Genomic DNA, 56,416 nt, shown 5'->3' with positions numbered 1-56,416 from the left:
AGGCCTATCGCGCGGCCGTCGAGGACCTCACGCCCGCTCGCGTCTGATCGATATCAGCCCACAGCTTATATTCGCCGATTATTAGCGCTAGGCTAATATCCATGAGCGAGCAGAGCGTGGCCGTGATCGTCGACATCGTCGGATCCCGCGCGCTGGTCGACCGCCCGGTCGTCCAGGCGGGCATCCAGGGCGCGTTCGCCGAGGTCGACGACCTCATCGCCGTCGGCTCGCCTTTCCGCGCGACGGTGGGCGACGAGTTCCAGGCCGTGTATCCGTCCGTCGGGGTCGCCCTCGAGGCGACTCTCGCGGCTCGGCTCGCCCTTCCCGAAGGGGTCGACTGCCGATTCGGCCTCGGTCTCGGCGAGGTGAAGGAGGTGGGTGCGGGCGCCGCCGGACCGATCCAGGACGGCTCGGGCTGGTGGCGGGCGCGCGAGGCGATCGACGAGGCCCACGACCGTGAGGACTCGCGCACGCCGAGCCTCCGCGGCTGGTTCAGGGCCGGGCCGGGCGACGAGGCGCTGGAGGGCACCGTGAACGCCTACCTCCTCGCTCGCGACCACATCGTCGGAGCGATGAGCGAGCGCGCGCGCCGCCTCACCTTCGGCACCATGAGCGGGCGCGTGCAGAGCGAGCTCGCCGAGATCGAGGGGATCTCGCAGGGCGCCGTGTCGCAGGCCCTCCGGCGGTCCGGGGGCATGAACCTGCTGGCCGCGGTGGCGCAGCTGAAGGGGCTGTCATGATCATCGGTGCGCTCATCCTCGTCGTCATCGGCGCGGCCGACATCATCCGGGCCGGGCTCCGGCGGGCGCCGATGCCCGTCACCGTCGCGGCGATCGGGCTCGTCTGGGTCGCGGTGCTCGTGCTCGCCGCCACCGGGCTGGGGGTGCCTCCGGCGTGGCTCGCCGTGCCCCTGCTGCTCGGCGTGGGCTGGCTGCTCACCACCCGCACCGAGCCGGCCGTCGAGGCGGGCCGCCGGTCAAGGGTGTCCCGGGTGTCCCGTGCGCGGGCGCTCCCCGCTGTGGCCGTCGTCGTGGCGCTCGTCGCCACGGCCTTCGTGGATCCCGTGCCGTCCGGCCTCTCGGGCTTCCTCGCCGACGCTCTCGCCGCGTCGCCGGCGGGAGCCGTGGCCGCGCTGCCACCGACGACCGTGGTGCTCGGGATCGGGTCGGCGCTGTTCCTGGTCGAGAGCGCGAACATCGTCGTGCGCTCGGCGCTCCGGCCGGCCATGGAGGAGGCCAGGCTCGGCCGGGTGGTCGCGGACGCGGCCGATCCGGAGCCCCTCGCCCCCGCTCGCCGGTCGGCAGCGCGCTGGTGGTCGCGGCGGCCCGTCGCCGAGAGCGAGGCTGCTCCTCTCGTGGTGGAGGATCTGCGGGGCGGGCGCATCATCGGGCCGCTCGAGCGGCTGCTGATCGTCGGGCTCACGCTCGCCGGGGCCCTGCCGATCGTGGCGGGCATCCTCGCCGCCAAGGGGATCGTGCGGTTCCCCGAGATCTCGCAGGACGGGCCGGGCGGGTCCAAGGCCGAGTACTTCCTGGTGGGCAGTCTTGTGAGCTGGTCGCTCGCCATCCTGGCCGCGGGAGCCCTCTGGATATCAGCTCAGGGCTGATATCCGGGCGGATATAAGGCGGGGGCTTATATGCAGTCTCAGCCGAGCAGGCTGACGCCGCGGGCGATCACCAGAGCGAGCAGCACGAACCCGGCGAAGGCCTCAAGGCCCATCAGCAGCTTGGCGCGATGCGTGAGGGGCATCGTGTCGGTGGGGCTGAACGCCATCGAGTTCGAGAGCGAGAAGTAGAAGTAGTCGACGAAGCCCGGCAGCCAGTTGCTCGACTTCGACGAGTGCGCGGCGACCTCGGGGGAGGCGTCGTGGTCCTCGTCCTGGGGAAAGCGGAAGTCGGCGGGAGGCAGGTGCTCGCGCGAGCGCTGCGTGCGCACGACCGGGCCGCCCCGATCGAACTCCCAGTAGAGCAGGGCGAAGCCGATCACGTTGGTCACCCAGATCTGGAGTGCGGCGAGGAGGAGGGTCGGGCCGTCCTGCGAGTTCTGCACGAGCAGCGAGATGAGGAGCACGAGCAGCAGCTGGTTCGTCGCGCCGATCACGAGGGCCAGCACGAGCCCGAGCCGGCGCGACCAGGCGGTCTGCTTCACCATCCGGTGCGGGTTGACCACGATCACGGCCACGAGCAGTGCCAGGCACACGACCACGACGCCGTAGCGGATGACCCCGAACAGGTGATTCGGCAGCACCGCGTAGCTCACGAGGATGACGATGACCCCGATCGCCGCCGGCCAGCGGTGCTCGGCCTGGGCTCTCTCCGCACGGATGGAGGCGGAGGGCTGCGGAGGCACACCCGCAGTCTAGGCCTGTATGCTTTTGGGGCGCCTCGGCGCGAGGGGGCCTTTAGCTCAGCTGGTAGAGCGCCACGTTTACACCGTGGATGTCATCGGTTCGATCCCGGTAGGGCCCACGTAGTAGAACCCTCGGTCAAGGTTAAGGAACCCCGGTCAAGCCGACGGTTTTCTGTTTTTCGGGCCTACTTTTGCCGAAGGGCGTCCGCCTGTATTGCGACACCGGTGGGATCTGGCGACTGGTGCCAGGGACGTGGGCGATCCGTCCGGCCACCCGCGGCTTGCTGTGGAAGAGAACATCATCGAGTTGAGGGAAAGCCTCAGCCGCGATGACGGGACTTTCTTCATTTTGTCCCCCCGGACTCGACCACGCCCCTAGAGCGACAGGCGCGGAACCTTGCGAACAACACCGTGCGGGTCCGGACGAGACTGTCTCCTGTGGACCGCCTGATTTGGATTTGTCACCTCTAGCCTCCCGGAGTCACGGTGACAGTGACAGCCGGTGCCGGTGGTTCGTTGTCAACCGCATTTGTAACCAAGACCGTGATGAATGCACTGACTGCGGCAATCGCAGCGGCCGAGATGATAGGAACCAGGTGCTTGTTGAGAGCAGAGCCGACTCGACGAAGTCTGGACGGGCTTGCTTGTCTCCGATCGATACGAGGTTCCGGAGCAGCATTCGAAGGTGTCGCCACGGGCACCCTCGATTCCTCCGCAGCATCGATGAAGATAGAGAGGACTCTCTCCGCGTCGGTGTCTGAAGGGGCAGAAACCTTGACTGTCGTAGTCCCTGATCCGTAGTCAGAAAAGGAGAGCCCCTGATCCATTTTGTAGCTACCTACTAGCGGATGAGTGATATAGACGCTCATACTGACGCTCTTGTACGGCTGTCTCATCGCCAACAGGAATTTTTCAATGTCATCGAACGTGCGCGTTCGGCCTGCTGAGCTTTCGATCGATGCGTAGATGACATTCATCTCCATCTCTCCACCGGGCCTCTGGCTCTCAGCGGGAGCTGGATAGCCGTGTGGGTCGTGACTTGAGTTGTACCCGTCCCACCACTGCATCACTCGACGTTCCATCAACTGCTTTAGAGAGTCTATGCCCCTCTGGAGAGTCTGAGCTTTGAAGCGGGTGGCGTGGAACTCCTGGCTGACTTCCGGCATATGCGAATCGTAACCGTCCCCACAGACATGCCCGAGGTGGACCGCACCCATCGAGTAACCGGCACGTGATCCTCCGTGGGCCGTCACGCGGCGTTAGGTTGATAGCGGGCCGAAGGTTGTTATCCTGAGACGGCAGCGTCCCCCCTTGCTTGCAACCGAGGGAGAGCAAATTGTCCATCGTCAAAATCGAAGCCGGGGACATCGGGCCGGAGCACATCGGCACCATCGCGTTCGGCGACATCTTCAACGAGGACGATGGGTCCACCATGTTCCAAGCGGCTGGACGGTCTGCGGCGATCCACTGGGTGGACGACGGCGTTGCTCTGGTGCTGGAGGGCGTACCTGAGAGCGTTTAGGTCATGGCCCCGTACGGCCCCACCGTGCAGTTTCACCTCCCCGTACCGCGCGCCTGAGGCGTGCCCGTCGGTTGGAGTCGGGGACGAGTTCGAGCACCTGCGAATTCGAGAAACTCGTGGAATGGCGGATCCCGGGGCTTAGGCACATCCACACCGTGGATGTCATCGGTTCGATCCCGGTAGGGCCCACTCCTCTGCAGGAGCCGTTGTAAGATGACCCATGCTCATCTCGGGGCCCGCGCTCACTCGTCTCCAGGCCTTCCTCGGGATCGGCGGGGTCGCGAGCTTCCATCGTCTCGAGCGCCTCGTCGCATCGGTTCCGGCCTCGGACGGGTCGTCTGATGCGATGGTGATCGACGGGCTGCGGGAGGCGGTCGGGCGCCGCTGGAGCGACGACGAGCTGAGGCTGTTCTGTCGCATCGTCGGCGACGCGAGCGCGCGCACCCTCGGACAGCGGCCGTTCTCCACACAGCTGATCGCAGCCCTCGCCCTGCTCGGCGGGCACGGGGTGCAGCTGGCCACCGGGGAGGGCAAGACGCTCGCCGGGGCGATCGCCGCGGTCGGGTTCGTGCTGCAGGGCCGGCGCGTGCACGTGATCTCGGTCAACGACTACCTCGCGCGGAGGGACGCGGAGTGGATGCGCCCACTGCTCGAGGCGTTCGGCGCCACGGTCGGGTGGATCTCGGCCGACCAGGATCCGGAGTCGCGCCGCCTCGCCTACGCCGCCGACGTCGTCTACGTCTCCGCGTCGGAGCTCGGCTTCGACACGCTCCGCGACCGCTTCCGCGTCGACCGCGAGCAGGGGCCGCTGGTGCGGCCGGACGTGGCGATCGTCGACGAGGTCGACGCCGTGCTCATCGACGAGGCGAGCACCCCCCTCGTCCTGGCCGCTGCTGCTGCCACTGCCGCTGCCGGCGGCGAGCGCCTCATCGATTCACCCCGCATCGCGGCAGCGGTGGCGGAGCTCGAGGAGCACGAGCACTTCGAGATCGACACCGATCGCCTCAACGTGTCGCTCACGGAGGCCGGCACCACCGCCGTGGAACGCCGGCTCGGGGTCTCGAACCTCTTCGACTCGGTCACGCACGACCACCTCACCGCCGTGAACATCGCGCTGCACGCCCGAGCGCTCGTCCAGCGCGATGTCGACTACCTCGTGCGCGAGGGGCGACTCGAGCTCATCAGCGCCGCGCGCGGCCGGGTGGCGGTCGCACAGCGCTGGCCGGACGGGCTGCACGAGGCCATCGAGGTGAAGGAGGGCCTCCGGCCGAGTGCCGTGAGCGAGGTCCTGGACTCGATCACCGTGCGATCGCTCCTCGCCTCGCACCGCACGGTGTGCGGCATGAGCGGCACGGCGCTGGCCGTGGCGCCGCTGCTGGCGGAGGGCTACGGGTTCACGACCGGCGAGATCGGCTCCCGAGTGCCCTCCCGGCGCATCGACCACCCCGACCGCCTCTTCCGCACCCGCGACGAGAAGCACGCGGCACTGCTCGAGCGCGTCTGCTCGGAGCACGCGACCGGCCGTCCCGTGCTCGTCGGCACGGCGAGTGTCGCGGCGTCGGAGCGGCTGGCCGCCGACCTCGGGCGAGCCGGCGTGGCCACGGCCGTGCTCAACGCCAGGAACGACGAGGAGGAGGCCGCGATCATCGCCCGGGCGGGCGAGGCCGGGCGGGTCACGATCTCGACCCAGATGGCGGGTCGCGGCACCGACATCCGCCTCGGCGGTGCCGATGAGAGCGACCGCGAACGGGTCGCGGCCCTCGGCGGCCTCTGCGTGATCGGCGCCGAGCGCTACGACAACGGCCGGCTCGACGACCAGCTCCGTGGGCGCGCCGGCCGGCAGGGTGACCCCGGTTCGACGATCTTCTTCGCGAGCCTCGACGACGAGGTGGTGCAGTCGAACCTGGAGCTCGTGTCCGACGAGCACTCCGCCGCCATCCGGTCCGGGGGTCTCGACCGGGCCGCCGGCATCCTCGACCACGCCCAGCGGATGAGCGAGGTCTCCCGCGAGCAGCAGCGGGCCGCCACGCTCCGCTTCGCCGAGACACCGGCACGGCAGCGCGCGGCGGTGCTGCGCCTGCGCGACCAGGTGCTCGAGCAGGGCCTTCGCCGGGCACCGGATGCCGGCACCCTGCTCACCCAGGCAGCCGCGGCCGATCTCGCGACGGTGGAGCGTGAGTTCGGTGCGCCGGCGGTCGACGCGTTCGCCACCCGGGCGGCCCTGTTCCACCTCGACGAGTCCTGGTGCCGGCACGCGGCGATCCTCGCGGAGGCGCGGGAGGGGATCCATCTGCGATCCCTCGGCCGCGACAGCCCGCACGACGAGTACGTGAAGATCGCCCAGCGGGAGTTCGGGAGCTTCCTGCCCGACGTGGCATCCGGAATCGGCTCGACCCTCGCGAAGGCGGTGGCCGACGGGGACATCGACGGTGCAGGGCTGAGATTCCTCCGCCCCGGCTCCACCTGGACCTACATGGTCACGGAGGATCCGTTCGGTTCCCCCGAGAAGCGTCTCTGGCGCCGCGCCACCACGTCGCTCCGCCGCTTCCTCGGGTGAGAACCCACGACCGCTACTGGGAGGCGCCGGATTCGCCCGAGTACGGGGCGGCGATGGCGGGGTCGACGTCGTTGAGGTAGGCCTTGACGATCTGCTCCCAGTCGGAGCCGAAGAGGTTGCCTTCCGTGCCCTCCGTGGTGCGGATGGCGTAGACCGGCTTGTCCACCTCACCCGCCGTCGACGTCAGCACCAGGTGGCCCAGGGTGACGCCGTCTCGGATGATCGCCCATTCCGGGGCGCCGCCGGTGAGGGTGTAGACGTGGTCGCGGTGATCGAGAGTGGTCTCGTCGAGTTCGAGTGCCATGGGGCGGTCCTTCCGTCGGAGGCCGTGCCGTCGGCGGTGCGGCCTTGCGTTCTTCACCGTAGGCCGGTCCACCCCATCCCGGGAGGGGTGACGGCCGACTCAGGCGACCCGGGCCGCGAACACGACGCGGTTGTCCTTGTAGTGACCGACGGACTCGTCGAAGAGTCCCGTGCAGGTGATGAGCCGCACCTCGTCGTCGAGGAGCGCGCCGAACACCTCGCCGGTGGGGAACTCGTCCTTCGGGAAGTCCTCGGCGCGGTAGACCTCGTAGTCGAAGACGGCCCCCGCGACATCCGTGACCGAGAACCGGTCGCCGGCCTGCAGGAGCCCCAGGTCGAAGAAGACCGCCGGACCGACAGCGGAGTCGACGTGCCCGGCGAGCACCGTGGGCCCGATCCCGCCGGCACGACCGCCGCCCGTGAACCAGCCGACCCGCGAGAAGTCCTGAGGCACCTCCATGGTGCCGTCGGTGCCGATGCCCAGGTCGATGAGCTCCTCGTCGAGGCCGAGCGCCGGCACCGTGAGCCGTGCGGGCACCTCGCCGCGGGCCGGAGGCACGGGCGCCCCCGACGGCGCCGGTGACGGCGTGGGCGAGGGAGACGTCGGGGCCGGCGGCGACACTCCCTCAGCGACAGCCGGCGACGAGGAGCCGACCGGCGCGCCTGCACCACCTGAGCCCGCGCATCCGCCGAGCAGGGCGGCGGCGACCACGACAGCCGCCACCACCCCGCCCCGCTGCGCACGGCGGAGGATCCCGCTCATCCGAACCTCAGGTCAGCCCGGTTCAACCGGCGATGCCGTCGCGCCGACGCTTGAGCGCGACGCCGGCCGCGAGACCGAGGCCCACGACGCCGATGGCCGCCGCAGCGACCGCACCGGCCGTGGCGCCGGCGGCATCCGGAGTCGCGGGCACGGCGAGCGCCGAGGCCGCGCCTCCGCCACCGGTCTGCACACCGCCGACCGGCACCTGGCTGAGCTGTCCGCGCACGGCGCCCGCCGGGTTCGCCGCCGTGTGGGTGTCGGCCGCGAAGGCCGCGGAGTCGGCCTCGAGCTGCGCGAGGGTGAAGCCATCGCCGGTGTCGACGCCGTTGTTCACGATCCCGGTGGTGAACGGCCCCTGCAGGCAGCCCGAGCTCGTGCGCGGGCCGTCTCCGACCGGCGCCGGGTTCGGGAAGGCGATCCGCGGCGGGCCTGCCTTGCCGGCGGCGGCCTGGTGGATGTGGGTGGCCGTCTTCGCCGGGCTCATGTAGTCGCCCGAGATCCCGGTCACGGTGATGTCGTAGCAGATGATGTCGAGATCGGAGTTGACCCGGAAGTCGAAGGTGCCCGAGGCCCCGGCCGGGCCGGGCGTCGCGACGCCATCGGCGTTCAGCACCTGGTCGGGTGTGGCCATCACGGTGAAGGCGCTCGTGAAGCTCGACGGCTCGGCGACCTCGGTCTCGGCGTGCGCGGGTGCCGCGGCTCCGAACACGAGCACCCCGCCGGCGAGGGCGGCACCGCCCAGTCCGATGATTCCCGTGCGGCGTCGAGCGGTTCTCTGAATGGACATGACGACCTCTCTTCCGAGCGGGCCCAGTCGCCCGTTCTGAGGGAGGTACGGCGGATCGAGCGGATGCGTTCACCGTGATCGCGAGAAATTCCGGATGAAGGCGGGTGGCGATGAACGGACGGCACCATCCGGCCGTACCCCCTTCGACCGTGTGGCAGGCTGAGGAGGATCCGTGACCGTGCAGGGGAGTGTGATGGACGCCTCATCGGAGACGCCCTCCGCGTTCGACCTCGCGGCCGAGTACGACGCCCACGGCGGCGCTCTCTTCGGCTACGCGTGCGGACCTGGCTCTTCGCCATCCAGCGGAACGTCATCGTCGACGCCCAGCGCGCCCAGAAGCGGCTCCCGCGGCTCGTGTCGGGGGAGGAGGCGGACGACGTGCCCGCCGAGATCGGCGATGCCCTCGACCGGCTCGCGATCGTGGAGGCTCTAGCCAAGCTCAGCGAGGAGCACCGCAGCGCCTTCGTGGCCATCCACGTCGACGGCCGGAGCTACGCCGACGCCTCCGCACGGAGCGGGGTGCCGATCGGCACCCTGCGATCGCGCGTGTTCTACGCACTGCGCGCCCACATCGATGGAGAGGAGAGCCGACCATGACCTCGACTCCCGAGCGGCGCGACGAGCTCGTCGCCGCCGCTGCAGCAGACGCCCTGACCGCCGAGGAGAGGGCCGAACTCGACGCCCTCCGTGCGGGCGATCCGGCCGTCGACCGCGAGATCGCCGAGCTGCGCGCCCTGCTGGGCCGCGTCCGGCACGCGGTTCCGGTGTGAGACGACTCCGCTCCCGACGTGGGCCTCCGCGGCCGGGTGGTGGCGATCGGTGCCGACGCCGCCGAAGGGACGACCGGCGCGAACGCCGCTGCGACCGCGCGGGTCTCGGCCCTCCGGCCGCGCCGACGCTGGCTCCTGCCTGTCGTCGCCGCGGCCTGTCTGGCGGTCGGCATGGGCATCGGCGCGCTCGCCCTGCCGCTGCTGGGCGGCCCGGCTGCCCCTGCCGCCGAGGAGCAGCCGGGCGCGCCCGGCCTGCTCGGTGCCCTCGAGGCCGTCGACTTCGCCGGCGAGCCTGCGGGCGTGCGGGTCGACGGCGCCGTCGTGGCCCACACCTGGGGCACCGAGACCATCGTCGAGATCGACGGCCTGGCCGAGGGCGCCCGCTACGAGGTCGTCGTCGTCGACGAGGCGGGCATCCCGCACTCCTCGGGCTCGTTCACGGGAAGCGCCGTGCCCATCGACTGCCGCATGAACACCGCCACGCTCCGGCCGGATGCCACGCGCGTCGAGATCCTCGACGCCGCCGGCGGGACGGTCGCCACGGCGGCGCTTCCGGCGGTAGTCACCTGACCCCGAGGCAGTCCACAGCCCCGCACCCCCGTTGCGGCCTAGGCTCGGGAGGATGAGCCAGCAGCGCACGATCGTCATCACCGGAGCCAGCTCGGGCATCGGCACCGTGACCGCCCGCCACTTCGCCGAGGCGGGGGAGCGCGTGATCGTGGTGGGCCGGAACCCGGAGCGCACGCGGAAGGTGGCTGTCGAGCTCGGCGCCGAGCCGCTCGTGGCCGACTTCGCGTCGTTCGCGGAGGTGCGCGGCCTCGCCGCAGCGCTCCAGGAGCGCACCGACAGCATCGACGTGCTTCTCAACAACGCCGGAGGCCTCATCTCGGAGCGCACCCTCACGGTCGACGGCCACGACGCCACGATCCAGACCAACCTCTACTCGCACTACCTCCTGACCCGTCTGCTGCTCCCCGAGCTCGAGCGCGCGGCGGCCTCGGGCGAGCCCGGTCGCGGGCGCGTCATCACCACGGCGAGCGTCGCCAACCGCTGGGGCCGGATCGACCTCGGCGACCTCGACTACGCGCATCACCCCTGGCGCGGCGGCTGGCGCGCCTACGGCACCGCCAAGCTCGCCGTCATCCTCTTCACCCAGGAGCTCGCCCGCCGCGGTGCGCAGGCCGGCCTCGTGGCGTTCTCCGTGCATCCGGGTGCCGTCAACACCGGATTCGGCGCGACCTCGCCCCTGATCAAGCTCGGCAACGCGCTCACCGGAAGCCGCTGGGGGATCACCGCCGAGGTGGGGGCCACGCCCCTCATCGCCCTCGCCGAGGCGTCGCCCGTGCCGACCGACTCCGGCGCCTACTTCGACCGCCTGAAGCCGCACGGCCGCACGGCGAAGCAGGCGACGGATGCCACGCTGCAGCGGGCACTGTGGGAGCGCGCGGCCGAGGTGGTCGGCCTCCCCGCCGACTAGTCTGGTCGGGTGACCACGCTCTCCGATCTCCACGCCGCCGTCGAGCGCCTCTGGCCGAGCGAGTTCGCGGAGTCGTGGGACGCTCCCGGCCCCGTCACGGGAGCGGGTGACGACTCCGTGCGAAAGGTCCTGCTGGCGGTCGACGCCGTGGCCGCCACGGTCGACCAGGCCGTCGACGAGAGCTATGACGCGCTGCTCGTGCACCACCCGCTTCTTCTCCGCGGCGTCACCACCGTCGCCGAGTCGGGCTTCAAGGGCTCCCTGCTCGCGAAGCTCATCCGGGCCCGCTGCGGCCTGATCGCCGCGCACACCAACGCCGACATCGTCGACGACGGCACCTCGTCGGCTCTCGCGAACCGCCTCGGACTGGTGGAGCAGACCGCCATCGAGCCCGGCACCCGCCCGGGGACGGGGCTCGGCCGGGTCGGCCGCCTGACCACCCCCAGCACGCTCGGCCGGGTGGCGCTCGCCCTCGGTGAGATCCTGCCCGCCACCGCCGGTGGCGTGCGGGTGTCGGGGGAGTACGACCAGCCGGTCTCCACGGTCGCCCTCTGCGGCGGCGCCGGCGACTCGCTGCTCGGCCACCCCTCGGTGCGTGCGGCCGACCTCTACATCACCTCCGACCTCCGCCACCACCCCGCCTCCGAGTCGCGCGAGCAGAGCCTGCACGCCGGCGGCCCTGCCCTCATCGACGTCTCGCACTGGGCGAGCGAGTGGCTCTGGCTCGACGGCGCCGCCCGCGCCCTCGCCGAGGTGCTGCCGGGCGTCGAGTTCACCGTGAGCGACCTCCGCACCGACCCCTGGGACTTCGTGGTCACGCAGTGACCGCTTCAGCCCGTCACCCCGCAGCCCAGCTCTCCACCCCTCACACGAAGGACCCCCGATGAAGGCTCCCGCTTCCGAGCAGCGCAAGCTGCTCGACCTCCAGGCCGCCGACAACCGCGTCGCGCAGCTCCAGCACGCTCTGCGCTCCTTGCCGCAGGAGGCGCGGCTGGCGGAGCTCCAGCGCGACTCGGCGGCGGCCCGCAAGGAGTGGGCGGGCGTCAACGGGGAGCTCGAGGATGCGAAGGCCGAGATCGCCCGCGTCGAGGGCGACATCGAGACGGTCGCGGCGCGTGAGAAGCGCGACCAGGAGCGTCTGCAGGTGTCGAGCTCGTCGAAGGACATCCAGGGCCTCGAGCACGAGATCGCCTCGCTCAAGGTGCGGCGCTCGAACCTCGAGGACATCGAGCTCGCCGTGATGGAGCGGATGGAGGAGATCGAGGAGCGCCTCGCGGCCATCGTGGCCAGGCGCGACGACATCGCCACCGAGGAGCGCCTGCTCGCGGCCGCCCGCGACGAGCAGAAGGAGCGACTGGCCACCCAGCTCACCGTCGCCGGCTCGGAGCGCTCGGCGGTGGCCGGCGGCATCCAGAGCGACCTGCTGGCCCTCTACGAGCGCCAGCGCGAGCGCTACGGCGTGGGAGCGGCGCTCCTCACCCGCGGGGTCTCGCTCGGCAGCAACATGGCGCTCACCGAGTCGGATCTCGCCGCCATCCGCTCGGCGCCGGAGGACGAGGTCGTGTTCGACCCCGAGAGCAACTGCATCCTCGTGCGCACGGAGGAGTCCGGCCTCTGAGGCCGGCGTCTGAGGCCGGCCGGCCGGCGCGGCCGGCGCCGAGGTCTGCGTGAGGTGAATGGGCCGGCGGTACGCCGGGTTCTGTCCGGGGCGCGAAGCCCCGTGACGGCCATCTATCTAGGAGCTGCGTCACCGCAGCCCTCGAGCGGTCTACCCGGATGCTGAGCGAGCAGCGTTAGCACATCCTGTTGACCTTGCTCCGGGCGAGGTTTACCGAGCCGACCGCGTCACCGCGGCCTCTGGTGGTCTCTTACACCACCGTTTCACCCTTACCGCGGGCCGGAGCCCGTGGCGGTCTGTTCTCTGTGGCACTGTCTCGCGGGTTGCCCCGGGTGGGTGTTACCCACCGCCCTGCTCTGTGGAGCCCGGACGTTCCTCGGCATCGTGCCTGAGCACGACGACGCGACCGTCTGCCGGCCCATTCACTCCGTCGAGTCTATTGCAGGATGTCCTTCAGCACGGTCGACCGGATCGTCGACAGGCACGCAGCCCCCAGGATCCCCGCGTTGTTGCGGAGCGTCGCGGGCACGATCTCGGTCTGCAGCTCGAGCTGCGGCAGGAACTCGTCGTAGTGCTTCGAGACGCCGCCGCCGACGATGAAGAGGTCGGGCGAGAGCAGCTTCTCCACCGTGGAGTAGTACTTCTGCAGCCGGGCGGTCCACTTCTTCCAGCTGAGGTCCTCGCGCTCCTTGGCCGAGTAGGCGGCCTTCGTCTCGTAGTCCACGCCCTCGATCTCGAGGTGTCCGAGCTCGGCGTTCGGGATGAGCACGCCGTCGTAGATGAGGGCGGTGCCGATGCCGGTGCCGAGCGTCGTCACGATCACGAGCCCACCGCGGCCCTTGGCCGCGCCGTAGCGCACCTCGCCGAAGCCCGCGGCATCCGCGTCGTTCACGAAGGTGATGTCGCGCCCGAGCGTCTTCTCGAAGAGCTTCTCGGCCTCGAAGCCGATCCACTTCTTCGACACGTTGGCGGCCGACATCGTCACGCCGCTCCGCACGACCGCGGGGAAGCACACGCCGACCGACGCCGAGGCGGGGATCTCGCCGAGCGAGTCGACGAGGTCGAGCACGGTCTTCGCGATCGCGTCGGGCTCGCCGCCGTCGGGCGTCGGGAGCTTCTTGCGGTCGGTGAGCAGCTCGCCGGTCGTCACGTCGACGATGGCGCCCTTGATCCCGGTTCCGCCGATGTCGATGCCGACCGCGACGGTGTCGGGCGTGTTGGCCGTCATCGGCGGTCGTCTGCCGCGTCGTCCTCGGCCCACTTCGCACTGTTCGCGCGCAGCTTCTCGAGGGCGTGCTCCGCCTCCTCGTGCGTGCTGAAGGGACCGACGCGATCGACGACGGACGACTGGTAGCCCTTCTCGACCTCTCCGGTCTTCATGTTGTACCAGTACTGGGTCGACGGGTCGTCGCTCATCATTCCTCCGTGGATGGTGGGGTGGGGGGTGCAGGTCGGTCAGTCGTAGCTGTGCTCGGGGCCGGGGTAGCTGCGCTCCGCGACGTCCTCGCGGAAGCGGGTCACCGCATCCGTCAGCACGCCCCGAAGGTCGGCGTACTGCTTGACGAACTTGGGGATGCGACCCGTGGAGAAGCCGGCGAAGTCGGTCCAGACGAGCAGCTGGCCGTCGACGTGGGGGCCTGCCCCGACACCGATGGTCGGGATGCGGAGGGCCTCGGTGACGCGGCCGGCCGCTTCGGCGGGCACCATCTCGAGCACGACGGCGAAGGCGCCCGCCTCCTCCACGGCCAGCGCGTCGGCGAGCAGAGCGGCTTCGCCCTCGCCCCGGCCCTGGATGATGTGGCCGCCGAGGCCGTGCTCGCTCTGCGGGGTGAAGCCGATGTGGGCCATGACCGGGATGCCGGCGTCGACGATCCGGCGGATCTTGTCGGCGCTGCGCACGCCGCCCTCGAGCTTGACGGCGTGGGCGCGGGACTCCTTCATGAAGCGCACGGCCGTGTGCAGGGCCTCCTCGGCGCTGTTCTCGTAGGAGCCGAAGGGCATGTCGGCCACCACGAAGGCGCGCTTCACCGCGCCGGCGACCCCGCGGGCGAGCGGGATCAGCTCGTCGACGGTGACGGGAACGGTGGTGTCGTAGCCGAGCACGTTGTTGCCCGCCGAGTCGCCCACGAGCAGGAAGTCGATCCCGGCCTCGTCGAAGATCTGAGCCGACAGCATGTCGTAGCTGGTGAGGCCCGTGATGCTGATGCCGCCGTCCTTGGCGGTCTGGAAATGACGGGTCCTGACCCGCTTCGCCACGGGTTTCTCGGACGACGACGTCTGCTCAGGCATGTCGACAGTCTAGTTCCGCGGCCGGGGCCGGGTGATGCGTTAGGTTGGGGGCGCGTAACCCGAATGCGTGAATTCCAGACCCCGGGCCGAGAGGAAGACGTGGGCCGTCGATCCATTGCGCAGTTCGTGCTGGGCGCCACCGTAGGAGCCGTCCTGCTCGCCGGGAGCACGGTGCTGCTGCCCGCGCCGGCCGCCCAGGCGGCCACCGTCGCCGAACGGGACTGCGCCGCCGAGCTCCCCTCCACCGCCGTCTGCGGCCTGCTCACCGTGCCCGAGAACCGGGCCGATCCGGCCTCCCGCACGATCGACCTGGAGTACACGGTGTTCCCCGCGTCGTCCGGAACCCCGACGGCCGCCCCCCTCGTCACCATGCCCGGAGGACCGGGCCGCACCGGCACCGCCGTGGCCGAGGCCCTCGCGGCCGACGAGCGCATCGGCGCCGGGCGGGACATCGTGTCGCTCGCCCAGCGCGGCGGCCTCGAGTCGAGCGATCCCCTGGACTGCCCGGCCGCCTCCGCCGCCTACGTCAACACCTTCACCACCGACGACACGCCCTCGGGGGAGATGACCGAGGTCGTCGCCGCCATGAAGGAGTGCGTGGCGGCCTTCGGCGAGACCGGCCAGATCAACTCCTACGACCGGGTGGCGCACGCGAACGACGTGATCGACCTCCGGCAGGCCCTCGGCTACACGGTCTGGTCGCTCTACGGCGACGCCTGGTCGACGAAGGTCATGCAGCTCGTGGCCGCGCGCGACGCCGCAGCCGTCGACGCCGTGGTGCTCGATGGCTTCAGCCCCCTCGACCGCGACCTCAAGGGCGACGCCTACCTGGCCCTCTCGGACTCGCTGACGAAACTCTCCGAGCGCTCCGACGGCGAGTACCCCGACCTGAACGCCACTCTGACCGAAGCGGCCGCGCTCTTCAGCGACGATCCGGTCGGCGGCCTGATGACCAACCCCTACTCGGGCAAGCAGCGCTACTACTCGCTCACGGGCTCGGACGTCGTGACCCTCGTGCAGCAGGCCCTCTACGACCCCGGAACAGCCGCGGCGGTGCCGGAGCTCCTCGCGCGCCTCGCCGACGGCGAGCGGGATGCGATCAACCCCTTCGTGGCACGCGTGCTGCAGCAGATGGGCGAGACCGACCTGGGGCAGTACTGGATCGAGGCGTGCCGCGACGAGCAGCCCTACTGGTCGGCCGACCCGGTGCTGCCGGCCGAGGAGGGCGTCGAGGGCGCCGAGCCCACCCCCCTGCCGGTGCTCACCTACTTCACGGCCACCGACGAGGTGTGCGGCGCGCTCGGCCTCCCGGCCACCGCCCCCGAGGACAGGGTGACGGGAGCGGCGGGTCAGCCCACGCTCATCTTCGCGAGCGACACCGATCCTCTCATCTCGGTCGGCGCCGCGCAGTCCGGTCTCGCCGCCTTCCCCAACAACCAGGTCGTGACCGTGCAGTCCGGCGGCCGGGCGGGTGCCACGGCCGACGAGTGCGCTCTGGACCAGCTCGCCACCTGGCTCGCAGCGCCCGGTACGCCGGTCGAGACGACCTGCACGACCTCCGCCGAGGCCGTGCAGGTGATCGCAGCCGACGACGTGCATCCGACGTCGCGCTTCGACTCGGTCGTGCGCGCGATCGAGGACCGCAACGCCTTCGAGCTCACCGTTCCGCTCATCTTCGCCGCCCTCTCGGGCCTCTGGCTCCTGGGCTGGCTCATCGCCCTCCTGGTGCAGGGCCTCCGCCGGGAGCCGATGGGCATGCTCATCGCGAGCGGCATCGCGCCGGTCACCGGAGTGGCCTTCCTCGCCGCGGTCTGGATCACGGTCACCTCGGCCCTGGGCGGCCAGCCCGGCCTCGCGCTGCTGGGCGTGCCGCCCGTCACACCGTGGCTCGGCATCCTCCTCGGCGTGGGCTTCTTCGGCCTCATCCCCGTGTGGCGTCTCGGCAGCCGTGCCGCCGCGGCCCTGGCCGCTCTGGCCACCCTGGTCTGGCTCGGCATGATCATCTGGTTCGTCTGGATCGTCGTCCTCCCGAGTTAGCCGGTCGGCGGGTCGTTTTCCCGCCGACGCTCAGCGAAGTCCCGGCGGAGCCACTAGCCTGATAGGGGCATGAACCAGTGCCGGAGAGAGGGTTTGTTCCGCCGATGGATAAGCAAAGGGACTTCGTTCTTCGCACGATCGAAGAGCGAGGCATCAAGTTCGTGCGACTGTGGTTCACAGACGTCGTGGGCACCCTGAAATCCGTCGCCATCGCGCCCGCCGAGGTGGAGGGCGCGTTCGCCGAGGGTCTCGGTTTCGACGGCTCCGCGATCGAGGGTCTCACCCGCTCGTTCGAGGCCGACGTGCTCGCGCATCCGGATCCGACGACCTTCCAGATCCTGCCCTGGCGGGGCGAGATCGACCCCACCGCGCGCATGTTCTGCGACATCACGACGCCGGACGGCCAGCCCGCCGTGGCCGATCCCCGCAACGTGCTGAAGCGCACCCTCGCGAAGGCGGCCGACCGCGGCTTCACCTTCTACACGCACCCCGAGATCGAGTTCTACCTGCTCAAGTCGTCGCAGTACGGCCCGGGCGGCCCCGAGCCCGTCGACTCGGCCGGCTACTTCGACAACGTGCCGGGTGGCACGGCCCACGACTTCCGCCGCCGCTCGGTGCGCATGCTCGAAGACCTGGGGATCTCGGTGGAGTTCAGCCACCACGAGGCCGGCCCCGGCCAGAACGAGATCGACCTGCGCTACGCAGACGCCCTCACGACCGCCGACAACATCATGACCTTCCGCACGGTCATCAAGGAGGTCGCGATCGAGCAGGGCGTGTACGCCACGTTCATGCCGAAGCCGCTCTCCGGGCACCCCGGATCGGGCATGCACACGCACCTCTCGCTCTTCGAGGGCGACGCGAACGCCTTCTACGAGGCCGGTGCCGAGTACCAGCTGTCGAAGATCGGCCGCAACTTCATCGCCGGGCTGCTCAAGCACGCGCCCGAGATCACGGCCGTCACCAACCAGTTCGTGAACTCCTACAAGCGCCTCTGGGGCGGCGACGAGGCTCCCAGCTTCGTCTGCTGGGGCCACAACAACCGCTCCGCCCTCGTGCGCGTGCCGCTCTACAAGCCCAACAAGGGGCAGTCCTCGCGCATCGAGTACCGCGCGATCGACTCGGCCGCCAACCCCTACCTCTCCTACTCCCTGCTGCTCGCAGCCGGGCTCAAGGGCATCGAGGAGGACTACGAGCTGCCGCCCGAGGCGGAGGACAACGTCTGGAGCCTCACGGACTCCGAGCGGAAGGCCCTCGGCTACAACGCGCTTCCGGCGTCGCTCGACCGGGCGATCGGCCTCATGGAGGACTCCGAGCTCGTCGCCGAGACGCTCGGCGAGCAGGTCTTCAACTACGTGTTGCTGAACAAGCGGCAGGAGTGGAAGGCCTACCGCGCGCAGGTCACGCCCTACGAGCTCGAGTCCAACCTGGAGATCCTCTGAGCCTCTGACCGCTCCGATGCCCCGCTCCACCACCACGCTCACCGATCTCGCCCGGGCCGGCTTCGCCGACCTGGGCGGGTCGGGTGAGCAGCTGCGCGCTCTCGCCGAGCGGGTGCACCTGGGGCTCGACGAACTGCTGCCGGCGTTCTCGCGGGCGGCCGATCCGGATCTCGCTCTCGCGAGCATCATCCGGATCGAGCAGCGCTCTCCCGAGGTCGCGGTCGCGACGCTCGCCGATCCGGTGCTCCGCGATCGGGTGATCCGGGTGTTCGGTGCGTCCTCCGGGCTCGCCGACTTCTTCCTGCGGCATCCGCTCGAGCTCACGGCGCTGGCCTCGCCGGTGCTGACGCTTCCGGATGCCGAGTCGGCGAAGGCGTCGCTGCTCGAGTCGGTCGGCGCGGTCGACGGCCTCTCGACCCTCGTGGGGGAGGACGCGTGGATCGCCCTGCGCATCCGCTACCGCGTGCTGCTCGCCCAGGTGACAGCCTTCGACCTCGAGCAGCCGAACCCGGTGGCGGGCCTCCACCTGGTGGCCCGGGCCCTCGCCGACCTCGCCGCAGGCGCCCTCGAGGGCGCTCTCGCCGTGGCGCGCCGACAGCTGGTCACGAAGGGCAACGGCCTCTGGCAGTTCCCGGAGGAGCAGGTGCGCGCTACGAGGCTCGCCATCATCGGCATGGGCAAGGCCGGTGCGGGCGAGCTCAACTACGTGAGCGACGTCGACGTGATCTTCGTGGGCGAGCCCGACGACTCCGGGATCGTGCCTTCCAGCACGGCGATCGAGATCGCCACCCGGCTCGCGATGGTCACCATGCGAGGGATCGGCGAGGCGGGCATCGAGCCGGGCCTCTGGGAGGTCGACCCGAACCTCCGGCCCGAGGGCAAGGCCGGTGCGCTCGTGCGATCGCTCGAGTCGCACGCCGCCTACTACGACCGGTGGGCGAAGAACTGGGAGTTCCAGGCGCTGCTGAAGGCGCGTCCGCTCGCCGGCGACCTCGCGCTCGGCGACGAGTACACCCGCATCGTGGCCCCCCAGGTGTGGTCGAGCGCCTCGCGGGAGAACTTCGTGGAGTCGGTGCAGCGCATGCGCGAGCGCGTGACCGAGCACATCAAATCGGCCGACGTGGAGTATCAGCTGAAGCTCGGGCCCGGCGGCCTCCGCGACATCGAGTTCACCGTGCAGCTGCTGCAGCTCGTGCACGGGCAGGGCGACGAGAGCGTGCGTCAGCGCGGCACGCTCGAGGCCCTCGAGGCCCTCGCCGACGCCGGCTACATCGGGCGCGTGGAGTCGGTCGAGTTCGGGCAGGACTACCGCATCCTGCGCCTGCTCGAGCACCGCCTGCAGCTGCGCCAGCTCAGCCGCACCCACCTCATGCCGCGCGAGGAGACCGAGCAGCGCGTGCTCGCCAGGGGCAGCGGCCTCGCCGCCAGCGCGAGCGAGCTCATCACGCGCTGGGACGCCATCAAGGTGCGCGTGCGCACGCTGCACGAGCGGCTCTTCTACCGCCCGCTGCTCGCCGCCGTCGCGGCGCTCTCGCCCGACGAGCTGGCCCTCTCGAGCGCTCAGGCCGAGGCCAGGCTCGCGGCGATCGGCTTCACGAACCCCTCGGGCGCGCTCGGGCACATCGCGGCGATGACCTCGGGCGTCTCCCGGCGCGCGTCGATCCAGCGCACGCTGCTGCCCGTCATGCTGCAGTGGTTCGCGAACGGCGCCGACCCCGACTACGGGCTGCTGGCCTTCCGCCGCCTCTCCGACACCCTCGGCGAGACCTACTGGTACCTCCGCATGCTGCGCGACTCCTCCGGTGCGGCGGCGCGGCTCACGCAGGTGCTCTCGGGCTCGCGCTTCGTGGGGGAGCTGCTCGAGCGCATCCCCGAGGCGGCCGCGTGGCTCGAGAACGACGACGAGCTGCGTCCTCGCTCCCGAGCCCTGCTCGAGGAGGAGACCCGCGCCATCGTGGCGCGGCACGACACTCCGGATGCCGCGGCGCAGGCCCTCCGCACCGTGCGGCGTCGCGAGGTGCTCCGGCTCGCGATCTCGTCCATCCTCGGCCTCTGCACGGTGGAGGAGCTCGGCACGGGCCTCACCGACGTCACGACCTCGCACCTCCGTGGCACGCTCGCGAGCATCCGGCAGTGGGCGGCGCCCTCCTCGGGAGACGGCATCGAGTTCGCGATCATCGGCATGGGCCGCTACGGCGGCGGGGAGCTCGGCTTCGGGAGCGACGCCGACGTGCTCTACGTCTACCGTGCCGTGCGGGTCGACCCCCAGACCGCGCAGTCCGTGGCCCAGTTCATCGTGAACGAGCTCAAGCGCCTCACCGAGGACCACCGGCTGCCGCTCGACCTCGACATCGATCTGCGGCCCGAGGGCAAGAACGGCCCGTCGGTGCGCTCGCTCGACTCCTACGCGAGCTACTACGCACGCTGGTCGCTCACCTGGGAGGCGCAGGCCCTGCTCCGGGCGAACGGGGTCGCGGGCGACCAGGCGCTGATCGAGGACTTCCACGCCCTCGCCGACACCGTGCGCTACCCGGCCTCGATCTCAGAGACCGAGGTGCGCGAGGTCAAGCGCATCAAGGCGCGGGTGGAGAAGGAGCGGCTGCCGCAGGGCGCCGACCCGGCCCGGCACCTCAAGCTCGGCCGCGGCTCGCTCAGCGACGTCGAGTGGCTCGTGCAGCTGCTGCAGCTGCAGCACGCCGCCGCGCAGCCCGCCATCCGCACCACCTCGACGCTCGAGGCCCTCGCCGCCGAGCACACGGGCGGGCTCATCGGCCACGACGACGCGCGCAAGCTCGAGCAGGCCTGGCTGTTCGCCTCGCGGGCGCGCTCGGCCATGACGCTCTGGACCAACAAGACCTCCGACGTGCTGCCGACCGACCGCCGCCAGCTCGAGGGGGTGGCGCGCCTGCTGGAGTACCCGCCGGGCTCCGCCTCCCGCCTCGAGGACGACTATCTCGGCGTCACCCGGCGCTCACGAGCGGTCTTCGAGCGCCTCTTCTACGGACAGTAGGGACTAACCCGCCACCGCTGCCGCCATCGTGCCGAACAGCCTCCGGTGGTAGATCAGCGGATCGGCCGGACCCTCGGAGACCCGGCTCTCGGAGATCAGCCCGAAGGCCACCAGGTGGGTGGAGCGCTCCACGAGCTGGTCGAGGGTGCAGTCGAAGGCCGCGAGGGCGTCGTCGAGCAGCGGGCTGCCGTTGACGCCGTCTGTCCAGCTGCCGGCCTCGAACTTGCGCGATCCGGTGAGCTCGCGATCCATTCCGGCGAAGACCTCGGCCACCCGCACCTGCTCGTGCGAGAGGATGTTGACCCCGAACGATCCGGAGCGGTCGAGCACGGCGCCGAGCCAGGTGGAGCGGTTGATGCTGGCGAGCAGCGACGGCGGTTCGGCGGTGAGGCTGCACACCGCCGTCGCGGTGATGCCCACCGGGCTGCCGTCGGCATCCCGCGCGGTCAGCACCGTGACGTGGCCGGCGAGGGCCTGCATGCCGCGCTTGAAGGCCTCGACGTCGATCCCGCCCTCGGCGGGGCTCATGCTCCCACCCCGGCCCGCTCGGCCACCTCGCGCACGTAGGTCGCCGAGCCCTCGGGGTCGAGGAACCAGGTGCCGTAGTCGCGCGGGTCGTCGAACCCGTTCGCGAAGCGATGCGCGATCTCCGGGAACTGGCCTGCGGCGCCCAGCACCTCGAGCACGAACGGGGGCGGCGGGGCGAGCAGCGCGTTCGTCCAGCGCGTGACGTGCTGGGCGTTGTCCCAGTAGCGGTCGAAGGCGCCCTGCTTGAAGGCGTCGTCGAAGGATCCCTCGGCGGCGGCCTCCTCGCGGATGCTCGAGAGGTAGCTCTCGGCGCACTTGCTGGCGTTGTTCGAGCCCTGGCCGGTGATGGGGTCGTTCAGCACCACGACATCGGCGAGACCGAGCACGGTGGCGCCGCTCGGCAGCGTCGCGATCGGCTTCCGCACCGTGGGCGGGAAGCGGCCGGCGAGCACCCCGTTGTCGTCGGTGAGGGTCACGTCGCGGGCGCGCTCGGCCTCCCACGGCACGAAGGTCTCGAGCACGTGCAGCGACGTGGCGAGATGCTCCTCGGGGGTCATGCCGGGCTTCCAGAGGTCCATCGGCCCGCCGGGCACGGCCTCGAACACCATGATCTCGCACGGCCCCGTGGTGGTGAGGGCCGGGAAGACGAAGTACTCGCCGACACCGGGGATGAGGTTGAACGCCACCGCGGAGTGCTCGGCCCTCGGGGCGAGCCCGTTGACGTAGGTGAGGGCGAGCGCGCGCTGCGGAGCGTCGTAGGGCGACTTCTCGGCGTCGCGCTCGAACAGGCGGGCGATCTCGCCCTTGCCGGCGGCCACGAGCACGAGGTCGCTCGTGGCGGCGTAGCGCTCGAGGTCGTCGACACCGGCGTCGCCGATCACGAACTCGCCGCCCCGGGCGATGAACTCGTCGATCCAGCGCGGCATCTTCACCCGCTGGTCGACCGAGCGGGCGACGGCGTCGAGGCGACCGGCCCAGTCGAGGGCCTTGGTGCCGTCGCCGGCCGGGTGGGGCACGGCGAAGGCGATGCCCTCGACGGGCGGGGTGATCTCGTCCCAGAAGTTCAGGCCGAGCTCGCGCTCGTACGACTGGGCGGTGTCGAACATGCACTGGCTCGACGTGACCTTGCCCTCGGCGATCTCGACGGGGGTGCGGTTGGAGACGATGGTGACGGCGTGGCCGTCTCCGAGCAGGGCGATGCCGAGCTGGAGGCCGGCCTGACCGGCTCCGACGATGGTGAAGGTCTTCGTGCTCATGGAGTGCCTTTCGTGTGCGACTGGAAGGGGAGTTGCGGGGGCGGCTCGCCTAGGTGGCGAGCCGGGGGATGGCGGGAACCGACTGCTCGGGCCCCATGGCGGAGTAGCCTCCGTCGACGGCCCAGTCGGCTCCCGTGACGAAGCCGGCCTTGGTCGAGGCCAGGAAGGCCACGACGGCCGCCACCTCCTCGGGGTCGCCGACGCGGCGGAGCAGATGGAAGTCGGCGGCCACGGCATCCGTCTTGGCCCGGTCGCCGCCCGAGAGCCGATCCATCACGGCCGACCAGGTCCAGCCGGGTGAGACGCTGTTGACGCGGATGCCGTCGGGCGCGTAGTCCATCGCCATCGAGCGGGTGAGCTGCACGACGGCGGCCTTGCTCACCGGGTAGAGCCAGCGGCCGGTCTGGGCGACCTTCGACGAGATGCTGCCGAAGTTCACGATGCTGCCGCGGGAGGCGGCCAGGTGCGGGCGGGCGATGCCGCCCAGCACGGCCGCACTCGCGACGTTGACGTTGAGAGTGTCGAGCCAGGTGGCGCGATCGCTCGCGGCCCCCTCGTCGCCGTAGCTGCAGGCGAGGTTGACCACGGTGTCGAGCGAGCCCGTGGCCGCGAGGGAGTCGGCCACGAGGGCTTCGAGCTGCGCGTCGTCGCGGATGTCGGTGGCGACGAACCGGGTGCGCGGGTGCGCCGCCGCCACGGCCTCGCCGCCCTCCCGATCGATGTCGGCGGCCACGACGTGCGCCCCGGCCGACGCGAACTCGGCCACGACCGCCGCTCCGATGATGGTGGCGGCGCCGGTGACGATGACGGTCTTGCCTTCGAACACTGCTGGTCCTCTCGACGACGGGGCCGCGGGATGCGCGGTGGACCCATGGTCGTCAGAAAGGCGGGCGGTGACTATCCGGTGCGTGCTCTCGCTATCCGGATTGCGATTAACGCTTGGTGACGGATGCCCGGGGTCAGCGGGCGAGCGTCTGCGAGGGGGACTCCTGGAACGTCTCCCGGTACTGCACCGAGAAGCGGCCGAGGTGGAAGAAGCCCCACTTCGTGGCGATCTCGGAGACCGTGCTGTGCGTGGCATCCGCCTCGAGCAGCTCGGCCCGTGCACGCTCGAGCCGGGTGCGGCGGAGGAGCTCCATGGGGCTCGCTCCGCGTTCGCGCTGGAACGACTCCTGCAGCTGGCGCACGGTGGTGCCGGAGGCGGAGGCGAGCTCGGCCACCCGCCAGGCGCGCTCGGGCTCGGCCTCGATGAGGGCGGTGGCGCGGCGCACGGCACGACTCGGCCCGCCGGGCCGCCAGGAGGCGGTGCGCTCCTCCACGAGTGCGCTGTTGGGCTGCGCCGCGAGCAGCCCGCCGATCAGCAGGTGCTCGAAGTGGGCGTGCGCGAGCGGCGAGGTGAGCACGGTGTCGCCGGCCTCGATCTCGTCGCGCATGAGGTGCACGATCCGCAGCCAGCTGCGCACCGCCGGGATGTCGAGGTCGACCGCGGGGGAGAAGACGACCGGGCGCTGCTCGTCGCCGGCGCCCGCCATCCGCTCGACCGCATGCCGGTCGAGGTAGACGATGAGCTGCTCGCAGCCGTCGGACCACAGCATGTCGACGGCCTCGCTGGGGGAGACGAGCGAGGCTCGGCGGCGATCCGACATGACCGTCTGGTCGCCGACCTTCACCGCGGCGCGGCCGGCGAGCGGGATCTGCACGAGGTAGAAGTCGTCGAGACGACCGGGCGAGATGCGCACCTCGTCGCCGTAGCGGAGGTAGTTCAGCCCCACCTCGCCGACACGGGCACCGTTCAGCACCGTGTCGAGGCGGCCGCGCGGGTCGGTCATGGTGAGCCGGTGATCGCAGAAGACGCGCGCAACCTCGTCCCGGGCCTCGGCGAGATCCGGGGTCTGGAAGACGTTGTGGTGCTTCAGCGGTGGGTTCATCTCTCACGCCATGTGTACACGAAGAAGGCCGCACCCTCCAAGGAGAATGCGGCCTTCGACATGATCAGCGGATCAGACGCCGTAGTAGAGCTCGAACTCGAACGGGTGCGGGCGCTGGGCGATGGGCTTGATCTCGTTCTCGCGCTTGTACGAGATCCAGGTCTCGATCAGGTCGGGAGTGAAGACGTTGCCCTTGGTGAGGAACTCGTGGTCGGCCTCGAGAGCGTCGAGGGCGGCATCGAGCGACGCGGGGACCTGGGGGATGTTCTTGGCCTCCTCGGGGGGAAGCTCGTACAGGTCCTTGTCGACGGGCTCGTGCGGCTCGATGCGGTTCTGGATGCCGTCCAGGCCCGCCATCAGCTGCGCGGCGAACGCGAGGTACGGGTTTCCCGAGGCGTCGGGCGCGCGGAACTCGATGCGCTTGGCCTTGGGGTTCGTGCCCGTGATCGGGATGCGGATCGACGCCGAGCGGTTGCCGGCCGAGTAGACCAGGTTCACGGGGGCCTCGAAGCCGGGAACGAGGCGGTGGTAGGAGTTCACCGTCGGGTTCGTGAAGGCGAGCACGGCGGGGGCGTGCTTGAGCAGGCCTCCGATGTACCAGCGAGCCAGGTCGCTGAGTCCGCCGTAGCCGGCCTCGTCGTAGAACAGCGGGGTGCCGTCGTTCCAGAGCGACTGGTGGGTGTGCATGCCCGATCCGTTGTCGCCGAAGAGCGGCTTCGGCATGAACGTGGCGGTCTTGCCCCACAGGTTCGCCGTGTTCTTGACGATGTACTTGAACTTCAGGATGTCGTCGGCCGCGTGCACCATGGTGTCGAAGCGGTAGTTGATCTCACCCTGGCCGGCGGTGCCGACCTCGTGGTGGGCGCGCTCGAGGATGAGTCCGGCGTCGATGAGCTTCAGCGAGATGTCGTCGCGGAGGTCGGCGTGCTGGTCGACGGGGGAGACGGGGAAGTAGCCGCCCTTGTAGGGGGTCTTGTTGCCGAGGTTTCCGCCCTCTTCCACGCGGCCCGTGTTCCAGGCGGCCTCGTCGGAGTCGACCGAGTAGAAGCTCGAGTTCTGCTTCACCTCGTAGCGCACGTCGTCGAAGATGTAGAACTCGGCCTCGGGAGCGAAGAACGCGGTGTCGGCGATGCCGGTCGATGCCAGGTACTTCTCGGCCTTCTTGGCGACCTGACGCGGGTCGCGGCTGTAGATCTCACCGTTCCGGGGGTTGTAGATGTCGAAGACGAGGATGAGGGTGCGCTCGGCCCGGAAGGGGTCGACGTAAGCCGTGGAGACATCAGGGATGAGCTGCATGTCCGACTCGTGGATCGACGCGAAGCCGCGGATCGACGAGCCATCGAAGAGCTGGCCGACGGCGAAGAACTCCTCATCGACGGTGGAGGCGGGAATGTTGAAGTGCTGCTGCACACCGGGGAGGTCGGTGAAGCGGATATCAAGGAACTTGACGTCGGTGTCCTTGATGAACTTGAGCACCTCGGAAGAATCACTGAACATGTGAGAGATCTCCAAATGGCTTGGAACAGGAAAAAACTACAAAGATGTAGCCACAGGTAAGGCTAGCGGTAAGCCGTTACCCCTCGGTGTCACCCTTGTTTCCGGGATGTTACGGCTAGCGCTTCACCAGGACCGTGCCGGAGAAGACGTCGTGCAGGCCCCGCTGATCCGAATCCCAGACCACAGCCGGGATGACGAGCATCAGGAGCACCGTGCGGACGATCGGGCGCCACCAGCCGGCGTACGACCCGTTCAGCCGCACCACACGCATGCCGAGCAGCAGGTGGCCGAGGCCGCCGCCGAGCGTGGCCATGAGCACGACCTGCTCGATCAGGAAGATGACGCTCGAGGCCCAGGGGTTCTCGAAGAAGAACGCGAAGTAGATGACGTAGCAGAAGGCGAAGTCGATCAGCAGCGCCAGGATGCGACGACCGGGGCGCGCCACGGAGCCGCGCCCCTCGCGGTTGAAGCCAAGCCTCTCGCCTGGCCAGTCGCTCGGGGCGGCTCCGCCGGAGGTGGTGGTCACGCGGTTCTCAGCGGCCGCGCTGAGGGCGCATCCGCATCGGGTCGATGCCCTTCGGGATGGGCAGAGGAGACGACGACAGCGACGTGAGGCGGTTCGACACGGCGAGCACCTCGGGCTTGGTGAGCGCGGGCTTCAGGCGGGCCATCTTCGCGGCCACGCGGTGGAGCGGCACGGCGTCGGGGTCGGGGCCCACGGTGAGGAAGGTCACGGGCACGTTGGGGAGGATGCGGAGCACCTTTCGGCGCTCCTCCTCGAGCATCTTCGTGGTGCGGGTGCGCGGACCCTCGCCGATGAGGACGACCCCGCCGCGGCCGACGGCCCGGTAGACCGCATCCTGCGACTTGCCGTTGACGGCGATCGGCATCTCGCTGCCGGTCCAGCTGCGCTTCAGCGAGCTGCGGAGCACGGCGCCGACGGCACCGGGCTGGCCCTCGATCTGCTTGTACGCGGCGCGCTCGGCGCGGCGGCCGAGGATGATGAGGGCGGCGAGGAGGCCCGCGAGCACGCCCGCGAGGATCCACATGACGAGCCCGAAGACGTTGTCGCGCGACAGGATGAGCGCGAGGGCCACGCCGGCGAGCACCGGGAGCGCGAAACCGAGCGCCATGATCCACACCGCGTTGGAGTCGTAGCGGCGGGTCATCTTGAAGACCTGCCACATCTGCTTGATGCGGCCCGGTTCTTTGGGCTTCTTCGGTGCGGAGTCGGTCTTGCGTGCCATGACTCCAAGGATACTTCGTCGGCCCCTCTGCCCGCGCCACTGTTCGCGGCAGGCGTGCGGCGCTTCCTGCACAGCGCCGCCATCGTCCTCGGTCGTCCACCGGAACGTGCTCTGCGACCTCTCTCCGCCGCGTGCGGGGCACCCTGGGTGGATGCGACGTGCCGACACGATCTCCGAGCCCCGGGTGCCCGTGGTGGGCGGGTACACCCTCACCGAGGTGCTGTCGGTGGGGGAGCGCGCGAACGTGTTCGCCGCCGTGGCTGCCCGGGAACCGCCGTCGGTCGCCGCGCGCTCCGTCGTGGTGAAGGTGCGGCTGGGCGGTGCCGGCACCTCGGTGCGGCACGCTCGGTTCGCCACGGCGAGCCACCTCGCCGAGCTCGAGGCGCTCTCCGCGCGGCCGATCGCGGCGATGCCCCGCCTGATCGAGGTGGTGAGCGGCGAGGAGGGGCGCCCCGCACTCGTCCTGTCGCGGTGTGAGGGCCGGCCGCTGGGAGATGTGCTCGGGGCGTCCGGCCACTCCGATGACTCGGTGGTGCGGGCGGTCGGTGCCGCGGTGCGGCAGCTGCACGAGGCAGGCTGGGCGCACGGTGGTCTCGACCCCGGGTCGGTGCTCGTGGGGCCGGATGCGGGCGTCACCCTCGTGGGGTTCGGTCGCGCCGTCGCGCGCGGGGCACCGGGGTTCGACGAAGCCGTGGGCCGCGACAGCGCGTGGGTGTCGCGGCTGGCGCGGACGCCGGGGCGGACCGTCGGCGCGGACGACCCCAGGGCCGGGCTCGGGGAGGAGTGGGCGTGGGCGGATGAGCGCGCGTCCGTGCCGGCGGCCGGTGAGGCGCCGCGGGTCGCCGAGACGGTCGATCCGGCGCTGGTGGCGGTGGGCGAGTTCCTCCGCGCCGTGCGAGCCGCGCCGGGTGGCTGGGCTCGGCGCTTGCCGCGCCGGGTGTTCGCGAAGGCCGGGCTCGCTGCCGTGCTGGTGGCGGTGGTGGTCACCGCGGTCGTGGTGCTGATGCCGGGTGGTGAACCGGCTGAGGGTGGGGGACAAGGAACGGTGGAATCTGACGGCGCCGGGGTGGCCGCTGGCGGCGGAACGGACGGCGACGAGGTGGATGGCGACGAGGCAGACGGCGACGAGGGAAGTGGCGGCGGTGCGGATGGCGAGACGGATTCGGCGGTGCGGGGTGACGATCCGGTCGCGGCGACGGCGGCGCTGCTGCGGGTGCGGGCCACGTGCTTCGCGGCCGGCGACGCGGCGTGCCTCGACGGGGTGGATCAGTGGGGGTCGCCGGCGCTGGCGGCTGATCTGGAGGAGATGCAGGGTGATTCGAGCGAACGGAGGATGCTGCCGGCCGACCCCGGGGCAGGGGTCCTCCGTCTGGTGCAGCGGGTGGGCGACTTCGCGCTCGTCGAGGTGACTGGGCCGGGAACGGCAGCGGCCCCGCTCCTCGTGGTGAGGGGCGGGGCCGGCTGGAGACTGCGATCGTACGGGCCGGTGGGCCCGTGAGACGGCGGCGAGGGCTAGATGCCCAGGTCGCCCTCGAAGTCGCCGTCCTCGAGGCGGTTCTTCACGGCGGTGAGGAAGCGCGCGGCGTCCGCTCCGTCGACGATGCGGTGGTCGTAGCTGAGCGCGAGGTACACGATCGAGCGCACGGCGATCGCGTCGGCGCCGTCGACGGTCACGACCGTCGGCTCCTTCGTGACGATGCCGGTGCCGAGGATGGCCACCTGCGGCAGGAACACCAGCGGGGTGTCGAACAGCGCGCCGCGCGAACCCGTGTTGGTGAGCGTGAAGGTGCCGCCGGAGAGCTCGTCGGGCTTCAGCTTGTTGTCGCGGGTACGGGCGGCGAGATCGGCGATCTGGGCGGCGAAGCCTGCGATGTCGAGGTCTCCGGCGTTCTTCACCACGGGGGTGAGGAGGCCGCGCTCGGTGTCGACCGCGATGCTGATGCCCTCGTGGTCCGGGTAGACGATCGACTCGCCGTCGACGGTGGCGTTGATGACCGGGTAGGCCTTCAGCGCCTCGGTCGCAGCCAGCGCGAAGAACGGCAGGAAGGAGAGCTTGGTGCCGGTCTTCTCGAGGAAGCGGTCCTTGACCGCGGTGCGGAAGGCCGCCACCTTCGTGACGTCGACCTTCACCACCGTGGTCAGCTGGGCCGAGGCCTGCATCGAGGCCACGGCGCGCTCAGCGACGACCTTGCGGAGACGCGACATCGGCTGCGTGGTGCCGCGGAGCTCGGAGACCTCGAGCGGAGCGCGCTTGGCCGGAGCGGCCGCAGCGGTGGAGGCAGCCGGAGCTGCCGCCTTCTCGACGGCGGCGAGCACGTCCTCCTTGCGGATGCGGCCTCCGACGCCCGAACCCGTGACGCTCGAGAGGTCGATGCCCTTGTCGTGGGCGAGCTTCCGCACGAGCGGGGTGACGTAGCCGGCGTTGGAACCGGTGGCTGCGGGAGCCGACGGTGCCGCGGCGGCCGGAGCAGCGGGTGCAGGAGCAGCGGCAGGAGCCGGTGCAGCAGCGGGGGCCGGAGCAGCAGCAGGTGCAGCGGCCGGAGCCGGAGCAGCAGGCGCGGCGGCAGGTGCCGGTGCGGCGGCGGCCGGAGCCTCCTGGACAGGCTCGGGGGCCTCGGCCGGGGTCTCCTCGGCAGGTGCCGGAGCGTCGACCGACGAGGTGATGACCTCTTCCGGGGCCTCCTCCGACGGAGCCGCGGGAGCGGGCTCGGCGGGGGCCTCGGCGGCGGGAGCCTCGGCCTCGGCGGCCGGAGCCTCCTCGGCAGGGGCCTCGGGAGCCGCAGAACCGCCGCCCGATCCGTCGCCGATCGTGACCAGAGCGGTCCCGACCTCGACCGTCTCGTCCTCCTGCACGAGGATCTCCTCGATCACACCCGCCACCGGCGAGGGGATCTCGGTGTCGACCTTGTCGGTCGAGACCTCGAGAAGGGGCTCGTCAACCTCGACACGATCGCCGACGTTCTTGAGCCATCGGGTGACCGTTCCTTCAGTGACACTCTCTCCGAGTGCGGGAAGGTTGACGGATTCGCTCATGACCTTTGTCTCCTTTTGGAACCGTTCGTTTTCAAGCCTAGTGGGCCGGACCTTGTGCTGCTCGGGCCGCGCGGCGCCTCTTCGTGTGAGCCGCCGCGCGGAGGGGTCCGATCAGATGGCGTGCAGCGGCTTCCCGGCCAGGGCCAGGTGCGCTTCGCCGAGTGCTTCGTTCTGCGTGGGGTGTGCGTGCACGAGCGAGGCCACGTCCTCGGGGTAGGCCTCCCAGTTCACGATCAGCTGGCCCTCGCCGATCAGCTCGCCCACGCGGGCGCCGATCATGTGGATGCCGATGACGGGGCCGTCGTTGACACGCACGACCTTCACCGATCCGGTCGTGCCGATGATGTGGCTCTTGCCGTTGCCGGCGAGGCTGTAGTCGTAGGCGGTGATCTTGTCGGCGCCGTACTTCTCGGCGGCCTTCGCCTCGGTGAGGCCCACGGAGGCGACCTCGGGGTCGGAGTAGGTGACCTTGGGGATGTTGACGTCTTCGACCACCTGCGGGTTGAGGCCCGCGATCTCCTCGGCCACGAAGATGCCCTGCTGGAAGCCGCGGTGGGCCAGCTGCAGGCCGGGAACGATGTCGCCCACGGCGTAGACGCCGGGAACGCTCGTCTCGAGGCGGTCGTTCGTGATCACGAAGCCGCGGTCGACCGTGACACCGGCCTCCTCGAAGCCGAGGCCCTGGGTCGCCGGGCCGCGCCCCACGGCCACGAGCAGAAGGTCGCCGTCGAAGGTCTTGCCGTCTTCGAGGGAGACCACCACACCGTTGTCGTCCTGCGTGACGCCCGAGAAACGGGTGCCGAGGTTGAAGGCGATGCCGCGCTTGCGGAACGCGCGCTCGAACTGCTTCGAGATCGCCTCGTCCTCGTTCGGCACGAGGTGGGGAAGCGCCTCGATGATCGTGACGTCGACGCCGAACGACTTCCAGACGCTCGCGAACTCGACGCCGATGACGCCGCCGCCGAGGATGACGACCTTCTTGGGGATGAAGTCGAGCGCGAGGGCGTGCTCGGAGGTGATGACCCGGCCACCGATCTCGAGGCCGGGGAGGGTGCGCGAGTAGGAGCCCGTGGCCAGCACGATCTTCTTGCCCGTGATCGTGTCTCCGCCGACCTGCACGGTCGTGGGGGAGGTGAGACGCCCCTCGCCCGGGATCGTGGTGATCTTGCGCGCCTTCACGAGGCCCTCGAGGCCCTTGAACTTCGAGGCGACGATGCCCTCGCGGTAGGCGGTGACGGCAGCGATGTCGATGCCCTCGAAGGTCGTGTTCACGCCGTACTTGGCGGATTCGCGGGAGACGTCGGCCACCTCGGCCGAGTGCAGCAGCGCCTTGGTCGGGATGCAGCCGCGGTGGAGGCACGTGCCGCCTACCTTGTCCTTCTCGATCATCGCCACCGAGAAGCCCAGCTGGCTTGCGCGCAGTGCGGCCGCGTAGCCGCCGCTGCCACCGCCGAGAACAACAAGGTCAAAGTTCTGGTCCGACACCTATGCAACTCCCTCGTGCGTCAGGATCCGTGCAGCGTCAGTGCGACGTGCACCGGAATTGGAGCGATATCTTTTCGCCCCTGCGAGCTTACTACGCACGAGAGAAGGACTCGGCAAGTCGGAGCAGGGTCCGCACGGTCACGCCCGTCGGCCCCTTCACCGTGTACCCATAGCCGCCGTCCTTGTTCTGGGCGGGGCCGGCGATGTCGAGGTGAGCCCAGGGGATGGTGCCGCCGTCTTCCCGCTTGCCCACGAACTCCTGCAGGAAGACGCCCGCCACGAGCATCCCCGCCGCCGTGTTGCCTGGCTTCACGTTCGCGATGTCGGCGATGTCCGAGGCGAGCAGCGGCCGGAGCTCCGCCGGCAGCGGCATCGGCCAGAACGACTCGCCGGCCTGCTTCGCCGCTCCGAGCACGTCGTCGACGAGGGCCTCGTCGCCCATGGCGGCGACGTAGCGGTTGCCGAGCGCCACGACCGCCGCCCCGGTCAGGGTCGCCACGTCGACGATGGCGTCGGGCTGCTCGGCACTCGCGGCGACGAGGCCGTCGGCGAGCACGAGCCGGCCCTCGGCATCCGTGTTGAGCACCTCGACGGTGCGGCCGCCCTTGATGGTGAGCACGTCACCGGGGCGGATGGCGGTGCCCGAGGGCATGTTCTCGGCGAGGCACAGCCACGCCGTGATGCGCACCGGCAGCGACAGCCGGGCCGCGGCCAGCACGGCGGCGAGCACGGTGGCGGATCCGGCCATGTCGTACTTCATGCCGATCATCGACACCGGCGGCTTGAGCGAGAGGCCGCCCGTGTCGAACGTGATGCCCTTGCCCACGAGGGCGATGTGCTTGGCGGCGCCGGCGGGGGAGTAGGCCACCTTGACGAGCCGCGGCGGCCGGGTGGAGCCCTGACCGACCCCGGCGATGCCGCCGAAGCCCTCGGCCACGAGCTCCTGCTCGTCCCACACCGTCACGTCGAGCGGAAGGCCCGCCGCGAGCTCCTGCACGCGATCGGCGTAGACGGAGGGGTAGAGGTCGAGCGCGGGGATGTTCACGAGGTCGCGCACGAGCGCCACCGCGTCGACGGATGCGAGGGCGCGCTCGAGCGCCGAGGCCGCCGTCTCGCTGTCGAGGGCCGACACGATGGAGATGGAGCGGGCGCGCGGCGACGAGGTCGCCGACCCCGCCTCCTCGCCCACGGGCTCCGCCGCCTCGGCGGGCGAGCCGTCGGCCGGATCGGCGCCGGTGCCCCGGTAGTCGGTGTAGTCGTAGGAGCCGAGGCCCGCTCCCTCGGCGACGGCCACGAGCTGGTCGGCCGACTCCTGGCCGAACGAGATCACGACGGCGTCCTTCGCCGTCGTGCGACGGCCGGCGACCCCCGCGGCGTAGCGGAGCGTGTCGTCGTCGGGCGAGGCGGTGCCGAGGCCCACCACGGCGATGCTCGCCGCCGTCAGCCCCGCCGGCGCGGGCAGTCGCACGAACTCGTCCTTCTTGCCGCCGAAGCCGATGGCCTCGAGGGAGGCGGCGACAGCCGTCGCGACCTCGTCGGAGGCTCCGAGCACGACGAGACCGGATCCGCCGCTCCGCGTATGGGCCGCAAGCACGAGCACCTCGCCGTCGGTCGTGGTCTGGTCGGAGGAGCGGATCGAGAGCGTGGCCGAAGTCATCCCGCCATCGTATTCCCGCTGCCTGTTCGCTCTCGGCATGCCGCCTCCGGGAGGTCGCCCCGGCTGCCCGGTTTAGAGTTGAGACATGGATCGACCCAGTGGGCTGTACGACATCGTCGCCGAGAGCGGCATCGTTCCCGAGGGCCTCGACCTGGTCGCCGGCCTCACCGGGTTCACGGATGCCGGAGCGGCCGTCTCGCAGTTCGGCGACTACCTCCTCGACACCCTCGACAACCGGGTCATCGCCGAGTTCGACGCCGACGTGCTCCTCGACTACCGCGCCAGGCGACCGATCATCACGTTCGATCACGACCACCTGAGCGACTACCAACCGCAGACCCTCCGGCTCTACCTGATGAGCGACGAGCTGGGGCACCGCTTCCTCTTCCTCAACGGCTTCGAGCCCGACTTCCAGTGGGAGCGCTTCGCGGCCGCCGTGATCGAGCTCGTGCAGACGTTCAAGGTGAAGACCACCACCTGGGTGCATGCCATCCCCATGCCGGTGCCGCACACCCGGCCCATCAACGTCACCGTGAGCGGCAACCGGATCGAGCTCATCGATGCCCTGTCGGTCTGGCGGCCGAGCACCCAGGCGCCCGCCAACGCGCTGCACCTCGTGGAATACCGGCTGCAGGAGCTCGGCCACCCCGTCGCGGGCTTCGTGCTGCTCGTGCCCCACTACCTCGCCGACACCGAGTACCCCGCCACCGCCCTCGTGGCCGTCGAGTCGATCAGCGCGGCCACCGGGCTCATCTTCCCCACCGACCAGCTCCGCGAGGAGGGCCGGCTGTTCTCGTCGAAGATCGACGAGCAGGTCGACTCGAACGCCGAGCTCGCCCGCCTGGTGACGACCCTCGAGGAGCGCCACGACACCTACATGGAGGGCACGAGCATCCGCTCACCCCTCACCGACGTCGATGGCGAACTGCCCTCGGCCGACGAGATCGCCGACGAGCTGCAGCGCTTCCTCGCCGGCAACCGCTCAGGAGACGACCTCCCGCCCGGCACCGTGGGGTAGGTGGGCCGATGGGGCCGCAGGCGTAGACTCCGAGCGATGAATTCGAGACGCGCCTGGCTGGTCTTCGCCGTGGGCGTCTTCGCCTACATGGCGGGCGTCCTGCAGCGGTCGTCGCTGGGCGTGGCGGGTGTCTCCGCCGCCGAACGGTTCGACACCACGGCGGCGCTGCTCTCGGCGCTGGCCGTGCTGCAGCTCGCGGTCTACGCGGCCCTCCAGATCCCGATCGGCCTCCTGATCGACCGCGTCGGCCCGAAGCTGCTCATCTGCGCGGGCTCCGGCGTGATGGTCGCGGGCCAGCTCGTCGTGGCCTTCGCGCCGGCCATCGAGCTCGCGATCGCGGGGCGGATGCTCGTGGGCGCGGGCGACGCCGCCATCTTCATCTCCCTCATCCGGCTCATCAACTCGTGGTTCAACGGACGCACCGTGCCCCTGCTGTCGCAATGGACGGGCAACGTCGGAGCCATCGGTCAGATCCTCTCAGCCGTGCCCTTCGCCTGGCTGCTGCACGAACAGGGCTGGACGACGGCCTTCACGGCAGCGGCGTCGGTCTCGTTCGTGGGCTTCGTGCTCACCATCGCCTTCCTCGCCGATCGACCGGCGGGAGCGACGGAGACGCGCGCCGCCTCGATCAAGGACGCCCTGCACGGCCTCCGCCAGACGATCCGTCGGCCGGGAACCCAGCTCGGCTTCTGGTCGCACTACGTCACGCAGTCCTCCGGCACGGTCTTCGCCCTCTTCTGGGGCTTCCCCTTCATGGTCTCGGCCCTCGGCATCCCCGAGACGACCGCGTCGATCCTCCTCGTCACCATCGTGGTGACCGGGCTCATCGCGGGCCCCATCCTCGGCATCCTCACCGCCCGCTTCCCGCTCCGCCGCTCCAACCTCGTGCTCGGGGTGACGGCGCTGCTCGGGCTCGTCTGGGCCGCCGTGCTGCTCTGGCCGGGGGTTCCGCCCGCCTGGCTCGTCGTCGTGCTCGTCATCACGATGGGGGCGGGCGGGCCGGGTTCGCTCATCGGCTTCGACTTCGCGCGCTCGTTCAACCCGATCCGCTCGCTCGGCTCGGCCAACGGCATCGTGAACGTCGGCGGGTTCCTGGCGAGCTTCGTGACGATGTTCCTCATCGGCGTCATCCTCGACGCCCAGCTCTCGGCCGGTTGGAGCGACGCGCTCTACGACCTCGACGCCTTCCGGCTCGCCTTCGCGGTGCAGTACGTGGTGGTGGGGTTCGGCGTCGTGATGCTCCTCTCGGCGAGACGGCGGACACGCCGCAAGCTCGAGGAGGACGAGGGAATATCCGTGGGCCCCATCTGGGTTGCACTGTATCGAGCATGGAGGCGCCGGGGGGCGTGAACGGCGAGAGGGCTGTTCTTTCCGTGCAATAATTGATAATGAAGACCCGTTCCTGTGTACGGATGCAGTCGTAGTCGAGGCTGCAGCGATCCGGCACTTGACATGGGTCTTAGTACTGTCCAAAAACATCTTCATGCGGCCGGCGTTCACGCCGGGAGATCTCATCTCAGCACCGGTCGCGTGGCATGAAAGGTGAACTAATGGCCACCCCCAAGACCGCAGACACCCTCGAGCAGGCAACGGCGCCTGACGAGGTCGAGTCGGCTGCCACGAAGCCCGCCGCCAAGCGCGCTCCCGCGAAGAAGGCCGCCGCGAAGGCACCCGCCAAGGCCAAGGCCGCCCCCAAGCGCGCCACGAAGGCCAAGGCCTCCTCCGACGACGAGGACGAGGAGATCGAGCCGGGCGACGAGGCCGAGGTCGACGAGACCACCGACGAGGTCGAGGTCGTGGCCGACGACGCCGCCACCGAGTCGACCGAGGAGGGCGAGGACGGCACGACGAAGGCCCCCGCCGCCGCGGAGGCGCTGCCCACCGGCGCGCTCGTGCTCTCGCTCGTCGACGACGAGGACGACGTCCCCGTCTACTCGACCACGATCACCGGCGCCACCGCCGACCCCGTGAAGGACTACCTCAAGCAGATCGGAAAGGTCGCTCTGCTGAACGCGGCCGAAGAGGTCGAGCTCGCCATGCGGATCGAGGCGGGACTGTTCGCCGAGGACAAGCTGGCGAACACCGACAACCTCAGCCCCTCCGCCAAGCGCGAGCTGCAGTGGGTCGCGAAAGACGGCCAGCGCGCCAAGAGCCACCTGCTCGGCGCGAACCTGCGCCTCGTGGTGAGCCTCGCGAAGCGCTACACCGGTCGCGGCATGCAGTTCCTCGACCTCATCCAGGAGGGCAACCTCGGCCTCATCCGTGCGGTCGAGAAGTTCGACTACACCAAGGGCTTCAAGTTCTCGACCTACGCCACCTGGTGGATCCGCCAGGCGATCACGCGCGCGATGGCCGACCAGGCGCGCACCATCCGCATCCCGGTGCACATGGTCGAGGTCATCAACAAGCTCGCCCGCGTGCAGCGCCAGATGCTGCAGGATCTCGGCCGCGAGCCCACGCCCGAAGAGCTCAGCCGCGAGCTCGACATGACGCCCGAGAAGGTCGTGGAGGTGCAGAAGTACGGCCGCGAGCCGATCTCCCTGCACACCCCGCTCGGTGAAGACGGCGACAGCGAGTTCGGCGACCTGATCGAGGACACCGAGGCGGTCGTGCCGGCCGACGCGGTGGGCTTCACCATGCTGCAGAAGCAGCTGGAGTCGCTGCTCGACTCGCTCTCCGAGCGCGAGGCCGGCGTCATCCGCATGCGCTTCGGCCTCGGCGACGGCATGCCCAAGACCCTCGACCAGATCGGCGACACCTTCGGGGTCACGCGTGAGCGCATCCGTCAGATCGAGTCGAAGACGATGGCGAAGCTGCGCCACCCGTCGCGATCGCAGTCGCTGCGCGACTACCTCGAGTAGGCCGATGGCCCTCCGAACCACGGCCGCCGTCCTCGTCGGGCGGGCCGTCCGGGTCGCCGCACGCCTTCGCGGCGGCGGCTCGGCCATCCCCGGCAACATCGCCCTCCGCATCGATCCCGGCTTCCTCGAGCGCACCATCGCGCGCATCCCGCACGGCGTCGTGGCCGTCTCCGGATCCAACGGTAAGTCGACCACCACCAACATGCTCGCGGCCATCATCCGGGCGCACGGGCTGAGCGTCTTCACGAACCCCTCCGGCGGCAACCTCCCGCAGGGGATCGCGTCGGCGCTGCTCTCCGAGGTCTCGACCGGCGGACGGCTGAACAAGGACATCGCGATCCTCGAGATCGACGAGGGCTACGGCACGAGGCTCGCCGAGCTCCTGAAGCCGCGCACGGTGCTGCTGCTGAACATCCAGATCGACCAGCTCAACCGCTATCACGAGCCGGATCGCGTGGCGACCATGCTCGGGCGCGTCGCGGCCACCTCGACCGACGGGCTCATCCTCAACCGCGAGGACAACTTCCTCGTCGACATGGATGCGCGCATCCCCGGCCGCACCGGTCGCCGGGTCAGCTTCTTCGGAGGCGTGCCGAGTCTCGTCGACGACGCGAGCCACGGTGTGGCCTCGGCCGACCGCTTCGACGAGGGCTCGGCGGTTCCCGGATCCCGGGCGGCGGCCGTCGAGGTCGTGGCGCTCGACGGGGCGCGAGCCACTCTCGCGATCGATCCCTGGACGGATGGGGAGACCGGCGACGGCGTCGCCTCCGCCCGCACCCAGATCGAGGTGCGTCTCCCGGCCCGCGGCATGCACTACGCCCTCGACGCCGCCGGAGCGGCCGCGACCGCGCGCAGCGTGCTCGGCGAACGGTTCCGGCCGGAGCTCGTCACGCGCGCCCTCGACACCCTCGAGACCGTCTACGGCCGGGGCGAGATGCTCGAGGTCGCCGGCGAGCAGATCGAGATCATCATGATGAAGAACCCGGCGAGCCTGCAGCTCAACCTCGACTCGCTCGAGGGTGCTCCCGAGCAGGTCTTCCTCGCGGTCGACGAGGGCACCCCCGACCCCTCCTGGATCTACGACATCGACTTCTCGGCACTCGACCACGTCGACGGCATCACCGGATCGAAGGCGTGGCAGTTCGCCGTGCGCTTCGGCTACCTCGGCATCCCGGTCGGCGAGGTCGACCTCGACGTGCGCCGCGCGCTGAAGGCGTTCCTCGCCCGGCCGAAGCCCGCCACCGGACACAAGGTGATGATCCTGAACTACGAGCAGATGATGCTGATCCGCAAGATCCTGGGCTTCAAGGAGCTCGAGGGCGGGGGAGCGGCATGAGCGCCTCGCTGAAGATCCTGCACCTGTTCCCGCGACTGCTCGGCCTGAACGGCGAGAGCGGCAACGTCGACATCCTGACCCTCCGCTCCGAGTGGCGCGGACTGCCGGTGGAGGTCACGCGCCACGACGGCGGCACGCCCGTGGGCTTCGGCGACGCCGACCTCGTGTTCATCGGCAGCGGCCCCACCTCGGCGCAGCTGCTGGCGCATCCGCTCGTGCTCGATGTGGCCGCTGAGCTCCGCGAGCTCGCCGCCGACGGCCGGCCGTTCCTCGCGATCGGCGCCGGGTTCCAGCTGCTCGGCCAGACGATCGCGCTCGAGGGCGGCGAGGTGCTCGAGGGCGCCGGCGTCTTCCCGGTGGCCACCCGCCACGGCGGCACGCGCGTGGTGGGCGACTTCGTGGTGGAGTCTCCTCGGCTCGGAACCGTCGTGGGGTTCGAGAACCGCGGATCGTTCGTCGACGTGGGGCCGCACGGCACGCTCGGCCGCGTGGTCTACGGCCGCGGCAACACCGAGACCCCCTTCGAGGAGGGCTTCTGGGAGGACAACCTCCTCGGCACCCACATGCACGGCCCCATCCTCGCCAACAACCCGGGCCTCGCCGACTCCCTCCTCGACACGGCCCGCACCCGCCGAGGCCTCGCCTACACCGACCCGGCCCCCGAGCGCCTGCGCGAGATCGACGACCGGGCCCGAGAGGCCCGCGGCACGATAGCGGCCAACCCCCTCTCCGAATAAGCTCCCGCCGGATCTGAATGCTGCTGGGCGCTCTTAGACGACCCAAGGTGAGCGCGTGGCCGCGAAGCGACCGCACGCGAACATGTCCCGGCGCGCCGCAGAGGCGGCGGCGCGCCCAAGGTCTCACGCGTACTCAGCGCTGCCCGCGGCTTTCAGTCGGGATACCTGACGTTTCTAGACATCAATTCTCTCGCGACTCATGCCTTCACTTCCCGCGATGATGAACTCCTTGCGCGGCGCCACCTCGTCGCCCATGAGGAGTTCGAACATGCGCTCGGCGGCCGCGGCGTCTGAGACGTTCACGCGGCGGAGGGTGCGCTGGCGCTTGTCCATCGTGGTGGAGGCCAGCTGGTCGGCATCCATCTCGCCGAGGCCCTTGTACCGCTGGATCGGGTCCTGGTAGCGGCGGTTCGACTTCTTCAGCGCCCCGAGCACGGCGGCGAGCTCGGCCTCCGAGTAGGTGTAGATGGTCTCGTTGGGCTTCGAGCCCGGGTTGATCGCAACCACCCGGTGCAGCGGCGGAACGGCGGCGTAGACCCGGCCGTCCTCGATCAGCGGCCGCATGTAGCGGAAGAACAGCGTGAGCAGAAGGGTGCGGATGTGCGCACCGTCGACATCCGCGTCGCTCATCAGGATGATCTTCCCGTAGCGCGCCGCCGACAGGTCGAACGAGCGGCCGGATCCGGCACCGATCACCTGGATGATCGAGGCGCACTCGGTGTTCGACAGCATGTCGGCCACCGAGGCCTTCTGCACGTTCAGGATCTTGCCGCGGATGGGCAGCAGCGCCTGGAATTCGCTGTTGCGGGCGAGCTTGGCGGTGCCGAGCGCGGAGTCGCCCTCCACGATGAAGAGCTCGCTGTTCGCCACGTCGGAGGAGCGGCAGTCGACGAGCTTCGCGGGGAGCGACGACGACTCGAGCGCGTTCTTGCGCCGCTGCGTCTCCTTGTGCGCCCGGGCGGAGATGCGCGACTTCATCTCGGCCACGACCTTGTCGAGCACGAGGGCCGACTGCGTCTTGTCGTCGCGCTTGGGGGAGGAGAAGCGCTCCTTGAGGCCCTTGGTCACGACCTGCGACACGATGTTCCGCACCGCCGGGGTGCCGAGGATCTCCTTGGTCTGCCCCTCGAACTGCGGCTCCGGGATGCGCACGGTCAGCACTGCGGTGAGCCCGGCGAGCACGTCGTCCTTCTCCAGCTTGTCGTTGCCCACCTTCAGCCGCCGGGCGTTCGCCTCGACGGTCTGGCGCAGGAACTTCAGCAGCCCGGCCTCGAAGCCGGCCTGGTGGGTGCCGCCCTTCGGGGTCGAGATGATGTTGACGAAGCTCCGGAACGACGTGTCGTAGCCGATGCCCCAGCGGAGCGCGATGTCGACGGCGCACTCGCGGGTGAGCTCGGTGGGGATCATCGCTCCAGAGTCGGTGAGCACCGGGACGGTCTCCTTGAACTCGCCCGTGCCCTCGATCCGCCAGATGTCGGTCACGGGCGCGTCGACCGCGAGGTGGTCGACGAACTCCGAGATGCCGCCCTCGAAGCGGAACGACTCCGAGCGGGGCTCGTCGCCGCGCTCGTCGTCGATGGCGATCTTGAGGCCGGGCACGAGGAACGCGGTCTGGCGGGCGCGCACGGTGAGGTCGTCGGTCTGGAACTCGGCGCCCTTCGTGAAGATCTGGCGGTCGGCCCAGTAGCGCACCCGCGTGCCGGTGACGTTGCGGGCGGTCTTGCCCACCACCCGCAATTCGCTGCGCTTCTCGAACGGCGTGAACGGCGCATCCGGACTCGGCTCGCCGCCCTTGTCGTCGAACACCCCTGGCTCGCCCCGGTGGAACGACATCGCCCAGGTCTTGCCGCCGCGGTCGACCTCCACGTCGAGCCGCTCCGAGAGCGCGTTCACCACGGAGGCGCCCACGCCGTGGAGTCCACCGGACGCGGCGTACGAGCCCGAGCCGAACTTGCCTCCGGCGTGCAGCTTCGTGAACACGACCTCGACGCCCGAGAGCCCGGTCTTCGGCTCGATGTCGACGGGGATACCGCGCGCGGTGTCGCGCACGGTCACGCTGCCGTCGCCGTGCAGCACGATGTCGATCTCGGTGCCGTGACCGCCGAGCGCCTCGTCGACCGAGTTGTCGATGATCTCCCACAGGCAGTGCATGAGACCGCGGGAGTCGGTGGAGCCGATGTACATGCCGGGCCGCTTGCGCACGGCCTCGAGGCCTTCGAGCACCGAGAGGTGCCGGGCAGAGTAGTCGGACGGTGAGGCCACCGGTTCTCCTTAGAAGGTCGTGCAGGGGAGCGGATGCCGCGTCCCAGTCCACAAGGCTAACCGCTCCGGGCCGCCCGCCCCGTGCGCCACACCCTCGGGCACGTTCTCACTACGCGCAGAGCGAAACACACCCGTTTGGCGTTCTGCTCCCGGAGAAGAGTGCTTTGATTGCACTACCAAGCCAGTGAACGCCCGAGTCGCTAGAGGAGCAGACCATGCAGTCAGTCGCCGCAGAGACCAACGCCGTTTCCGACCTCGAGAACGCCTACCAGCTCTCCGCAGCCGACCGCTGCGACAGCTGCGGTGCGCAGGCCTACGTGCGTGTCGACATGCCGTCCGGAGCAGAGCTGCTGTTCTGCGCCCACCACGGCCGCAAGTACCAGGAGAAGCTCTCCCAGATCGCCACCGGCTGGCACGACGAGTCGGCCAAGCTCAACGACAAGTAGGTCGCTCTAGCTCCGGCGGGCCGCTCCCACCGACCCCACGACGCCGCTCAGACCCACCCCGGACGCATCGCGCCGGGCTCCCGATTCGGGAAGGGTCCGGGCGGCGCCGTCGTGTCCGACGGCGAGTGCGGGCGCGGGGCCTGCCCAGGCGACGGTCAGCGTGTCCTCGCCCTTCAGGAAGCGGTGGGCGCGCACGCCACCGGTCGCCCGGCCCTTCGGCGGGAACTCGGTGAACTCCGAGACCTTGCCGGTGCCGACATCCGCTCCCGCGAGGGTCGACGTGCTCGCCGCGATCGTCACGACCACCGCGTCGCCCGTGTCGGGCACCGAGCCGAACCAGATCACCGAGGCACCGGCGCCGAGGTTGATGCCGGCCATGCCGCCCGCGGCGAGTCCCTGCGGCCGCACGCTGGCCTGGAAGAAGCGCAGCAGCTGCGCATCCGAGGTGATGAAGACGAGCTCGTCCTCCTCCGAGTGCTGAGCCACGCCCACCACGGCGTCGCCGGTCTTCAGCGCGATCACCTCGAAGTCGGGGCGCGCGGGGTAGGCGCCGGGAGCGATGCGCTTCACGATGCCCTGAGCGGTGCCGAGGGCGATCGGCACGGCCGAGTCGAGGGAGACCAGTCCGACGACCGTCTCCCTCTTGGCGTCGAGCGAGAGGTAGTCGCCGGCCTTGACGCCGGCGCCGAGCTGCACCGAGTTGGCGGGCACGGCGGGCAGGTCGAGCACGGGCATGCGGACGAGTCGCCCCGTGTCGGTGATCGCTCCGATCTCCGAGCGCCGCGTGGTCACGACCTCGCTGCGGATGGCGTCGTGCTTGCTGCGGCGGCTCGCCACGACGGGCGCGGTGAGGCCGTCGGCGCGGAGCTCGTCGGTCTCCTCGCGGTCGACCCGCACGACGCGGCCGGTGGTGCTGAGGTAGACGGTGCACGGGGCGTCCGCCACCTCGAGCACCGGCTGGGCGCGCTTGGAGGCCCCGGCGATCGAGGGGCGCGCCTCCGTGAGCAGGGTCCGACGGGGCGTGCCGTACTTCTCGGCGACCTCGTCGAGCTCGTCCGAGACGGTCCTGCGGATGAGCGCGGGGTCGCCGAGCAGGGCCTCGAGCTGGGCGATCTCCTCACGGAGCCTGTCACGCTCGGCCTCGAGCTCGATGCGGGAGAACTTCGTGAGCCGGCGCAGGCGGAGCTCGAGGATGTAGTCGGCCTGCAGCACGCTCAGCTCGAACACGTCGATCAGCCGGGTACGGGCCTGATCGGTGTCGTCGCTGGCCCGGATCACCTGGATGACCTCGTCGATGTCGAGGATCGCGATGAGGAGGCCCTCGACGAGGTGCAGCCGCTCGCGGCGACGCGCCAGGCGGTACTTCGTGCGCCGGGTGACGACCTCGATGCGGTGGTTCACGTAGACGATCAGCAGGTCGCGGAGCCCGAGCGTGTGCGGGCCGCCGTCGACAAGCGCGACGTTGTTGATGCTGAAGCCGTCTTCGAGCGGTGTGAGCTTGTAGAGCTGCTCGAGCACGGCCTCGGGGTCGAACCCCGTCTTGATGCCGATCACGAGGCGGAGGCCGTTCGTGCGGTCGGTGAGGTCGGTGACGTCGCTGATGCCCTGGATCTTCTTGGCGGTCACGCCGTCCTTGATCTTGGCGATCACCTTCTCCGGGCCCACGAGGTAGGGGAGCTCGGTCACGACGAGACCCGTCTTGCGGGGGCCGAGGGTCTCGATCGAGACCTTCGCGCGCGTCTTGAAGGCGCCGCGGCCGGTCTCGTAGGCGTCGCGGATGCCGGCGAGCCCCACGATCGTGCCGCCCCCCGGCAGGTCGGGGCCGGGGATGAAGGCCATCAGGTCGTCGAGCGTCGCGTTCGGGTGCTCGATCAGGTAGCGGGCGCCCGCCACGACCTCGATCAGGTTGTGCGGCGCCATGTTCGTGGCCATGCCCACGGCGATGCCGCTCGCCCCGTTCACCAGCAGGTTCGGGATGGCCGAGGGCAGCACGTCGGGCTGGGTGAGCTGGTTGTCGTAGTTCGGCACGAAGTCGACGACGTCCTCGTCGAGCTGGTCGACCATGAGCAGAGCGACGGCGTCGAGGCGGGCCTCCGTGTACCGCGCGGCCGCGGGCCCGTCGTCAGGGGAGCCGAAGTTGCCGTGGCCGTCGACGAGCGGGATGCGCATGGTCCACGACTGCGCGAGCCGCACGAGGGCGTCGTAGATGGCCGTGTCACCGTGCGGGTGCAGCTTGCCCATCACCTCGCCCACCACACGGGCGCTCTTGACGTGCCCCTTCTCGGGGCGGAGGCCCATCTCGCTCATCATGTAGAGGATGCGGCGCTGCACGGGCTTCAGACCGTCACGCGCATCGGGCAGGGCCCGGGAGTAGATGACCGAGTAGGCGTACTCGAGGAACGAGTCCTGCATCTCCGTCGAGACGTCGACGTCGAGGATCTTCTCGACGCTCGTTCCGGTGGGATCGTCCGTTGCTCTCGTCATTCCTGTTTTTCTCGCAGGCCGTCCGCACTCCGCGTCAAGGGCGGGTGGGGTCGGGGGGTCGTGTGCCAGACTTGGCCGAATGTCCACCATGCTACCGACGCGGCAGGCAGCCGAGCCGACGCTGGCCGACGTGTTGCCGAGTTGCGTGGCCTCGCTGGGCGGCGGTGGAGGTGTGCTGGAGCTCCCCGCGGCCGACCGCGTGGTCGTCGTGCTGGTCGACGGGCTGGGCTCCGCGGCCCTCCGCGCCCGGGCCGGCCATGCTCGGGCGATGGCATCCGGTCTGTCGAAGCGCACGACCCTGACGAGCGGCTTCCCCACCACCACGGCTGCGGCGCTGAGCTCGCTCACCACGGGTGGCCGGCCGGGGCAGCACGGCATCGTGGGCTACACCGCGCTCGTGCCGGAGGCCGATGCGGTAGTCAATCAGCTGTCCGGCTGGTCCGACGTCATGCGGCCCGCCACCTGGCAGCGGCTGCCGACGATCTTCGAGCAGCTGGCCGCGGACGGCGTGCCGAGCAGCACGATCGGCCCGGCGAAGTACGCCGACTCAGGGCTCACCCACGCGATCCTGCGCGGTGCCCAGTACGTGCCGGCCGGATCCATCGCCGAACGCTTCGACGCCGCGCGCGCCCTCTTCGACCAGGGTGGGCGAAGGCTCGTCTACCTCTACGTGCCGGAGCTCGACCAGATCGCGCACGCGCGGGGCTGGGAGTCCGACCGGTGGCTCTCCACCCTCGAGACGCTCGACGCGGAGTACGCCCGCTTCTCGGCCCGGCTCGGCCGGCGCGAGGGACTGCTCCTCACCGCCGACCACGGCATCGTCGACGTGCCCGCCACGAGCCACGTGCTCTTCGGCGACGTGCCCGAGCTCGTGCAGGGCGTGCGGCACGTGGGCGGCGACCCGCGCTGCGTGCAGCTCTACCTCGAGCAGGGGTCGGCTCCGGATGCGCGCACGCGGCTCGCCGACGCCTGGCACCGCCGCGAGGACGCCCGGGCCTGGATCGCCACCCGCGAGGAGGCGATCGCTGCCGGCTGGTTCGGCGAGGTCGACGACGAGGTGCTGCCGAGGATCGGCGACGTGATCGTGGCGGCCCGCAAGCTCGTGGCCTACTACGACGGCCGGGACGGCGACACCACGGGCCGCTCCATGGTGGGGCAGCACGGGTCGCTCACCGCGGAGGAGACGCTCGTGCCGCTCCTCCGGGCCGGCGCGTTCGCGCTCTGACCTAGGCCGGGTCGTCCTCGCTGCGCGCTCCGAAGACGATCTCGTCCCAGCTCGGCATCGAAGCGCGCTGACGCTTCGCCGATCCCTGCTTGGGGGCGGTCTGGCGCACCTCGGGCTCGGGCGACGAGGTGAAGCCGAGCTCGGCCTCGAGCCCTTCGAGCGGAGTGTCGGGCACGTCGGCGACGGCCCTGGGTCCGCCGAACGCCGGGTGCACGCCCGCTTCGGACTGCCGCTCGTCGTCGTCCCGGGCCTGGGCGATCTCGGGCGCCTCGGGCTCGAACGCGGCGGACTCGCGCTCGCCCCTGCGGCGGCGGAGGGCCTCCAGGAGATCGGCGGTCTGGTTGTGGTCGTTCGTCTCCCCGGTGTCCGGCGTGCGCTTGATCGCGAAACCGTCGTACGGGCGGCCCTGCTCCTTGCGGCCGGTCGCCGGGGCATCCAGTCGCATCGGTGCCTGCTCGGGCGCATCCGACGCCGATTCGGCCGGTTCGGCCGCGGTCGGGCGCTCGAGCGGCGAGAACGCACCGCTGTCGAAGCGCGCGTCAGCGGTGTCGGCGGCGTCGACGGTCGACGACACCGCACGCAGGCGCGGGATCAGGCCCTCCGCCAGCTCACCGTGCCGGGAGAGGGTGGTGGCCTCGTTGTTGAGCGGGGTGAGCACGTGCCGCTTCGGGTCGAACTGCCAGCGCGCGTCGTGCTCGATCTCGCGGGAGGTGAAGGTGAGCTTGACGATCCAGCCGGTCTCGTCCTTCCAGCTCGCCCAGCGGATGTCCTGGGCGGCGAGCCCCTCGAGCCGCTCCTCGAGGGCGTCGCCGAAGGTCGACAGCGGCTCCTCGCCGAGCGGGTCGGCGGGGGAGGTCGGCTGCACGGGTACGCGCAGAGCGGAATCCACCATGAACTGGCGCTCGGCGAGCACGGGGCCCTCGAACCGTTCGACGTACTCGACCGACGCGCCCGTGAGCTCGGCGACCTCGAAGGCCGAGAGACCAGCGCGCACGTGGGTCTGGATCTCGCGCGGCGAGACCTTCTTGCCGCCCTCCGCCGAGGCGATGCCCTGGCGCAGCCGCGACTGGAGCAGCTCGTCGATGACGATGCGATAGCGCTCACCGCCGTCGCTCGAGACGATCAGTGCCCCGTTCTCGACTCCGACAACCGTCAAATCCTGCATGGTGAAAGGCCTCCAAGGGTCGCGTTCGCTGTCAGGATGCCACGAGGAGGGGGCGCCAGCGGGGAATGTTCCGGGCGTGCCGCAAGTTGCAGGCGGCGTGAGTATTCATTGCTCATGCGACGGTTTGCTATTCCCGCCCGTTTGATGCAAACTAACGCCGCCGATTTGGTTAATGGGCTGTTTTCTAGAAGTGGATGGGCATGGCGACTGATTACGACGCACCGCGCAAGACCGATGACGACTCGGATTCGATCGAAGCGCTGAAGGAGCGGGTGCCGGACAAGATGTCCGGAGTCGTAGACGTCGACGACGCCGACAACCCGGGTGGCTTCGAGCTGCCCGGAGCCGACCTCTCCGACCTCGACCTCGACGTCGTCGTCCTGCCCCCGCAGGCCGACGAGTTCACCTGCGTCAGCTGCTTCCTCGTGAAGCACCGCTCGCAGATCGACCATGAGGAGAAGCTCGGCGCCATCTGCGTCGAGTGCGCCTCCTAAGACGTCTTCAGCGCCTCGACGAGATCGCCGGGCCGCCGGGTCGACACCAGCCAGTACGGTGTCGGATCCTGCGGGTCGGCGATTCTCATTCTCACGACCGGCCCGATCCACCCGCGGAGGCAGAGGAACGCCCTGGCGTCCAGCCGCGGCCCGCGCTCGGCCGTCGCCTCGTCTCCCGTGAAGCCCTCGCAGTCGCCGAGGAGCTCGAGCGGGATGGACGCCCGGCCCACGCGCACGCTGCCGCCCTCGACCTCGATCACGGGGGCGAGCCCGATGAGGAGTCCGAGCACTCCCGCATAGAGGATGAGCCCGACGACGAGCCCCACCAGGAGCCCTGGCACCGCGGGCAGCGGAGCGAACACGATCACGCTGGCCGGGATGACGAGGGCGGTCGAGGCGAGAACCCAGAGCGACGGAGAGAGTCTCTCCCGATAGTGCGACATGCCTCTATTCGATCATCCTTTCTGCACTAGCCTCGACGGGTGACTTCCTCCATCGAGATCCTGATCTCCGCGGCGAACGTGCCCTCCTACGCCCATCCCGGCGACGCGGGAGCCGACCTGCTCTCGGCCGAGGCGCTGACCCTCGAGCCCGGCGAGCGGCGTCTCGTCGGCACCGGCGTGTCGATCGCGCTGCCGGACGGCCACGTGGCGTTCGTCGTGCCGAGGAGCGGCCTGGCGGCCAAGCACGGCATCACCGTCGTGAACTCTCCCGGCACCGTCGACGCGGGCTACCGCGGCGAGATCAAGGTGATCCTTCTGAACACCGACAGCCGGGTGCCGTACGATATCGCCGTCGGCGACAGAATCGCGCAACTGATCGTGATGCCGGTGACGCGAGCCGTGTTCGTGCCCGTCCAGACGCTCCCCGGGAGCGACCGGGGCGAGGGCGGGTTCGGCTCCACCGGATACTCGTCGCCCACGAACGGAAACCAGTCATGACCGACAACGAGCCCGAAGACATCAAGCCCGACTCCGAGGCGGCCGAACCGGCCACCGAGGTCGAGAGCGCCGACGTCGCGGATGTGATCGACCGCGACGCCAAGTCCGCTCCCGCCGATCGCGCCACCGACGGCCCCTTCGACGCCTCCGAGGCGAACCCCGCCCGCCCCTACGTCGACCTGGGCGGCATCAAGATCCTTCCCCGCGAGGGGCTGCACCTCCGCCTCGAGGTCGAGGAAGGCACCAACCGCGTCGTCGCGGTGGGCCTCGACTACGCCAAGTCGACGCTCCAGGTGCAGGCGTTCGCCGCACCGCGCTCGACCGGTCTCTGGCACGAGATCCGCGAGCAGATCGAGGACCAGATTCTCAAGCAGGGCGGCAAGAGCACCGTGCAGAACGGCCCGTTCGGGCCCGAGCTCGTGGCCGGCGTCCCGGCCACGGCTCCCGACGGCAGCCAGGGCCTCCGCGTCGCCCGCTTCGTCGGCGTCGACGGACCGCGCTGGCTCCTCCGCGGCGTCATCGCGGGCGAGGCCATCCAGAACCCGGCGGCCCGCACGGCCGTCGAGGAGCTCTTCCGCAGCGTCGTCGTGGTGCGCGGCTCGCAGCCGATGCCGCCGCGCGACCTGATCCCGCTCACCATCCCGAAGACCGCCGCCACCGGCGGGGCGCAGCCCGCGGGCAGCTGATGAGCGACCCCGCCCGCGAGAACACCCCGAGCGCCGTCGACAAGACGGTCGCCGCCCCGAGCGAGGTCGACGGCCCCGACCGGGCGCCCACCTTCCACGAGGCCTTCGCCCAGGCCGCCCGCAAGGCCGGCATCAGCGAGGTCGCACCGGGGGAGACCCCGACCGGCGCGTCCCTCCTCCGCGCGATCGGCGGCGTGCGCGGGCTCGTGGAGTCGATCCTCCCGGGTCTCGGCTTCCTCGTGCTCTACACCTTCACCAAGAACCTCCCGCTCGCCGTGATCGCGCCCATCGCGGTCTCTGTGATCTTCGTCATCGCGCGACTGGTCATGCGGAGCGCCGTCATGCCGGCGGTCGCCGGGCTCCTCGGGGTGGGCGTCTCCGCGGCGCTCGCGCTCTTCACCGGCCGCGCCGAGGACAACTTCGTGCTCGGCATCGGCATCAACATCGTGTGCCTCGTCGTCTTCCTCGTCTCGATCCTCGCGAGGCGGCCTCTCATCGGGGTCATCGTGAGCCTGCTCGCGAACGACCCGGGCGGCTACCGGAAGGACAAGGCGAAGGGCCGCGTCGTGCTCGTGGCGAGCTGGTGCTGGGTGGGGCTGTTCGCCATCCGCCTGATCGCCGAGCTGCCGCTCTACTTCGCCGGCCAGACCGAGCTCCTCGGTTCGGTCAAGCTCATCCTCGGCGTGCCCTTCTACGCCGTCGTGCTCTGGGTGACCTGGCTCCTCGTGCGCACCGCGTACTCGAAGCCGCAGCCCGCCACCACCCCGGCAGGCTGAGCCGTGCCCGGCGATCCCGGCCTCTCCCTCGAGGAGGTGCAGTCGCGGATCGCAGCGGGCCAGACCAACGTCGCCGACGACACGACCTCCCGCTCGGTCGGGAGCATCCTGCGCGAGAACGTCTTCACGTTCTTCAACGGCATCCTCACCGTGTGCTTCATCGCCGTGCTGCTGCTCGGCGACCTCGGCGACGGCCTCTTCTTCGGCATCGTCGTGGCGAACTCGCTCATCGGCATCGTGCAGGAGCTCCGGGCCAAGGCGAGCCTCGAGCGCCTGGCACTGCTCGCGGCGCCCGAGACCGCGGTGCGGCGGGCCGGCGACACCGTCGTGCTGAAGCCCGAGCAGGTCGTGCTGGGCGATCTCATGCTCCTGCGTCCGGGCGACCAGATCACGGCGGATGCGCGGCTCAGCGAGGTGGCCGACCTCCTCGTCGACGAGTCGATGCTCACGGGGGAGTCGGAGCCGATCGCCAAGAGCGCCGGCGACGCGCTGCTCTCGGGTTCGTTCGTGGTCTCCGGAACCGCCGAGGCCCGTGTCACCGCCGTCGGCGCCGACTCCTACGCCAACACCCTCACGCGGGAGATCCGCGCGCACAGCCTCGTGCACTCCGAGCTCCGGGCGGCGACCACCCGCATCCTCGTCTACCTCACCTGGCTGCTCCTGCCGGTGATCGTGATCGTGCTCGTGGGCCGCGTGCTCACCTACGCCGGCGGGGACCTCGGCGATCTGGCGCTCGTGCCCGTCGAGACCTGGCGACAGGCCGGGCTCGATGCCGTCGCCAGCGTCGTGGGCATGATCCCGGAGGGTCTCGTGCTGCTCACGAGCCTCGCGTTCGGGGTGGCCGTCATCCAGCTCGGTCGGCAGAAGGTGCTCGTGCAGGAGCTCGCGGCCGTCGAGGTGCTCGCGCGGGTCGACGTGCTCTGCCTCGACAAGACGGGCACCCTCACCACGGGCGAGATCGGCTTCGAGCGGCTCATCATGGTCGACGACACCGTTCCCGTGGGGGCCGTCGACACCGTGCTCGGCCTCATCGCCCACGATGTCGCCGCCAACCAGACGGCGCTCGCGCTCCGCGAGCACTATCCCGAGGCGGCCGACGGCACCGGCCCCTCCGTCGTCGAGCGCCTCCCGTTCAGCTCCCGCCGCACCTACAGCGCGATCACCGTGGTCGATCCGGCGACGCAGTCCGAGCAGACCTGGCTGCTGGGCGCACCCGAGCGTCTTCTCGCGTCGCATCCGGATGCCCTCGGCGAGGCCCAGGGGATCGCCGCGCTCGGTCGCCGCACCCTGGCCCTGGCCCGAGCGGGCGGCCGGGCCGGCGATTGGGCCCACGACGGGGCGGATCGGCCCACCGATGCTCTGCTCGACGCTCCGCTCGACGCCGGCGTGCGGCCGTCCGCCATCGTGGTCTTCCACGAGTCGGTGCGGCCGGATGCGCGCCCCACCCTCGACTTCTTCGCCGAGCAGGACGTGCGGGTCGTCGTGCTCTCCGGAGACAACCCGGTCACGGTGGGCCGGATCGCGGGGGAGCTCGGCCTCGAGAGCGATGCCGTCGACGCGAGCGCGCTGAAGGCCGACGACGAACTGGATAGGGCGCTCGGCGTGTCGAGCATCTACGGTCGCGTGGCGCCCGAGCAGAAGCGCCGCGTGGTGCACGCCCTGCAGGCCGAGGGCCGCACGGTCGCCATGACCGGAGACGGCGTCAACGACGCGATGGCCATCAAAGACGCCGACCTCGGCATCGCGATGGGCAACGCGACCCCCGCCACCCGGGCGGTCTCCCGCATCGTGCTGCTCGAGGGGCGCTTCGACCGGCTGCCGACCGTGCTCTCCTACGCCCGGCGCGTCATCGCCAACGTCGAGCGGGTGTCGAACCTCTTCCTGGCCAAGACCGTCTACGGCATCGTGCTCGCCCTCGTCTCGGCCGTGCTGCTCTGGAAGTTCCCGTTCCTGCCCCGGCAGATGACGCTCGTCTCCTCGCTCGCCATCGGCATCCCCTCGTTCTTCCTCGCCCTCGCGCCCAACCGGCGGCGCTACCGGCCCGGGGTGCTGAAGCGCGTGCTCGCCTTCTCCATCCCGACCGGGGTCATCGCCTCGGTGGCGGTGGTGGCCGCCTTCGCCGTGCTGCAGGAGCGCGTACCGCTCGCCGAGGCGCGGAGCCTCACCACCATCTCGCTGTTCATCGTCTCGCTCTGGGTGCTGTGCGTGCTGGCGAGGCCGCTCACCTCCTGGCGGCTCGCACTCGTGCTCGCGGTCGCCGTGGCGTTCGCCCTGGCCTTCGCGGTGCCGGCCGCCCGCGACTTCTTCCAGCTCGAGCTCGGCGATCCGCTCGCCCTGGTGATCGCGCTGCTCGCGGGTGCCGTCGGGGCAGCGGGGGTGGAGCTCTGGTACCGGGTCGCCCGGCGGCGCGCCCTGGTCTTCGACCGGGAGTGATGGTGGTATATTTATCTTGACGTCAAGATAAATCAATCGGGCGTGAACGGCGGGGCAGTGCAGCCTTAGGTTGCCCTTGCTAGCCATTCACCCCTCTCGCGAACCAAGATTGTCGTGAGTCAGCGAAGGTGAGGTCGACGTGTCGGCAGTGAACAGTTTCGGATCGAAAGACACTCTGAATGTCGGAGATCAGTCGTACGAGGTCTTCAGGATCGACAAGGTCCCCGGCCACGAGAAGCTCCCCTTCAGCCTGAAGGTGCTGCTGGAGAACCTGCTCCGCACCGAGGACGGCGCGAACATCACCGCCGACCACATCAAGGCCCTCGGCGACTGGGTTCCCCAGGCCGAGCCCGACACCGAGATCCAGTTCACCCCCGCGCGCGTGGTGATGCAGGACTTCACCGGTGTGCCCTGCATCGTCGACCTCGCCACCATGCGCGAGGCCGTCTCCTCGCTCGGCGGCGACCCCACCAAGATCAACCCCCTCGCCCCCGCTGAGCTCGTGATCGACCACTCGGTCATCGCCGACCTCTTCGGCTCGGAGAACGCCCTCGAGCGCAACGTCGAGATCGAGTACGAGCGCAACGGCGAGCGGTACCAGTTCCTCCGCTGGGGCCAGACGGCGTTCGACGACTTCAAGGTCGTCCCGCCCGGAACCGGCATCGTGCACCAGGTCAACATCGAGTACCTGGCGCGTGTCACCTACACCCGCGAGGTGAAGGACGCTTTCGGCAACGTCGTCAACCGCGCCTACCCCGACACCTGCGTCGGCACCGACTCGCACACCACGATGGTCAACGGCCTCGGTGTGCTCGGCTGGGGCGTCGGCGGCATCGAGGCCGAGGCGGCCATGCTCGGCCAGCCCGTCTCCATGCTCATTCCCAAGGTCGTCGGCTTCAAGCTCAACGGCTCCATCCCCGCCGGCGTCACGGCCACCGACGTCGTGCTCACCATCACCGAGATGGTGCGGAAGCACGGCGTGGTCGGCAAGTTCGTGGAGTTCTACGGAGAAGGCGTCGGCCAGGTGCCGCTCGCCAACCGCGCCACCATCGGCAACATGAGCCCCGAGTTCGGCTCGACCGCCGCGATGTTCCCCATCGACGACGTCACCCTCGACTACCTCCGCCTCACCGGCCGGAGCGAGGAGCAGGTCGCCCTGGTCGAGGCGTACTCGAAGCTGCAGAAGCTCTGGCACAACCCCGACGAGGAGCCGGTCTTCAGCGAGTACCTGGAGCTCGACCTCGCGACCGTCGTGCCCTCGATCTCCGGCCCGAAGCGCCCGCAGGACCGCGTGGAGCTCTCGGTCGCGAAGTCGACCTTCATCCGCGACCTCGAGAACTACGCGAACGCCGACCACGACATCTCGCGTGTCGACGCGGCCGTGGAGGGCACCTTCCCGGCCTCCGACCCGATCGGCTTCACGCCGCAGGACGAGGACTCGGCGCACGAGATCTCGCACACCCACGTGAGCCACGCCCCCGAGGCGTACTCGAAGCCGGTCAAGGTGAGCACCGCCGCCGGCGACAACTACACGCTCGACCACGGTGCCGTCGCGGTCGCCGCGATCACCTCGTGCACCAACACCTCGAACCCCAGCGTCATGCTCGCGGCGGGCCTGCTCGCCCGCAACGCCAACAAGCTCGGCCTCAAGGCGAAGCCCTGGGTCAAGACCACGCTGGCGCCGGGTTCCAAGGTCGTCACCGACTATTACGAGAAGGCCGGCCTCACGGGCGACCTCGAGGCCCTCGGCTTCTACACGGTCGGCTACGGCTGCACCGTCTGCATCGGCAACACCGGTCCGCTGATCGAGGAGGTCAGCGCCGCCATCAACGACAACGACCTCGCCGTGACGGCCGTTCTCTCGGGCAACCGCAACTTCGAGGGCCGCATCTCGCCCGACGTGAAGATGAACTACCTCGCCTCGCCTCCGCTCGTCATCGCCTACGCGCTGGCCGGGTCGATGAACTTCGACTTCGAGAACGACGCGCTGGGCCAGGACCAGGACGGCAACGACGTGTTCCTCAAGGACATCTGGCCGGACTCCGCCGAGGTGCAGTCCACGATCGACACCTCGATCAACACGGGCATGTTCACCCACCAGTACTCGAGCGTCTTCGAGGGCGACGAGCGCTGGCGTTCGCTCCCGACCCCCACGGGCCCCACCTTCGAGTGGGACTCCGAGTCGACCTACGTGCGGAAGCCCCCGTACTTCGACGGCATGACGATCGAGACCACGCCCGTCAGCGACATCGCCGGCGCCCGCGTGCTCGCGAAGCTCGGCGACTCGGTCACGACCGACCACATCTCGCCCGCCGGCAACATCAAGGCCGACAGCCCCGCCGGCAAGTACCTCGACGAGCACGGAGTGGCCCGCAAGGACTACAACTCCTACGGCTCGCGCCGCGGCAACCACGAGATCATGATCCGCGGCACGTTCGCGAACATCCGTCTGAAGAACCAGCTCCTCGACGGCGTCGAGGGCGGGTACACGCGTGACTTCACGCAGCCGGATGCGCCGCAGTCGTTCATCTACGACGCCAGCCAGAACTACCAGGCCGCGGGCACCCCGCTCGTGATCTTCGGCGGCAAGGAGTACGGCTCGGGTTCCTCGCGCGACTGGGCGGCGAAGGGCACGTCGCTCCTCGGCGTCAAGGCGGTCATCGTCGAGAGCTTCGAGCGCATCCACCGCTCGAACCTGATCGGCATGGGCGTGGTCCCGCTGCAGTTCCCGGCCGGCGAGAGCTGGGCATCGCTCGGGCTCGACGGCACGGAGGTCGTCTCGATCTCCGGCATCGAGGAGCTCAACGAGGGCCGCACGCCGAAGACCGTGCACGTCGTCGCCGCGCCGAGCGAGCACTCGCCCGCCGGCAAGCAGACGATCGAGTTCGACGCCGTGGTGCGCATCGACACGCCCGGTGAGGCCGATTACTACCGCAACGGCGGCATCCTCCAGTACGTGCTCCGCAGCCTCGTCTGATCGTTGCCTGATTCCCTGGCGGCGTAGACTGGAAGATCACGCCGTCATGGGAAGGTGGACAGTATGAGCCTGCTCAAGAGGATCGACGGACCGCGTGACCTCGACGCTCTCTCTCCGGAGGAGCTCGAGGTTCTCGCGGCCGAGATCCGTGCGTTCCTGGTGGCGGAGGTCTCGAAGACCGGCGGTCACCTCGGTCCGAACCTCGGCGTCGTCGAGACGACGATCGCCATCCATCGCGTGTTCGACTCGCCCCGGGATGCGATCGTCTTCGACACGGGTCACCAGTCCTACGTGCACAAGCTCCTGACGGGGCGGCAGGACTTCTCGCTGCTCCGGCAGGCGGGTGGCCTCGCTGGCTATCCGCAGCGCTCGGAGAGCCCGCACGACGTCGTCGAGTCGTCGCACGCTTCGAGCTCGCTCTCCTGGGCCGACGGCATCTCCCGCGCCTTCGAGATGACGGGCCAGACCGATCGGCACGTCGTGGCGGTCGTCGGCGACGGCGCGCTCACGGGGGGCATGACCTGGGAGGCGCTCAACAACATCAGCGACGACAATTCGCGCAACCTCGTGATCGTCGTCAACGACAACGGCCGCTCCTACGCACCCACCATCGGCGGCATGGCCCGCTACCTCAACGGCGTGCGCACGAAGAAGGGCTACCACGACCTGCACCAGTCCAGCCGCAAGCTGTTCGATCGCCTCGGCGCTCCGGCTCGCGCACTGTACCGGGGGGCCCGCGGCGGACTGCACGGCTTCCTGAGCCGGGTCACCAACAACTCCGCGCTGTACGCGAACCTCGACATCAAGTACCTCGGTCCGGTCGACGGGCACGACCTCGTGGCCATGGAGGAGGCGCTCCGCCAGGCCAAGGAGTACGCCGCCCCGGTGATCGTGCACGCGATCACCGAGAAGGGTCGCGGCTACGAGCCCGCCCTCACCGACGTGGCCGACCAGTTCCACGCCGTCGGCCAGATCGACCCCGAGACGGGTGAGCCGCTGTCGGCGCCCTCCGGTGCGCCG

The 56,416-nt window shown here is 70.2% G+C and carries 51 protein-coding genes, 1 tRNA gene and 1 other RNA gene (1 of these 53 cut by a window edge); 30 read left to right on the top strand and 23 right to left on the bottom strand.

Going from position 1 to position 56,416, the window contains the following annotated elements:
• The 3 genes in view from Q0D57_RS01355 to Q0D57_RS01345 are tightly spaced (at most 54 nt apart) and all read left to right on the top strand, a layout consistent with a single transcriptional unit that may run on beyond the window.
• A protein-coding gene (locus tag Q0D57_RS01355) for a peroxiredoxin (protein ID WP_291036938.1) crosses the window boundary here: on the top strand, positions 1-47 show its 3' portion. 427 nt of this gene lie to the left of the window's left edge; 47 of the gene's 474 nt are visible here — the last part of the coding sequence; its start codon lies beyond the left edge, outside the window; the stop codon is at positions 45-47.
• A 54-nt stretch (positions 48-101) separates the two neighbouring features.
• Positions 102-740 (top strand): SatD family protein, encoded by a 639-nt coding sequence (locus Q0D57_RS01350; RefSeq protein WP_291036936.1) that lies wholly within the window; start codon positions 102-104, stop codon positions 738-740.
• Positions 737-1,606 carry a hypothetical protein gene (locus Q0D57_RS01345; RefSeq protein WP_291036933.1) on the top strand — a complete coding sequence of 290 codons (870 nt, stop codon included), beginning with the start codon at positions 737-739 and terminating at the stop codon, positions 1,604-1,606. Before Q0D57_RS01350 ends, Q0D57_RS01345 begins: the two co-directional genes overlap by 4 nt.
• Before the next feature lie 38 nt (positions 1,607-1,644).
• On the opposite strand, the gene Q0D57_RS01340 is transcribed toward Q0D57_RS01345, so the two are convergent.
• On the bottom strand, positions 1,645-2,349 hold the full coding sequence (locus Q0D57_RS01340) for a hypothetical protein (RefSeq protein WP_291036931.1): 705 nt from the start codon (positions 2,347-2,349) through the stop codon (positions 1,645-1,647).
• A 46-nt stretch (positions 2,350-2,395) separates the two neighbouring features.
• Between Q0D57_RS01340 and Q0D57_RS01335 the strand changes: the two genes are divergently transcribed.
• Positions 2,396-2,468 (top strand) — tRNA-Val (locus Q0D57_RS01335).
• Positions 2,469-2,816: 348 nt separating this feature from the next.
• On the opposite strand, the gene Q0D57_RS01330 is transcribed toward Q0D57_RS01335, so the two are convergent.
• A complete protein-coding gene (locus Q0D57_RS01330; RefSeq protein WP_291036929.1) occupies positions 2,817-3,515 on the bottom strand; it encodes a hypothetical protein in 699 nt (232 codons plus the stop codon).
• Between the two features lie 170 nt (positions 3,516-3,685).
• Here Q0D57_RS01330 and Q0D57_RS01325 point away from each other — a divergent pair, with 170 nt between their 5' ends.
• On the top strand, positions 3,686-3,871 hold the full coding sequence (locus tag Q0D57_RS01325; RefSeq protein ID WP_291036927.1) for a hypothetical protein: 186 nt from the start codon (positions 3,686-3,688) through the stop codon (positions 3,869-3,871).
• A gap of 220 nt (positions 3,872-4,091) precedes the next feature.
• Entirely contained in the window at positions 4,092-6,428 is a 2,337-nt protein-coding gene (gene secA2, locus Q0D57_RS01320) for an accessory Sec system translocase SecA2 (RefSeq protein WP_291036925.1), read from the top strand.
• Between the two features lie 13 nt (positions 6,429-6,441).
• On the opposite strand, the gene Q0D57_RS01315 is transcribed toward secA2, so the two are convergent.
• From Q0D57_RS01315 to Q0D57_RS01305, 3 genes are all read right to left on the bottom strand, one after another.
• Positions 6,442-6,732, bottom strand: a complete 291-nt coding sequence (locus tag Q0D57_RS01315; RefSeq protein ID WP_291036923.1) for a hypothetical protein — start codon at positions 6,730-6,732, stop codon at positions 6,442-6,444.
• 99 nt (positions 6,733-6,831) lie between these two features.
• Complete coding sequence (locus Q0D57_RS01310) at positions 6,832-7,494, bottom strand: class F sortase (protein WP_291036921.1); 663 nt, start codon at positions 7,492-7,494, stop codon at positions 6,832-6,834.
• A 22-nt stretch (positions 7,495-7,516) separates the two neighbouring features.
• The gene (locus Q0D57_RS01305; RefSeq protein ID WP_291036919.1) at positions 7,517-8,281 is read right to left on the bottom strand and encodes a CHRD domain-containing protein; all 765 of its coding nucleotides are present in this window, start codon (positions 8,279-8,281) and stop codon (positions 7,517-7,519) included.
• Between the two features lie 276 nt (positions 8,282-8,557).
• Here Q0D57_RS01305 and Q0D57_RS01300 point away from each other — a divergent pair, with 276 nt between their 5' ends.
• From Q0D57_RS01300 to Q0D57_RS01275, 6 genes are read left to right on the top strand one after another with little or no spacing between them, the layout of a single operon-like run.
• Positions 8,558-8,878 carry a sigma factor-like helix-turn-helix DNA-binding protein gene (locus Q0D57_RS01300; RefSeq protein WP_291036916.1) on the top strand — a complete coding sequence of 107 codons (321 nt, stop codon included), beginning with the start codon at positions 8,558-8,560 and terminating at the stop codon, positions 8,876-8,878.
• Complete coding sequence (locus Q0D57_RS01295) at positions 8,875-9,051, top strand: hypothetical protein (RefSeq protein WP_291036914.1); 177 nt, start codon at positions 8,875-8,877, stop codon at positions 9,049-9,051. Before Q0D57_RS01300 ends, Q0D57_RS01295 begins: the two co-directional genes overlap by 4 nt.
• Before the next feature lie 18 nt (positions 9,052-9,069).
• A complete protein-coding gene (locus Q0D57_RS01290; RefSeq protein WP_291036912.1) occupies positions 9,070-9,621 on the top strand; it encodes a hypothetical protein in 552 nt (183 codons plus the stop codon).
• A 52-nt stretch (positions 9,622-9,673) separates the two neighbouring features.
• A complete protein-coding gene (locus Q0D57_RS01285) occupies positions 9,674-10,528 on the top strand; it encodes an SDR family NAD(P)-dependent oxidoreductase (protein WP_291036910.1) in 855 nt (284 codons plus the stop codon).
• 9 nt (positions 10,529-10,537) lie between these two features.
• Positions 10,538-11,353, top strand: coding sequence for a Nif3-like dinuclear metal center hexameric protein (locus tag Q0D57_RS01280; RefSeq protein ID WP_291036907.1), 816 nt, complete (start codon positions 10,538-10,540; stop codon positions 11,351-11,353).
• A 58-nt stretch (positions 11,354-11,411) separates the two neighbouring features.
• Entirely contained in the window at positions 11,412-12,146 is a 735-nt protein-coding gene (locus Q0D57_RS01275) for a hypothetical protein (protein ID WP_291036905.1), read from the top strand.
• Positions 12,147-12,200: 54 nt separating this feature from the next.
• On the opposite strand, the gene rnpB is transcribed toward Q0D57_RS01275, so the two are convergent.
• The 4 genes from rnpB to panB form a co-directional block, all read right to left on the bottom strand.
• Positions 12,201-12,568: RNase P RNA component class A (gene rnpB, locus Q0D57_RS01270), an RNA gene on the bottom strand.
• Between the two features lie 14 nt (positions 12,569-12,582).
• A complete protein-coding gene (gene ppgK, locus Q0D57_RS01265) occupies positions 12,583-13,374 on the bottom strand; it encodes a polyphosphate--glucose phosphotransferase (RefSeq protein WP_291036903.1) in 792 nt (263 codons plus the stop codon).
• Complete coding sequence (locus Q0D57_RS01260; RefSeq protein ID WP_259526838.1) at positions 13,371-13,562, bottom strand: SPOR domain-containing protein; 192 nt, start codon at positions 13,560-13,562, stop codon at positions 13,371-13,373. The genes ppgK and Q0D57_RS01260 overlap by 4 nt, the downstream gene beginning before the upstream one ends.
• 39 nt (positions 13,563-13,601) lie before the next feature.
• The gene (gene panB / locus Q0D57_RS01255) at positions 13,602-14,435 is read right to left on the bottom strand and encodes a 3-methyl-2-oxobutanoate hydroxymethyltransferase (RefSeq protein ID WP_291036900.1); all 834 of its coding nucleotides are present in this window, start codon (positions 14,433-14,435) and stop codon (positions 13,602-13,604) included.
• 99 nt (positions 14,436-14,534) lie between these two features.
• Here panB and Q0D57_RS01250 point away from each other — a divergent pair, with 99 nt between their 5' ends.
• The 3 genes from Q0D57_RS01250 (at position 14,535) to Q0D57_RS01240 (ending at position 20,924) form a co-directional block, all read left to right on the top strand.
• Positions 14,535-16,472 carry an alpha/beta hydrolase gene (locus tag Q0D57_RS01250; RefSeq protein WP_291036898.1) on the top strand — a complete coding sequence of 646 codons (1,938 nt, stop codon included), beginning with the start codon at positions 14,535-14,537 and terminating at the stop codon, positions 16,470-16,472.
• Between the two features lie 104 nt (positions 16,473-16,576).
• Positions 16,577-17,914: a glutamine synthetase family protein gene (locus Q0D57_RS01245; RefSeq protein WP_259526804.1), complete on the top strand. Its 1,338-nt coding sequence runs from the start codon at positions 16,577-16,579 to the stop codon at positions 17,912-17,914.
• Positions 17,915-17,930: 16 nt separating this feature from the next.
• On the top strand, positions 17,931-20,924 hold the full coding sequence (locus Q0D57_RS01240) for a bifunctional [glutamine synthetase] adenylyltransferase/[glutamine synthetase]-adenylyl-L-tyrosine phosphorylase (RefSeq protein ID WP_291036896.1): 2,994 nt from the start codon (positions 17,931-17,933) through the stop codon (positions 20,922-20,924).
• Positions 20,925-20,927: 3 nt separating this feature from the next.
• On the opposite strand, the gene Q0D57_RS01235 is transcribed toward Q0D57_RS01240, so the two are convergent.
• From Q0D57_RS01235 to Q0D57_RS01205, 7 genes are all read right to left on the bottom strand, one after another.
• Positions 20,928-21,452, bottom strand: coding sequence for a flavin reductase family protein (locus Q0D57_RS01235; RefSeq protein ID WP_291036894.1), 525 nt, complete (start codon positions 21,450-21,452; stop codon positions 20,928-20,930).
• On the bottom strand, positions 21,449-22,708 hold the full coding sequence (locus Q0D57_RS01230; protein ID WP_291036892.1) for a styrene monooxygenase/indole monooxygenase family protein: 1,260 nt from the start codon (positions 22,706-22,708) through the stop codon (positions 21,449-21,451). The genes Q0D57_RS01235 and Q0D57_RS01230 overlap by 4 nt, the downstream gene beginning before the upstream one ends.
• A 49-nt stretch (positions 22,709-22,757) precedes the next feature.
• Positions 22,758-23,534 carry an SDR family oxidoreductase gene (locus Q0D57_RS01225; protein WP_291036890.1) on the bottom strand — a complete coding sequence of 259 codons (777 nt, stop codon included), beginning with the start codon at positions 23,532-23,534 and terminating at the stop codon, positions 22,758-22,760.
• Between the two features lie 133 nt (positions 23,535-23,667).
• Positions 23,668-24,636, bottom strand: coding sequence for an AraC family transcriptional regulator (locus tag Q0D57_RS01220; RefSeq protein ID WP_291036888.1), 969 nt, complete (start codon positions 24,634-24,636; stop codon positions 23,668-23,670).
• A 72-nt stretch (positions 24,637-24,708) separates the two neighbouring features.
• The gene (gene glnA / locus Q0D57_RS01215) at positions 24,709-26,133 is read right to left on the bottom strand and encodes a type I glutamate--ammonia ligase (protein WP_291036886.1); all 1,425 of its coding nucleotides are present in this window, start codon (positions 26,131-26,133) and stop codon (positions 24,709-24,711) included.
• Positions 26,134-26,248: 115 nt separating this feature from the next.
• Positions 26,249-26,659, bottom strand: a complete 411-nt coding sequence (locus Q0D57_RS01210; RefSeq protein WP_291036884.1) for an RDD family protein — start codon at positions 26,657-26,659, stop codon at positions 26,249-26,251.
• A 7-nt stretch (positions 26,660-26,666) separates the two neighbouring features.
• Positions 26,667-27,380 (bottom strand): DUF4191 domain-containing protein, encoded by a 714-nt coding sequence (locus tag Q0D57_RS01205; protein ID WP_259526770.1) that lies wholly within the window; start codon positions 27,378-27,380, stop codon positions 26,667-26,669.
• A 151-nt stretch (positions 27,381-27,531) separates the two neighbouring features.
• Here Q0D57_RS01205 and Q0D57_RS01200 point away from each other — a divergent pair, with 151 nt between their 5' ends.
• Positions 27,532-28,878, top strand: coding sequence for a hypothetical protein (locus Q0D57_RS01200; RefSeq protein ID WP_291036881.1), 1,347 nt, complete (start codon positions 27,532-27,534; stop codon positions 28,876-28,878).
• A 14-nt stretch (positions 28,879-28,892) separates the two neighbouring features.
• Here the strand turns inward: Q0D57_RS01200 and sucB are convergent, their stop codons facing one another.
• The 3 genes from sucB to Q0D57_RS01185 form a co-directional block, all read right to left on the bottom strand.
• Positions 28,893-30,413, bottom strand: coding sequence for a 2-oxoglutarate dehydrogenase, E2 component, dihydrolipoamide succinyltransferase (gene sucB, locus Q0D57_RS01195; protein WP_291036879.1), 1,521 nt, complete (start codon positions 30,411-30,413; stop codon positions 28,893-28,895).
• A gap of 111 nt (positions 30,414-30,524) precedes the next feature.
• Positions 30,525-31,898, bottom strand: coding sequence for a dihydrolipoyl dehydrogenase (gene lpdA, locus Q0D57_RS01190; protein WP_291036877.1), 1,374 nt, complete (start codon positions 31,896-31,898; stop codon positions 30,525-30,527).
• 91 nt (positions 31,899-31,989) lie between these two features.
• Positions 31,990-33,555 carry a leucyl aminopeptidase gene (locus tag Q0D57_RS01185; protein WP_291036875.1) on the bottom strand — a complete coding sequence of 522 codons (1,566 nt, stop codon included), beginning with the start codon at positions 33,553-33,555 and terminating at the stop codon, positions 31,990-31,992.
• A gap of 85 nt (positions 33,556-33,640) precedes the next feature.
• Here Q0D57_RS01185 and Q0D57_RS01180 point away from each other — a divergent pair, with 85 nt between their 5' ends.
• From Q0D57_RS01180 to Q0D57_RS01160, 5 genes are all read left to right on the top strand, one after another.
• The gene (locus Q0D57_RS01180) at positions 33,641-34,573 is read left to right on the top strand and encodes a PAC2 family protein (protein WP_291036873.1); all 933 of its coding nucleotides are present in this window, start codon (positions 33,641-33,643) and stop codon (positions 34,571-34,573) included.
• A 36-nt stretch (positions 34,574-34,609) separates the two neighbouring features.
• Complete coding sequence (locus tag Q0D57_RS01175) at positions 34,610-35,923, top strand: MFS transporter (RefSeq protein ID WP_291036871.1); 1,314 nt, start codon at positions 34,610-34,612, stop codon at positions 35,921-35,923.
• A 200-nt stretch (positions 35,924-36,123) separates the two neighbouring features.
• Positions 36,124-37,434, top strand: coding sequence for an RNA polymerase sigma factor (locus tag Q0D57_RS01170; protein ID WP_291036869.1), 1,311 nt, complete (start codon positions 36,124-36,126; stop codon positions 37,432-37,434).
• Between the two features lie 4 nt (positions 37,435-37,438).
• The gene (locus tag Q0D57_RS01165; protein ID WP_291036865.1) at positions 37,439-38,770 is read left to right on the top strand and encodes a MurT ligase domain-containing protein; all 1,332 of its coding nucleotides are present in this window, start codon (positions 37,439-37,441) and stop codon (positions 38,768-38,770) included.
• Entirely contained in the window at positions 38,767-39,507 is a 741-nt protein-coding gene (locus Q0D57_RS01160) for a glutamine amidotransferase (protein WP_291036863.1), read from the top strand. The genes Q0D57_RS01165 and Q0D57_RS01160 overlap by 4 nt, the downstream gene beginning before the upstream one ends.
• A 174-nt stretch (positions 39,508-39,681) precedes the next feature.
• On the opposite strand, the gene Q0D57_RS01155 is transcribed toward Q0D57_RS01160, so the two are convergent.
• Positions 39,682-41,769: a DNA topoisomerase IV subunit B gene (locus Q0D57_RS01155; protein ID WP_291036861.1), complete on the bottom strand. Its 2,088-nt coding sequence runs from the start codon at positions 41,767-41,769 to the stop codon at positions 39,682-39,684.
• Between the two features lie 215 nt (positions 41,770-41,984).
• Between Q0D57_RS01155 and Q0D57_RS01150 the strand changes: the two genes are divergently transcribed.
• The gene (locus Q0D57_RS01150) at positions 41,985-42,215 is read left to right on the top strand and encodes a hypothetical protein (protein ID WP_259526729.1); all 231 of its coding nucleotides are present in this window, start codon (positions 41,985-41,987) and stop codon (positions 42,213-42,215) included.
• A 6-nt stretch (positions 42,216-42,221) separates the two neighbouring features.
• On the opposite strand, the gene Q0D57_RS01145 is transcribed toward Q0D57_RS01150, so the two are convergent.
• Positions 42,222-44,699 (bottom strand): DNA topoisomerase IV subunit A, encoded by a 2,478-nt coding sequence (locus Q0D57_RS01145; protein WP_291036857.1) that lies wholly within the window; start codon positions 44,697-44,699, stop codon positions 42,222-42,224.
• A 79-nt stretch (positions 44,700-44,778) separates the two neighbouring features.
• On the opposite strand from Q0D57_RS01145, the gene Q0D57_RS01140 reads away from it, so the two are divergent.
• Entirely contained in the window at positions 44,779-45,924 is a 1,146-nt protein-coding gene (locus tag Q0D57_RS01140) for a nucleotide pyrophosphatase/phosphodiesterase family protein (RefSeq protein ID WP_291036855.1), read from the top strand.
• 1 nt (position 45,925) lies between these two features.
• Here the strand turns inward: Q0D57_RS01140 and sepH are convergent, their stop codons facing one another.
• Positions 45,926-47,089, bottom strand: coding sequence for a septation protein SepH (sepH, locus tag Q0D57_RS01135; protein ID WP_291036853.1), 1,164 nt, complete (start codon positions 47,087-47,089; stop codon positions 45,926-45,928).
• A 200-nt stretch (positions 47,090-47,289) separates the two neighbouring features.
• On the opposite strand from sepH, the gene Q0D57_RS01130 reads away from it, so the two are divergent.
• Complete coding sequence (locus Q0D57_RS01130) at positions 47,290-47,583, top strand: DUF4193 domain-containing protein (RefSeq protein ID WP_066038695.1); 294 nt, start codon at positions 47,290-47,292, stop codon at positions 47,581-47,583.
• Here the strand turns inward: Q0D57_RS01130 and Q0D57_RS01125 are convergent.
• Positions 47,580-48,026: a DUF3093 domain-containing protein gene (locus Q0D57_RS01125; protein WP_291036849.1), complete on the bottom strand. Its 447-nt coding sequence runs from the start codon at positions 48,024-48,026 to the stop codon at positions 47,580-47,582. The two genes, Q0D57_RS01130 and Q0D57_RS01125, sit on opposite strands and share 4 nt — an antisense overlap.
• 39 nt (positions 48,027-48,065) lie before the next feature.
• Between Q0D57_RS01125 and dut the strand changes: the two genes are divergently transcribed.
• The 6 genes from dut to Q0D57_RS01095 all read left to right on the top strand — a co-directional run.
• Positions 48,066-48,524, top strand: a complete 459-nt coding sequence (dut, locus tag Q0D57_RS01120) for a dUTP diphosphatase (protein WP_291036847.1) — start codon at positions 48,066-48,068, stop codon at positions 48,522-48,524.
• Positions 48,521-49,210 carry a DUF3710 domain-containing protein gene (locus Q0D57_RS01115; RefSeq protein WP_291036845.1) on the top strand — a complete coding sequence of 230 codons (690 nt, stop codon included), beginning with the start codon at positions 48,521-48,523 and terminating at the stop codon, positions 49,208-49,210. Before dut ends, Q0D57_RS01115 begins: the two co-directional genes overlap by 4 nt.
• Complete coding sequence (locus Q0D57_RS01110; protein WP_291036843.1) at positions 49,210-49,986, top strand: DUF3159 domain-containing protein; 777 nt, start codon at positions 49,210-49,212, stop codon at positions 49,984-49,986. The genes Q0D57_RS01115 and Q0D57_RS01110 overlap by 1 nt, the downstream gene beginning before the upstream one ends.
• Before the next feature lie 3 nt (positions 49,987-49,989).
• Positions 49,990-52,419: an HAD-IC family P-type ATPase gene (locus Q0D57_RS01105; protein ID WP_291036841.1), complete on the top strand. Its 2,430-nt coding sequence runs from the start codon at positions 49,990-49,992 to the stop codon at positions 52,417-52,419.
• Between the two features lie 139 nt (positions 52,420-52,558).
• A complete protein-coding gene (locus Q0D57_RS01100) occupies positions 52,559-55,396 on the top strand; it encodes an aconitate hydratase (protein WP_291036839.1) in 2,838 nt (945 codons plus the stop codon).
• A 63-nt stretch (positions 55,397-55,459) separates the two neighbouring features.
• On the top strand, positions 55,460-56,416 hold a 957-nt coding region (locus tag Q0D57_RS01095; RefSeq protein WP_291036836.1), incomplete at its 3' end, for a 1-deoxy-D-xylulose-5-phosphate synthase N-terminal domain-containing protein.

It is taken from the genome of Herbiconiux sp., from assembly GCF_023264895.1.
Lineage (GTDB): Bacteria > Actinomycetota > Actinomycetes > Actinomycetales > Microbacteriaceae > Herbiconiux.
The sequence above is the reverse complement of the archived record's forward strand: the minus strand, read 5'-3'. Positions and strand labels throughout refer to the sequence as shown.

Excerpts from the sequence above, each read along its gene's own strand:
- Q0D57_RS01275 (WP_291036905.1), top strand. The coding sequence starts at position 11,412 with ATGAAGGCTCCCGCTTCCGAGCAGCGCAAGCTGCTCGACCTCCAGGCC.
- Q0D57_RS01110 (WP_291036843.1), top strand. The coding sequence starts at position 49,210 with ATGAGCGACCCCGCCCGCGAGAACACCCCGAGCGCCGTCGACAAGACG.
- Q0D57_RS01145 (WP_291036857.1), bottom strand. The coding sequence starts at position 44,699 with ATGACGAGAGCAACGGACGATCCCACCGGAACGAGCGTCGAGAAGATC.
- Q0D57_RS01315 (WP_291036923.1), bottom strand. The coding sequence starts at position 6,732 with ATGGCACTCGAACTCGACGAGACCACTCTCGATCACCGCGACCACGTC.
- Q0D57_RS01200 (WP_291036881.1), top strand. The coding sequence starts at position 27,532 with ATGCGACGTGCCGACACGATCTCCGAGCCCCGGGTGCCCGTGGTGGGC.
- Q0D57_RS01245 (WP_259526804.1), top strand. The coding sequence starts at position 16,577 with ATGGATAAGCAAAGGGACTTCGTTCTTCGCACGATCGAAGAGCGAGGC.
- Q0D57_RS01220 (WP_291036888.1), bottom strand. The coding sequence starts at position 24,636 with ATGAACCCACCGCTGAAGCACCACAACGTCTTCCAGACCCCGGATCTC.
- Q0D57_RS01260 (WP_259526838.1), bottom strand. The coding sequence starts at position 13,562 with ATGAGCGACGACCCGTCGACCCAGTACTGGTACAACATGAAGACCGGA.
- Q0D57_RS01185 (WP_291036875.1), bottom strand. The coding sequence starts at position 33,555 with ATGACTTCGGCCACGCTCTCGATCCGCTCCTCCGACCAGACCACGACC.
- sepH (WP_291036853.1), bottom strand. The coding sequence starts at position 47,089 with ATGCAGGATTTGACGGTTGTCGGAGTCGAGAACGGGGCACTGATCGTC.
- sucB (WP_291036879.1), bottom strand. The coding sequence starts at position 30,413 with ATGAGCGAATCCGTCAACCTTCCCGCACTCGGAGAGAGTGTCACTGAA.
- Q0D57_RS01165 (WP_291036865.1), top strand. The coding sequence starts at position 37,439 with ATGGCCCTCCGAACCACGGCCGCCGTCCTCGTCGGGCGGGCCGTCCGG.
- Q0D57_RS01130 (WP_066038695.1), top strand. The coding sequence starts at position 47,290 with ATGGCGACTGATTACGACGCACCGCGCAAGACCGATGACGACTCGGAT.
- Q0D57_RS01240 (WP_291036896.1), top strand. The coding sequence starts at position 17,931 with ATGCCCCGCTCCACCACCACGCTCACCGATCTCGCCCGGGCCGGCTTC.
- Q0D57_RS01180 (WP_291036873.1), top strand. The coding sequence starts at position 33,641 with ATGGATCGACCCAGTGGGCTGTACGACATCGTCGCCGAGAGCGGCATC.
- Q0D57_RS01235 (WP_291036894.1), bottom strand. The coding sequence starts at position 21,452 with ATGAGCCCCGCCGAGGGCGGGATCGACGTCGAGGCCTTCAAGCGCGGC.
- Q0D57_RS01175 (WP_291036871.1), top strand. The coding sequence starts at position 34,610 with ATGAATTCGAGACGCGCCTGGCTGGTCTTCGCCGTGGGCGTCTTCGCC.
- Q0D57_RS01115 (WP_291036845.1), top strand. The coding sequence starts at position 48,521 with ATGACCGACAACGAGCCCGAAGACATCAAGCCCGACTCCGAGGCGGCC.
- Q0D57_RS01330 (WP_291036929.1), bottom strand. The coding sequence starts at position 3,515 with ATGCCGGAAGTCAGCCAGGAGTTCCACGCCACCCGCTTCAAAGCTCAG.
- Q0D57_RS01125 (WP_291036849.1), bottom strand. The coding sequence starts at position 48,026 with ATGTCGCACTATCGGGAGAGACTCTCTCCGTCGCTCTGGGTTCTCGCC.
- Q0D57_RS01305 (WP_291036919.1), bottom strand. The coding sequence starts at position 8,281 with ATGTCCATTCAGAGAACCGCTCGACGCCGCACGGGAATCATCGGACTG.
- Q0D57_RS01205 (WP_259526770.1), bottom strand. The coding sequence starts at position 27,380 with ATGGCACGCAAGACCGACTCCGCACCGAAGAAGCCCAAAGAACCGGGC.
- Q0D57_RS01345 (WP_291036933.1), top strand. The coding sequence starts at position 737 with ATGATCATCGGTGCGCTCATCCTCGTCGTCATCGGCGCGGCCGACATC.
- Q0D57_RS01285 (WP_291036910.1), top strand. The coding sequence starts at position 9,674 with ATGAGCCAGCAGCGCACGATCGTCATCACCGGAGCCAGCTCGGGCATC.
- Q0D57_RS01160 (WP_291036863.1), top strand. The coding sequence starts at position 38,767 with ATGAGCGCCTCGCTGAAGATCCTGCACCTGTTCCCGCGACTGCTCGGC.
- ppgK (WP_291036903.1), bottom strand. The coding sequence starts at position 13,374 with ATGACGGCCAACACGCCCGACACCGTCGCGGTCGGCATCGACATCGGC.
- glnA (WP_291036886.1), bottom strand. The coding sequence starts at position 26,133 with ATGTTCAGTGATTCTTCCGAGGTGCTCAAGTTCATCAAGGACACCGAC.
- Q0D57_RS01295 (WP_291036914.1), top strand. The coding sequence starts at position 8,875 with ATGACCTCGACTCCCGAGCGGCGCGACGAGCTCGTCGCCGCCGCTGCA.
- panB (WP_291036900.1), bottom strand. The coding sequence starts at position 14,435 with ATGCCTGAGCAGACGTCGTCGTCCGAGAAACCCGTGGCGAAGCGGGTC.
- secA2 (WP_291036925.1), top strand. The coding sequence starts at position 4,092 with ATGCTCATCTCGGGGCCCGCGCTCACTCGTCTCCAGGCCTTCCTCGGG.
- Q0D57_RS01170 (WP_291036869.1), top strand. The coding sequence starts at position 36,124 with ATGGCCACCCCCAAGACCGCAGACACCCTCGAGCAGGCAACGGCGCCT.
- Q0D57_RS01310 (WP_291036921.1), bottom strand. The coding sequence starts at position 7,494 with ATGAGCGGGATCCTCCGCCGTGCGCAGCGGGGCGGGGTGGTGGCGGCT.
- Q0D57_RS01350 (WP_291036936.1), top strand. The coding sequence starts at position 102 with ATGAGCGAGCAGAGCGTGGCCGTGATCGTCGACATCGTCGGATCCCGC.
- Q0D57_RS01150 (WP_259526729.1), top strand. The coding sequence starts at position 41,985 with ATGCAGTCAGTCGCCGCAGAGACCAACGCCGTTTCCGACCTCGAGAAC.
- Q0D57_RS01140 (WP_291036855.1), top strand. The coding sequence starts at position 44,779 with ATGTCCACCATGCTACCGACGCGGCAGGCAGCCGAGCCGACGCTGGCC.
- Q0D57_RS01230 (WP_291036892.1), bottom strand. The coding sequence starts at position 22,708 with ATGAGCACGAAGACCTTCACCATCGTCGGAGCCGGTCAGGCCGGCCTC.